Origin of the sequence: uncultured Phascolarctobacterium sp., assembly GCF_902463975.1 — a bacterium.
Taxonomy (GTDB): domain Bacteria; phylum Bacillota; class Negativicutes; order Acidaminococcales; family Acidaminococcaceae; genus Phascolarctobacterium_A.
This window is the reverse complement of record NZ_CABQHJ010000007.1, coordinates 1-57,671: the sequence shown is the minus strand read 5'-3', so window position 1 is coordinate 57,671 and position 57,671 is coordinate 1. Positions and strand designations below refer to the sequence as shown.

Annotated in this window: 52 protein-coding genes and 1 riboswitch (1 of these 53 running past the window's edge); of the genes, 7 read left to right on the top strand and 45 right to left on the bottom strand. The window is 47.3% G+C overall.

Annotation, left to right across the window (positions count from 1 at the left end; all coding sequences use genetic code 11):
• The 11 genes from RDW05_RS03375 to prmA all read right to left on the bottom strand — a co-directional run.
• A protein-coding gene (locus tag RDW05_RS03375; protein WP_307977834.1) for a YadA-like family protein crosses the window boundary here: on the bottom strand, positions 1-1,879 show its beginning. It extends 3,281 nt beyond the left edge of the window; the window shows 1,879 of its 5,160 coding nt (coding positions 1-1,879); the start codon lies at positions 1,877-1,879; its stop codon lies off the left edge, out of view.
• Between the two features lie 330 nt (positions 1,880-2,209).
• Entirely contained in the window at positions 2,210-2,935 is a 726-nt protein-coding gene (locus RDW05_RS03370) for a LytTR family DNA-binding domain-containing protein (RefSeq protein WP_307977833.1), read from the bottom strand.
• A gap of 41 nt (positions 2,936-2,976) precedes the next feature.
• On the bottom strand, positions 2,977-4,383 hold the full coding sequence (locus RDW05_RS03365) for a restriction endonuclease subunit S (protein WP_307977832.1): 1,407 nt from the start codon (positions 4,381-4,383) through the stop codon (positions 2,977-2,979).
• 583 nt (positions 4,384-4,966) lie between these two features.
• Positions 4,967-6,379, bottom strand: coding sequence for an N-6 DNA methylase (locus RDW05_RS03360; RefSeq protein WP_307977831.1), 1,413 nt, complete (start codon positions 6,377-6,379; stop codon positions 4,967-4,969).
• Positions 6,376-9,651: a type I restriction-modification system endonuclease gene (gene hsdR, locus RDW05_RS03355; protein ID WP_307977830.1), complete on the bottom strand. Its 3,276-nt coding sequence runs from the start codon at positions 9,649-9,651 to the stop codon at positions 6,376-6,378. The genes RDW05_RS03360 and hsdR overlap by 4 nt, the downstream gene beginning before the upstream one ends.
• Before the next feature lie 233 nt (positions 9,652-9,884).
• Complete coding sequence (locus RDW05_RS03350; RefSeq protein WP_009145888.1) at positions 9,885-10,334, bottom strand: GatB/YqeY domain-containing protein; 450 nt, start codon at positions 10,332-10,334, stop codon at positions 9,885-9,887.
• A 15-nt stretch (positions 10,335-10,349) separates the two neighbouring features.
• Entirely contained in the window at positions 10,350-10,526 is a 177-nt protein-coding gene (gene rpsU, locus RDW05_RS03345; protein WP_021720854.1) for a 30S ribosomal protein S21, read from the bottom strand.
• A 118-nt stretch (positions 10,527-10,644) separates the two neighbouring features.
• Entirely contained in the window at positions 10,645-10,983 is a 339-nt protein-coding gene (locus RDW05_RS03340) for a histidine triad nucleotide-binding protein (protein ID WP_307977829.1), read from the bottom strand.
• 86 nt (positions 10,984-11,069) lie between these two features.
• Positions 11,070-12,383, bottom strand: coding sequence for a tRNA (N(6)-L-threonylcarbamoyladenosine(37)-C(2))-methylthiotransferase MtaB (gene mtaB / locus RDW05_RS03335; protein WP_304227251.1), 1,314 nt, complete (start codon positions 12,381-12,383; stop codon positions 11,070-11,072).
• A 6-nt stretch (positions 12,384-12,389) separates the two neighbouring features.
• Positions 12,390-13,238 (bottom strand): 16S rRNA (uracil(1498)-N(3))-methyltransferase, encoded by an 849-nt coding sequence (locus tag RDW05_RS03330; protein WP_307977828.1) that lies wholly within the window; start codon positions 13,236-13,238, stop codon positions 12,390-12,392.
• 454 nt (positions 13,239-13,692) lie between these two features.
• Positions 13,693-14,628, bottom strand: coding sequence for a 50S ribosomal protein L11 methyltransferase (gene prmA / locus RDW05_RS03325; protein ID WP_307977827.1), 936 nt, complete (start codon positions 14,626-14,628; stop codon positions 13,693-13,695).
• 476 nt (positions 14,629-15,104) lie between these two features.
• Here prmA and RDW05_RS03320 point away from each other — a divergent pair, with 476 nt between their 5' ends.
• Both RDW05_RS03320 and ilvA read left to right on the top strand, forming a co-directional pair.
• The gene (locus RDW05_RS03320) at positions 15,105-16,121 is read left to right on the top strand and encodes an ATP-binding protein (RefSeq protein ID WP_307977826.1); all 1,017 of its coding nucleotides are present in this window, start codon (positions 15,105-15,107) and stop codon (positions 16,119-16,121) included.
• A 103-nt stretch (positions 16,122-16,224) separates the two neighbouring features.
• Positions 16,225-17,439 (top strand): threonine ammonia-lyase, encoded by a 1,215-nt coding sequence (ilvA, locus tag RDW05_RS03315; RefSeq protein ID WP_307977825.1) that lies wholly within the window; start codon positions 16,225-16,227, stop codon positions 17,437-17,439.
• Positions 17,440-17,541: 102 nt separating this feature from the next.
• Here ilvA and glmS read toward each other — a convergent pair whose 3' ends face one another.
• From glmS to miaB, 24 genes are all read right to left on the bottom strand, one after another.
• Positions 17,542-19,380, bottom strand: coding sequence for a glutamine--fructose-6-phosphate transaminase (isomerizing) (gene glmS / locus RDW05_RS03310; protein ID WP_304229834.1), 1,839 nt, complete (start codon positions 19,378-19,380; stop codon positions 17,542-17,544).
• Between the two features lie 41 nt (positions 19,381-19,421).
• A complete protein-coding gene (gene galE, locus RDW05_RS03305) occupies positions 19,422-20,438 on the bottom strand; it encodes a UDP-glucose 4-epimerase GalE (RefSeq protein WP_021720009.1) in 1,017 nt (338 codons plus the stop codon).
• A gap of 113 nt (positions 20,439-20,551) precedes the next feature.
• On the bottom strand, positions 20,552-21,136 hold the full coding sequence (locus RDW05_RS03300) for a hypothetical protein (RefSeq protein ID WP_307977824.1): 585 nt from the start codon (positions 21,134-21,136) through the stop codon (positions 20,552-20,554).
• A gap of 16 nt (positions 21,137-21,152) precedes the next feature.
• Complete coding sequence (udp, locus tag RDW05_RS03295; protein WP_307977823.1) at positions 21,153-21,953, bottom strand: uridine phosphorylase; 801 nt, start codon at positions 21,951-21,953, stop codon at positions 21,153-21,155.
• A gap of 14 nt (positions 21,954-21,967) precedes the next feature.
• Positions 21,968-23,191 carry a phosphopentomutase gene (locus tag RDW05_RS03290; protein ID WP_307977822.1) on the bottom strand — a complete coding sequence of 408 codons (1,224 nt, stop codon included), beginning with the start codon at positions 23,189-23,191 and terminating at the stop codon, positions 21,968-21,970.
• 65 nt (positions 23,192-23,256) lie between these two features.
• Complete coding sequence (locus RDW05_RS03285) at positions 23,257-23,895, bottom strand: lactate utilization protein (RefSeq protein ID WP_307977821.1); 639 nt, start codon at positions 23,893-23,895, stop codon at positions 23,257-23,259.
• A 37-nt stretch (positions 23,896-23,932) separates the two neighbouring features.
• Complete coding sequence (gene pyrR / locus RDW05_RS03280) at positions 23,933-24,484, bottom strand: bifunctional pyr operon transcriptional regulator/uracil phosphoribosyltransferase PyrR (protein WP_021720014.1); 552 nt, start codon at positions 24,482-24,484, stop codon at positions 23,933-23,935.
• 69 nt (positions 24,485-24,553) lie between these two features.
• A complete protein-coding gene (locus RDW05_RS03275) occupies positions 24,554-25,498 on the bottom strand; it encodes an RluA family pseudouridine synthase (RefSeq protein ID WP_307977820.1) in 945 nt (314 codons plus the stop codon).
• Positions 25,456-25,905 (bottom strand): signal peptidase II, encoded by a 450-nt coding sequence (lspA, locus tag RDW05_RS03270; protein WP_304243393.1) that lies wholly within the window; start codon positions 25,903-25,905, stop codon positions 25,456-25,458. The genes RDW05_RS03275 and lspA overlap by 43 nt, the downstream gene beginning before the upstream one ends.
• Before the next feature lie 124 nt (positions 25,906-26,029).
• Complete coding sequence (locus tag RDW05_RS03265; RefSeq protein ID WP_307977819.1) at positions 26,030-27,424, bottom strand: sodium:alanine symporter family protein; 1,395 nt, start codon at positions 27,422-27,424, stop codon at positions 26,030-26,032.
• A gap of 157 nt (positions 27,425-27,581) precedes the next feature.
• The gene (locus tag RDW05_RS03260) at positions 27,582-28,244 is read right to left on the bottom strand and encodes a DUF6198 family protein (RefSeq protein ID WP_307977818.1); all 663 of its coding nucleotides are present in this window, start codon (positions 28,242-28,244) and stop codon (positions 27,582-27,584) included.
• 183 nt (positions 28,245-28,427) lie between these two features.
• Complete coding sequence (locus RDW05_RS03255; RefSeq protein WP_021720018.1) at positions 28,428-28,940, bottom strand: cob(I)yrinic acid a,c-diamide adenosyltransferase; 513 nt, start codon at positions 28,938-28,940, stop codon at positions 28,428-28,430.
• Between the two features lie 72 nt (positions 28,941-29,012).
• Complete coding sequence (gene ndk, locus RDW05_RS03250) at positions 29,013-29,426, bottom strand: nucleoside-diphosphate kinase (RefSeq protein ID WP_009145907.1); 414 nt, start codon at positions 29,424-29,426, stop codon at positions 29,013-29,015.
• Positions 29,427-29,507: 81 nt separating this feature from the next.
• Positions 29,508-30,350 carry a zinc metalloprotease HtpX gene (gene htpX, locus RDW05_RS03245; protein WP_303707666.1) on the bottom strand — a complete coding sequence of 281 codons (843 nt, stop codon included), beginning with the start codon at positions 30,348-30,350 and terminating at the stop codon, positions 29,508-29,510.
• Between the two features lie 96 nt (positions 30,351-30,446).
• Positions 30,447-30,881, bottom strand: a complete 435-nt coding sequence (locus RDW05_RS03240; protein ID WP_009145909.1) for a type II toxin-antitoxin system RatA family toxin — start codon at positions 30,879-30,881, stop codon at positions 30,447-30,449.
• A gap of 14 nt (positions 30,882-30,895) precedes the next feature.
• Positions 30,896-32,143, bottom strand: coding sequence for an aminotransferase class III-fold pyridoxal phosphate-dependent enzyme (locus RDW05_RS03235; RefSeq protein ID WP_276632868.1), 1,248 nt, complete (start codon positions 32,141-32,143; stop codon positions 30,896-30,898).
• Positions 32,144-32,679: 536 nt separating this feature from the next.
• A complete protein-coding gene (locus tag RDW05_RS03230; protein ID WP_307977817.1) occupies positions 32,680-33,951 on the bottom strand; it encodes a divergent polysaccharide deacetylase family protein in 1,272 nt (423 codons plus the stop codon).
• 15 nt (positions 33,952-33,966) lie between these two features.
• The gene (gene xerD / locus RDW05_RS03225) at positions 33,967-34,860 is read right to left on the bottom strand and encodes a site-specific tyrosine recombinase XerD (protein ID WP_304277100.1); all 894 of its coding nucleotides are present in this window, start codon (positions 34,858-34,860) and stop codon (positions 33,967-33,969) included.
• A gap of 112 nt (positions 34,861-34,972) precedes the next feature.
• Complete coding sequence (gene hfq, locus RDW05_RS03220) at positions 34,973-35,224, bottom strand: RNA chaperone Hfq (protein ID WP_210684039.1); 252 nt, start codon at positions 35,222-35,224, stop codon at positions 34,973-34,975.
• A gap of 79 nt (positions 35,225-35,303) precedes the next feature.
• Positions 35,304-36,239, bottom strand: coding sequence for a tRNA (adenosine(37)-N6)-dimethylallyltransferase MiaA (gene miaA, locus RDW05_RS03215; RefSeq protein WP_307977816.1), 936 nt, complete (start codon positions 36,237-36,239; stop codon positions 35,304-35,306).
• Positions 36,240-36,242: 3 nt separating this feature from the next.
• A complete protein-coding gene (locus tag RDW05_RS03210) occupies positions 36,243-37,031 on the bottom strand; it encodes a class I SAM-dependent methyltransferase (protein ID WP_307977815.1) in 789 nt (262 codons plus the stop codon).
• The gene (gene mutL, locus RDW05_RS03205; RefSeq protein WP_307977814.1) at positions 37,031-39,130 is read right to left on the bottom strand and encodes a DNA mismatch repair endonuclease MutL; all 2,100 of its coding nucleotides are present in this window, start codon (positions 39,128-39,130) and stop codon (positions 37,031-37,033) included. The genes RDW05_RS03210 and mutL overlap by 1 nt, the downstream gene beginning before the upstream one ends.
• Positions 39,130-41,715, bottom strand: coding sequence for a DNA mismatch repair protein MutS (gene mutS / locus RDW05_RS03200; RefSeq protein ID WP_307977813.1), 2,586 nt, complete (start codon positions 41,713-41,715; stop codon positions 39,130-39,132). The genes mutL and mutS overlap by 1 nt, the downstream gene beginning before the upstream one ends.
• The gene (gene miaB / locus RDW05_RS03195; protein ID WP_307977812.1) at positions 41,715-43,043 is read right to left on the bottom strand and encodes a tRNA (N6-isopentenyl adenosine(37)-C2)-methylthiotransferase MiaB; all 1,329 of its coding nucleotides are present in this window, start codon (positions 43,041-43,043) and stop codon (positions 41,715-41,717) included. Before miaB ends, mutS begins: the two co-directional genes overlap by 1 nt.
• Positions 43,044-43,253: 210 nt before the next feature.
• Here miaB and RDW05_RS03190 point away from each other — a divergent pair, with 210 nt between their 5' ends.
• Positions 43,254-44,288, top strand: coding sequence for a DUF2939 domain-containing protein (locus RDW05_RS03190; RefSeq protein ID WP_307977811.1), 1,035 nt, complete (start codon positions 43,254-43,256; stop codon positions 44,286-44,288).
• Between the two features lie 86 nt (positions 44,289-44,374).
• Here RDW05_RS03190 and RDW05_RS03185 read toward each other — a convergent pair whose 3' ends face one another.
• The 3 genes from RDW05_RS03185 to RDW05_RS03175 form a co-directional block, all read right to left on the bottom strand.
• Positions 44,375-45,295: a carbon-nitrogen hydrolase family protein gene (locus RDW05_RS03185; protein ID WP_307977810.1), complete on the bottom strand. Its 921-nt coding sequence runs from the start codon at positions 45,293-45,295 to the stop codon at positions 44,375-44,377.
• Positions 45,296-45,390: 95 nt separating this feature from the next.
• A complete protein-coding gene (locus tag RDW05_RS03180) occupies positions 45,391-46,653 on the bottom strand; it encodes an aminotransferase class V-fold PLP-dependent enzyme (RefSeq protein WP_304277084.1) in 1,263 nt (420 codons plus the stop codon).
• A 32-nt stretch (positions 46,654-46,685) separates the two neighbouring features.
• A complete protein-coding gene (locus RDW05_RS03175) occupies positions 46,686-47,927 on the bottom strand; it encodes a dicarboxylate/amino acid:cation symporter (RefSeq protein WP_307977809.1) in 1,242 nt (413 codons plus the stop codon).
• Between the two features lie 209 nt (positions 47,928-48,136).
• Between RDW05_RS03175 and RDW05_RS03170 the strand changes: the two genes are divergently transcribed.
• Positions 48,137-48,982, top strand: coding sequence for a MurR/RpiR family transcriptional regulator (locus tag RDW05_RS03170; RefSeq protein ID WP_307977808.1), 846 nt, complete (start codon positions 48,137-48,139; stop codon positions 48,980-48,982).
• Positions 48,983-49,061: 79 nt separating this feature from the next.
• On the opposite strand, the gene RDW05_RS03165 is transcribed toward RDW05_RS03170, so the two are convergent.
• From RDW05_RS03165 to RDW05_RS03155, 3 genes are all read right to left on the bottom strand, one after another.
• On the bottom strand, positions 49,062-49,967 hold the full coding sequence (locus RDW05_RS03165; protein WP_307977807.1) for an exonuclease domain-containing protein: 906 nt from the start codon (positions 49,965-49,967) through the stop codon (positions 49,062-49,064).
• Between the two features lie 49 nt (positions 49,968-50,016).
• The gene (locus RDW05_RS03160; protein WP_307977806.1) at positions 50,017-50,637 is read right to left on the bottom strand and encodes a hypothetical protein; all 621 of its coding nucleotides are present in this window, start codon (positions 50,635-50,637) and stop codon (positions 50,017-50,019) included.
• 222 nt (positions 50,638-50,859) lie between these two features.
• On the bottom strand, positions 50,860-52,038 hold the full coding sequence (locus RDW05_RS03155) for a phosphoribosylaminoimidazolecarboxamide formyltransferase (protein ID WP_374111006.1): 1,179 nt from the start codon (positions 52,036-52,038) through the stop codon (positions 50,860-50,862).
• Between the two features lie 70 nt (positions 52,039-52,108).
• A riboswitch (ZMP/ZTP riboswitch) is annotated at positions 52,109-52,187 on the bottom strand.
• Between the two features lie 193 nt (positions 52,188-52,380).
• Between RDW05_RS03155 and RDW05_RS03150 the strand changes: the two genes are divergently transcribed.
• Entirely contained in the window at positions 52,381-53,277 is an 897-nt protein-coding gene (locus RDW05_RS03150; RefSeq protein ID WP_304277078.1) for a radical SAM protein, read from the top strand.
• A 90-nt stretch (positions 53,278-53,367) separates the two neighbouring features.
• On the top strand, positions 53,368-53,448 hold the full coding sequence (locus tag RDW05_RS11655) for a putative holin-like toxin (protein ID WP_363316971.1): 81 nt from the start codon (positions 53,368-53,370) through the stop codon (positions 53,446-53,448).
• A gap of 121 nt (positions 53,449-53,569) precedes the next feature.
• Here the strand turns inward: RDW05_RS11655 and RDW05_RS03145 are convergent, their stop codons facing one another.
• Entirely contained in the window at positions 53,570-54,799 is a 1,230-nt protein-coding gene (locus RDW05_RS03145; RefSeq protein ID WP_307977804.1) for a M20 family metallo-hydrolase, read from the bottom strand.
• A gap of 217 nt (positions 54,800-55,016) precedes the next feature.
• Between RDW05_RS03145 and uraA the strand changes: the two genes are divergently transcribed.
• Positions 55,017-56,264 (top strand): uracil permease, encoded by a 1,248-nt coding sequence (gene uraA / locus RDW05_RS03140; RefSeq protein ID WP_210684027.1) that lies wholly within the window; start codon positions 55,017-55,019, stop codon positions 56,262-56,264.
• A gap of 69 nt (positions 56,265-56,333) precedes the next feature.
• Here the strand turns inward: uraA and RDW05_RS03135 are convergent, their stop codons facing one another.
• From RDW05_RS03135 to RDW05_RS03125, 3 genes are read right to left on the bottom strand one after another with little or no spacing between them, the layout of a single operon-like run.
• The gene (locus tag RDW05_RS03135; protein WP_307977803.1) at positions 56,334-56,591 is read right to left on the bottom strand and encodes a JAB domain-containing protein; all 258 of its coding nucleotides are present in this window, start codon (positions 56,589-56,591) and stop codon (positions 56,334-56,336) included.
• A 54-nt stretch (positions 56,592-56,645) separates the two neighbouring features.
• Positions 56,646-57,149 (bottom strand): hemagglutinin repeat-containing protein, encoded by a 504-nt coding sequence (locus RDW05_RS03130; RefSeq protein ID WP_307977846.1) that lies wholly within the window; start codon positions 57,147-57,149, stop codon positions 56,646-56,648.
• Between the two features lie 6 nt (positions 57,150-57,155).
• Positions 57,156-57,518 (bottom strand): hypothetical protein, encoded by a 363-nt coding sequence (locus tag RDW05_RS03125; RefSeq protein ID WP_307977802.1) that lies wholly within the window; start codon positions 57,516-57,518, stop codon positions 57,156-57,158.
• Between the last annotated feature and the right edge of the window lie 153 nt (positions 57,519-57,671).

The following is a 57,671-nucleotide window of genomic DNA, read 5'->3' as shown; positions in this document are numbered from 1 at the left end:
ATTCATTGCCAGTTGTGCCAATATTTAAGCTCTGACCTTTGATGTTACCACTAAAGGTTGCATCACCGGTTACTCCAAGCGTACCGCCAACGGTTGCGTTGCCAGTTACGCCAAGGTTGCCCTTCAACGTCGTATCGCCAGCTACATTCAGCGTACCGCCAACGGTTGCATCACCAGTTACTCCAAGAGTGCCGCCAACAGCTGTATTGCCATTTGCATCAACAGTAAATTCATTGCCAGTAGAACCAATATTCAAAGATTCACCTTTGATCTTTTTTGTTACGGTCAAATCGCCGCCTACAGTTGTGTCACCAGTTACATCTAGCTTGCCTTTCAATGTAGTGTCACCAGTTACGCCAAGGTTGCCACCAACAGTTGCATCGCTATCTACAGTAAGCTTACCACTAGCAGTAATATCCTTACCCTTGATATCGCCGGTTGTCGTTACATTGCCATTATCGTCAACGCCAAATGCACCATTAGCACCTTTAATTTTGCCATTAATACCATCAATAGCTGCTTTTGCTTCAGTGTAATCATCACCGCCAGCATAGAAACCATTGGTATCATAAGCACTAGAGGAAGTACCGATGATGATTTTTCCGTCAGTGCCGATTTTTATTTGTTTTGCTTGATCACCTTTATTAAGATAAATTCCGTCAGACTCAAATTTCAAGTTATCATTAATGCTTACTACATTAGTAACTTTACCCTGACTAAACGTTACACCGCCAACCTCAGAGCCATCAGCAACTTTGATTTTAGTTTTACCGTCAATCATGCCGTGAAGATTTACTATGCTTTCACGAGTCAGTGTTGCTTGCCCGGAAGTGCCATCATCAAAGACTTCTTCAAGAACTATCCTTTTTGCTCTTACTTCGCCGTCAGCCAGCCTTACGTCGCCAGCATGAGTAATACCTTCTATATAAGTAGCCTTGTCTGTTAAAACCCTATCATCGTCAGCATATCTAATTTTTTGCGTGTTATAAGCTAATGTTCCTTCAGTAGAAGTATCGCCTACAGCTGCAACCGCCTCATCATAGCCCTTTACTTTGGCAGCAGTGATTTCCTGCGTGTCTGAAGAAGCACTCTCACGCAATTTCAGGGATTTAGTTGTAATTTCGCTACCATCTTCGCTAATGCCAGCTGTTTTCTTTTGCAAAGATATAATATCATTTCTAGCTGCAGTATCACTAGCTGTCAGCTCACCTACTTTGGTTTGTAACTGACCTGTAGTTGTTTGCAGACTAGTCACATCAGTTTGAATGTTAGTTACCTTACCATTGACGGCCTGAATATTATTTGCATTATCCTTAATAGCCGCACCAACATTTGTAGTTCCATCTGTTTCTTTCAGCTCTAAGCTGTCAGCCGTAATTGCACCGCCGTCAGAAACAGTGAACTTGCCATTAGCTGCTTTAAAAGAACCATTTTCACCATTAACAGCGAACTTGCTATTATCATACGTAGCTTGAGTAACATCTGCACCGGTATAGCCAATATACAAACCGTTTTGCGCTACAACTTTACCGTTTTCTATACGTGCATTGATTCCAGAAGCGATAATTGAAGCATGTACAGCACCAGTTGCAAAAATATCATTGTCAGAAATTATAACATGATTACTTGTAGAATTACTACCAATAGAGATTCCAGTAAAACTGTCTTCACTACCGATCTTTACACCACCAACAGTAAGTTCATTAATTATTGTATTATCTGTTTCACCATTTTTAGTAGCAGTAGTTACATTGCCACTAGCTTCTTTGTACAATACATCCGCAGCATACACCGGTTCAAGACCAATGCCCCCCCCTGCGAGAATTGCGCACGTTACGGCAAGGGCCAACGCCTTGACATTACTCTTTTTCCTAGTCATAATCATCATCCTCCTTAAAGTATAAACCAAACCCATGCGTGCGCCATCCACTGCTGGCAGCATCCGGCGCCTTCCGCACAACTTTTATCATGCTCATTATCTCATAAAATTCAGTGAATTCAACGCCTTGTATCGTAAAGCGCAGGTTCTCATCGTAAAACGCATTTTGCCAACTTTACTTAATTATTTTTTGCTCAAAACTGTAATAAACAAAACAATAATTAAAGCATATTTCCACTACTCACTACTCTCTAACCACTACCAACTAACCACTCTCCACTACCAACTAAAAAAACCTCCGCAACGGTCTTCATGACCGTAACGGAGGTTCTATTCTTTTATAACAAAGTATCCTAAATCCTGCAGCAGCGCCCACTGCATATAGGCGTTGCGCACAGCTGCGCTGTCGCGCACCCTGATTGGTGCCTTGAAGCCATTGCCCAGCAAAAAATAATTGCTGTAGACACCCTCTACATAATGCATGTTAATCAGCACGCTGCGATAGGTCAGCAGAAAATAATCCTGTGTCAGCTTTTCCCGCACCTTGTTGATGGAGCTGTACACCTTATAGGTGCGTTGTGCTGTGTGAATATAGCAGTATTTATCCTGCACCTCTACAACGATAATGTCCTTGGGCTTTAGCTTTACCGTCTCAGCTACAGTATCAAAGGTAACATACTCTTCCTTGTCAAAAACACCGCAGCGCTTCAGCGCCTGCTCCAGCTTTTCCGGCTGCAAGGGCTTCAGCAGATAATACGCTGCCTCCAGCTCATAGCTTTCGATGGCAAAGTCATTACTCGAAGTAAGAAAGACCAGCTTAAAGTTAAGCCTGTGCTGGCGCAAACGCCGCACAAACTCCACGCCATTACCAGGCTTCAAATAGATATCCATAAAGACAATGTCAGCGCTATTTAAAAACAAGTATTCACAGCACTGCTCCCCTTCAGTAAATGTACGTATATCCAAAAGCAGCTGATACTTCCTGCCTATTTCCTGCAGTTGCCGTTTAAGCTCTTCCAGCTCGCTTACATCATCATCACAAGCCACAATACGCATAATATCACTCCCTATAATAACATGCTCTTCTTTGCTTATGTTCAGTTTTCCGCCAACACCTGCCGCAGCAGCTCCAGCGCACTCACTTCGCTCGCTTTGTTCGTGCCCAGCTCACCACGGAAGGCACGCGCAAGGATGGATTTCTTCATCAGGTCGATGCTCGCCAGCGCCTGCTCCGCAGTCTGCTGTGCTGCGCGCTCGCGTGCCAACAGATCGTCGATGAGGCGCACGATTTCGTGCTGTTCGGGGAGGGATGGGAGATTTATAATAACATTTTTTATATCTTGTTGATTTATGCTCGCTTGATTAACAGCCTGCTTAGCATTTTTTCTTAATTCGTTTAACCCCATTTGAGAATTAAGAAATGAAATTAAAAATTCAGGATAAATCCTGCTCTCATCAACAGACAATCTCATTATATTGCTTTCAAAAACACATGCATCTTTAAGTTCTCTAACCAAAGCAGATTTACCTAAATATTGCATGCTATTAACTCTATTGATTAAAATATCATTAAGATTTAACGAATAGCATTTAATTTCATTTTCATCAAGTCTAAGTCTTTTCAACTCATCCCATTGTTCTATTACGCCATCATAAAAAGCATCTATTCTAATGATTCTTATGCCATCTCCATAAGAGCTTTTGGGTTTGTATAGACCATTTTGAGGTCCACATGCAATAAAACTCCCTAAATTACTTTCTTCCCAACTTTCATCGCTCACGCCGTTTTCCCGACGCCACTGCTTTGTCAGCTCACCCGTGAATGCCTTGTGCAAAATTGCCGCCTTGCGCACAGCAAAGCTGTCGGCAACCTCCTGCAATCTTTCCTTCGCTTCATCCAGTTTGGCTAAAAGCTCCCCAATGCGCTCAACAATGCGTTGCTGTTCGGAAAGTGGTGGGAGAGGAAATATATACTCACCAAGTACACTACTACTAATATTAGCAATATTTGTTGTTTGTGTTGACTCTCCTCTAAATCTGCCAAGCAAAAACTCTAAACGCAAGTAGTAGAATAAAAACTTACTCAATAACTTATTAGCACGCAACGCCATAACAAACCCACCGAAAATCATCGGATAGTCCACCTTATAAACAAAAGAGGTTTTTCCGACAAGTTCGCGCGAATTTGCAGTAGACATTATAATGTCATTTTCTCTAATAAGTTTATCACTATTATTTTTATAATATTTTTTGTTAACGTATATTAGATCATTTAATTCTAATTCATCTTGAACATTAGCAGTTCTAAGGCATGGGATGTTTTCATCATCCCTTTCATTTTGTTTTGCGGAAGAAGGAAAGGTTATACCTCTTTCAAAACCACAAACTGCTCCTAGCCTCACCCACACCCAATTCTCCGGCACCTCATAAGGCTGTTCCTCCGCAGGCACCAACGCCTGCTGCAAGCGTTCTTCTATTGTCAATGCTGTCTTTTTCTTTGGCATTGCCAGCTCTCCTTTATAAGCAAACATTCTATTGCTTTAATCTATAATTTATGATAAAATGTTTTTGACAACCGGTTCACGGGGTGGGATTGCCTTCATTCTCTACGAATGGAGGTGATGTCTATGGTATATTTCAGCTTTCAGGATTTAATGTCCTTTGGAGTTTTTATCGTAGCATTACTTACGTTCATTTTTAAGAACAAATAGTAAAAAAGTTACGGACATAGAAAAACCGCCCCTTGACTTTGGCGAGCTCGGAGCGGATTTTTCTTAACTAAACTCGGCAACCCACCTCTGTGGGCGGTTGTCTTTTTCTATGTCTAATATACCACACAATTCATAGCTTTGCAAGTGTTGAATTTGTGCAGAATGTAGTGAAAGGCTCCCCTCGGGGGGAGCTGGCGCCCGCAGGGCGACTGAGAGGGGTATGCTGTCTTTATGCTTTCTTATAGTGAACCCCTCTCCGTCATCGCTACGCGATGCCACCCGCCCCAGGGCGCCTTCTCTTGCCCTACGGGCAATTCACCTTGTCTCCCCAAGGAGAGGCTCTTCCCTTTCTTCCTTCTTCCTTCAATCTCTACCTTTATCTTTGCAAGCTCCTCAGCTCCTGCGCCACACTCTGCAGCAAATCCACGGCCTCCGCCAGCTTTTCCGCAGCCTCCGCCGCGCTTTCCGCCGGGTCCGGCAAATCCTCGTAATCCAGCACGCTGTCGTCCTTAATCAGGCCCAAATCCAGACTGTTGCCCTTTTGCGCGATTTCCTCACGCGTAAAGCACTGCCAGCGCTCGTCCTCTACCTTGCTTCTGTCCTCTGCCGTGTAGGCTGCCTCAAAGCCGGCAAAGTCACTCGCCTTCAGCGGGTTCGTCTTGCCGAAGGAGGGCATATTGGTGCGCAAATCATAAAACCACACGGCCTTGGTGCTGTCCTTATCTGTTTTTTCGCGCGTAAAGAAGAGTACGTTGGTCTTGACACCCTGCGCGTAAAAAATACCTGTCGGCAAGCGCAGAATAGTGTGCAGATTGCACTTATCCATCAAGTCGACACGAATCCTTTCGCCGTCACCGTCAGCAAAAAGCACATTGTCCGGCAGCACCACGGCTGCACGCGCCTTGCCGTCAGCCTTCAGGCTGCGGTAGATATGCTGCAGGAAGTTCAGCTGCTTGTTGCTCGTGGGATAAGTAAAGTCGTCACGCGTTGCACGCTCGCCGCCTTTTTTCGTACCGAAGGGCGGGTTTGTCAGCACAACGTCATAGCCCTGCATCTCCTTGCCCACATTGGAAAGCGTATCGCCCAAAATAATTTTGCTCTGGATATCATGCAGCATAGCGTTCATCAGCGCCAGGCGGTGCGTATCATGCACCAGCTCGCAGCCGGTGAAGGCCTGCGTATATTCAAACTCCGCCGTTTCCTCATCCAAATCAAAGAAATCGTTCGTCTGCTCACGCACGAAATTGCTTGCCGCAATCATAAAGCCGAAGGTACCGCAGGCAGGATCGTTGCAGCGCTCGCCGGCCTTGGGTGCCACCAGGCGCGTCATTACGTCAATCAGCACACGCGGAGTGAAGTACTGTCCTGCGCCGCTCTTCTTTTCGTTAGCGTTCTTTTCCAGCAGTCCCTCGTAAAGATTACCCAGACCCTCCTCCTTCGCACTGAACCAGTCCAGCTCGTCAATCGTCCTGATAATCTTTTCCAGATTCTTCGGCTCGTCGATGTTCGTCGCCGCGCCCTTGTAAATCTCCTGAATGCGTCCCGTGCACCGCTCGCCCAAATAATCAAGCAGCTCCTTGTAAAAGCTCTTCAGCTCCAATCCCTTGCGCGCCAGCAAATCATCCCAGCGATAACCCTCCGGGATATTTTCCTCGCTGCTGGTTTCCTTGGCCATTTTCAAAAATAAAATATATGTCAGCTCCGTAACGTACTGATGATAGGTAATGCCGTCATCACGCAACACATTACACAAATTCCAGAGCTTCGCTACAATCTCCTGTGTATTCACGCAGTCTTGCCTCCATCTTCATATAAATAACCGTTGAATTCGCTCACGATATTATCCAAATCGTCGGCGAATATTTTTTGTGCCCGCGCATAACCGCCCAAGCGCTGCAATCGTTTGTCCTCCTTAAAGGCCTCCACGCTCAAAATATCCTGCTGCTGCATATAGCTGCGGATGATATCCAGCCACTTCTGCTGGGCAGGCGTAAACTTGTGCTTTTGGTTGAGCTTGTCAAAGGCACGACTCAGCTGCGAGTTTTTGCTCACCAGCTCCGTTCCCAGCATATAGCGCCTGATAAGGCTGATAATGCCTGCCACCATCGTGCTGTTCGTATATTCCGAATAGGCATCGTTCAGCTGCAGCGCCGTAAAGCCGTTGGCATCGAGCGTCAGCAGCAGCTCCTTCAGCTGCGCCTTCGTCAAATCCTTGGGACGGGTGCAAATGATATGCAGGGCAGCAATTTCGTTGGCGTGGCTCTTTAAGTACGCCGCAAAATCGTTCAGATAATCTCCGGGCTTGGTCTTTTGCGCACCGTAGCCGCGCGTATGACCGGTAAGCTCATCCTTGCCGTCGTAAATCATGCCGCCCATATTGCCGCCGGCCCGGTATTTTTCCAGCTGCACCAGCGCCTCTTTATGCTGCAGCAAAAGCTCCTTAGCCTTGGCTGCATCCGCCTGCTGCAGCTCGCCGGCAAAGGCTGCCACATCCTTGCCCGTAGCCAGCACAAATTCCTTCTTCGTCTGCTCGTCCAGCTTATTCACCTTGCGGCGCAGCTTTAAGGCCACCTGCTTGGCAATATCGGTAATCGCCTCCGCTGCCTCCGCTTCATCAAGCTGCTTCAGCAAATCCTGCACGGAAATCTGCGGATTGGCAACCGCAGGCATCGTCACCACCGGCTGTAGGCTGTCGTATACGCCCACCGGGTCATAAATCTCAAAATGATCCTTGCCGATTTTATCGCAGCGGCGCGTCGCACGTCCCAGCATCTGCTCAAACAAAATACGCGATTTCACGCAGCGCATAAACACCAGCGTAGTAATCTCCGGCACGTCGATACCGGTAGTCAGCAAATCCACTGTTACGACAATGCTCGGGAAGCGTTCATTCTTAAAGCGTTTAATTTTTTCCTGAATCTTTTTTTGGTCACCGTTAGCCACGCTGCCGGTAATCTTCATAATCGCATCGCTGTCCAGATTATCCTTGGCATAAAGCTCCTGCAGTATGCTCACAATCATATCGGCATGCGTATCGGTAGCAGCGTAAATCAGCGTTTTGCCGTAGGTTTCCGGCGCGTCGGGATAAAGATTTTTGGCAATCTCCGCCAGCACTGCCCTGTTGAATTCCGGCACGATAACACGGCGGTTGAACTGGTCGACATCAAAATCGACATCATCATCCAAATAAGCCGTATCAAGCTCGCCTGTCTGCTTGTTGATATACTTAACAGTATCGCCCTTTTTGAGCTGAATTCCCTGCTCGCTGAGCTTCGTTGTCAGCTGATGCGGTGCGTCATGGTCAATCAGATAACCATCCAGCACAGCCTCGCGATAGGTGTAGGTATAAACAGGCTCGCCGAAAATTTCCGTTGTCTGCAGAGCAGGCGTTGCGGTGAGCGCAATTTTTACCGCATTAAAATAATCCAGCACATAGCGGTACTTGCTCTGGTAATCGCGCTGGTCGCGGTAAAGCTGCTCCGCCTCTGCCATTTCCTTATCCAGAATATAACCACGGTGCGCCTCGTCAATAATAATCAAATCATAATCGCTGACTGCAGGAATGCGCTCCTCACTTTCGGCATACATAATGCGCTTCATCATGCCCTGTACGGTAGCAACGTGCACGGCGGTTTCCGCATCAATCAGCTTATCGGTAAGCTCCTTGATATTGTAAATCTGGTCCAGCGTCTGCAGGCTTTCCAGCTTAACCTCTTTAAAGACATCCTGCGCCTGCACGCCCAAAGCGTTGCGGTCAACAAGGAATAAAATACGCTTAAAGCGCTTCGCCTTCAAAAAGCGGTAAATCATGCCCAAAACCGTGCGTGTTTTGCCGGTGCCTGTGGCCATCGCCAGCAGCGCCGTCCGCTTGCCGCAGCGCACTGCCTCATCCACCGCCTGCACAGCCTTCAGCTGATAATCGCGCAGATGCAGGCCGTTTTCGTCCTTCAAAAAGTCATACGGCAAAGCATCGAGAGCAGCGTTGCCCTCCGCAGTATTTTCCTGCAGCATTTCCTTCAAACCTAAGGGAGAAGGCCAGCCTGCCATAGCACGCGGCATATTGCCGCTTTGACGCAAATCCGCAAACCAGATGCCGGATTTTATCTGCAGCTGCTGCACATACGGCCTGCCGTTGGCAGCAAAAACAAAAGGCACCTTAAAATCCTGCCACTGTCCCAGCAAATATTCCGCATCGCATTTTCTCACAGCGCGCGCATAATCCTTGCATTGGTAGCTGATAACGCTGGAAATATCCGTGTCCCACTTTTTCGCCTCGATAAAGCCCACAAGCTCCGTGCCGATAAAGAGCGCATAATCCGCGTAGCCCTTTTCTTCGTTGCCCGGCACCTTGTCCGTAGGCCATTCGGCAATCGCAAGATTGCGTCCCTTCGCAGGACGGCAGCCCTTGCTGTAACGCAAAACAGTGGTGTCGGCCTCCCAGCCAACCTGACGCAGCTGCTCGTCAATCAGGCAGCGTGTTTCCGCTTCCGTCTTCGGTCGTCTGTTGGCAGCCTGCAGGTTCGTTTTGCTGCGCTCCTGCTGCGGCACAGGCACAGCCTGCTGCGCCTTTTCGTTATCCTGCTTACGCAGGCGCGCTTCCTCTGCCTTATCCTTGGCAGTTTCAACAAAGACTGCCTCCGGCTGCTCCGCCGGCAAATGATATTCTTTGGGCTGATAGGTATAATCACCGTACACCTGCATAAACCATTCGCAAAGACTGTACGCCTGCGGCAGCAGCAGCTTGGCCTTCTGCAGCGAATCTGTTCCTTCATGGCGCGCTTCGTTACCGCCCAAGCGCAGGCGGTGCATAATACGTGCCAAATCCTCTGTGATATACTCTTCGTTTTCCAGCAGGCGGATTTTGTTTACCAGTGTATCCTTCATCTGATAAGGCATTGCTATATTGTCAAAGTCAAACATTTTATTAACGATATCTTCGCACAGCAGGCCCAGCTTAAAAAGGCAGGAGTTGGAATCGCTGTACAGATAGCGCTCCGCGAACTCGCCTGTTTTTTCCAGACCGGGAAATTGTGTGCGTAAAAAGCTGAAGCCAGATGCCATAAAAACGGCCTCCTTTGAGCTGTAAAAATGATAATAATATATTTATATTCGCCTTGAAATAAAATTTACCTGCTGAATATGTTTTCGCAAAACAGCGGATATTGCCTGCACAGATGCCGCAATAAAAAAGCTGTATACTTTTCCGCGCAGGAAAAGCATACAGTTCTCTCACCCATAATCCCTATAAAGTAAAATAACCGCGCCAAGATTTCTCTTAGCACGGTTATCAGTTGTTATTTGAGCAATTCACGAACCATAACGTTAATACGTTTGCCATCTGCACGGCCTTTGGTTTTTGCCATAACTGCCGGCATTACCTTGCCCATATCCTTGGGACTTGTAGCACCAACAGCAGCAATAACTTCTGCCACGATAGCCTTCAGCTCGTCATCGCTGAGAGCTTCCGGAAGATATTTTTTCAGTATAGCAATTTCTTCCTTAGCTTGGGCAACCAATTCGTCACGACCTGCTTTTTGGAATTCCTCAACAGAATCCTGACGCATTTTGACCTCTTTCATCAAGACAGCCAGAACCTCATCATCTGTAAGTTCCTTTTTGTCATTGATTTCAACGTTTTTAATATTAGCACGCACCATGCGGATAACAGACAAACGCAGCTTACCTGCTTCTCTGTCCTTCATGGCCTGCTTCATATCAGCAGTCAATTGGTCTTTTATAGACATACAGCCCGCCTCCAATTATCTGGTTTTACGTTTTCTGGCTGCTTCGGATTTTTTCTTACGTGCAACGCTCGGCTTTTCATAGTGCTCGCGTTTTCTTACCTCAGAAAGAATGCCTGCCTTTTGTGTTGCTCTTTTAAATCTGCGCAGTGCGCTGTCTAAAGTTTCATTCTTGCCAACTTTAATTTCTGCCATCTGTTCTCCCTCCCTCCACACACTTAGGGAAGTGTATATGCAAATTAAGTTTTCAGCTGTTGCCAGCTAAAAACACTTACTGATTAATTATACAAGAAAAGACAAGCATTGTCAAGGTTTAGCACGGGGGCCAACCCAAAGCTTTGCCGCCAATTACGTGAATGTGTAAATGTTTTACTGTCTGACCGCCTTCATCGCCGGTGTTGATAACAACGCGGAAGCCTTTTTCGGCAATTCCGGTCTTTTCAGCGATCATTTTAACCTTGCCCAGCATGTATGCAACCAGCTCGGGGTCCGCAGTAGTGATGTTAGCTGTGTGTTCCTTAGGCATCAGCAGCACATGAACCGGAGCAGCCGGAGCAACGTCATTGATAGCAATCATTTTATCATCTTCGTACACTTTGGTAGAAGGGATATCGCCCTTAATGATTTTGCAAAAAATACAATCCTCAGCCATTTCATGTCCCTCCTCTCATTTATCGTATCTAGTTATATTCTGTATTTATTTCTTTTATCCTGCTAAAGAAATAATTTTTTCACAAATTAATTCAATTCGCCCAACAAAAAATCCTCTTTGATGCCGGTAATTTTTACCTTGGCAATGGTGTTCGCCAACTCCGCCGTTCCCGGAACAACAACGCGCAGATACGGACCGCACAGGCCCTCCATATGCTCATCATCCACAGGCTGCTCGAACAACACCTCTTCCACCTTGCCGACAGTGCTCTGCAGCATTTGCTGATGCAGCTCCTCGTCCACCTTCGCCAGACGCGCCGCACGCTCGCTCTTCACTGCCTCGTCCACCTGCTCCGGCATTTCGGCAGCAGGCGTGCCCTTGCGCTTGGAATAAGGGAAGATATGCATTTTGGCAAAGCCGCATTTCTTGGCAAATTCCAGCGTAGTCGCAAAGTCCTCCTCGGTTTCGCCGGGGAAGCCCACGATAACGTCCGTAGTAATTGCCACATCAGGCACCTGCGCACGGATTTCGTTCACCAGCTCCGTAAAACGCTTGGTATCGTAAGGACGGTGCATAGCGCGCAAAATTTTGTCGCAGCCGCTTTGCAGCGGCAAATGCAGGTGACGCTGCAGGCGCGGCTCCTCTGCCATCAGCTGCAGCAGGCGCGGCTCCACCTCCACGGATTCCAGCGAACCGAGGCGCACACGCTGCACGCCCTCAACGCTCAGCGCTGCCTTTACTGCGTCATACAACGTAACGTGCTTGCTTTCCTTCGCCAGCTCCTTGCCATAGCAGCCAAGGTGAATGCCGATGAGCACAACTTCTTTGTAGCCTGCGGCAACCAGCTTGCCAACCTCCTCGCGGATGCTTTCCAGGCTGCGGCTGCGCAGCGGACCGCGGGCAAAGGGAATAATGCAGTAGGTGCAGTATTGGTTGCAGCCCTCCTGAATTTTGAGGAAGGCGCGGGTTTTATCGGTTTCCGTGCCAACGCCCAGTTCTTCGAACTTAGTGTCTACAGTCATCTGCTGCACATTGTCCAGAATCTCCGTGCGCTTGTGCTCCAGCGCTTCTTCGACCAGCTCCACAATGCGGCCGCGCTCCTGATTGCCGATGATTACATCAACACCCTCGATAGCACGCACCTCCTCCGGCGCAGTCTGCGGATAACAGCCGGTGACAACCACCAAAGACAGCGGATTATGACGCACAGCGCGGTTGATAATCTGACGCGATTTGCGCTGACCGGTATTGGTAACAACGCAGGTATTAACTAAATAAACGTCTGCCGGTTCACCGAAAGGCACAACCTCATAGCCAGACGCACGGAAAATCCCCTCCATGCTGGCAGTATCGGCCTGATTAACCTTACAGCCCAGCGTATAAAATGCAATTTTTCTCATCTATGTTTAATCTCCTAAATCTCCGGTTTCATAAAAAATCGCTGAAATAGCGACAAGTCCTGCCGTTTCCGCGCGCAGAATGCGTCTGCCCAGCGATACGGGCACAGCGCCTGCTGCGCGTGCCGTATCCAGCTCCGCTTCGCTGATGCCGCCCTCAGGACCGATAATCAGCAGCAAATCTGTAAGCGCGCCCTTCGCCTGCGCCTCCTTCAGCGCCTCCTTCAGCGCCGCCTTCAGGCTCTTTTTATCCTCGCACTCGTAAGCGATAATCTTCGTAGCGCAATCATTCGCCGACAGCATCTGTGACATCGTCTGCACAGGCTGCACCTCGGGAATAATATCGCGCTTGCTCTGCTTCGCCGCGGACTCGGCAATCTTCTGCCAGCGCTCCACCTTTTTAGCAGCCTTCGCACCGTCAAGGCGCACCACGGAATGCTCCATAGCCACAGGCACCACGCTGTAAGCGCCCATCTCCACAGCCTTTTGGATAATGAACTCCATCTTCTCGCCCTTCGCCAGGCCCTGCGCCAAAATCAGGCGCACCGCCGGCTCATGGCTTTCCGCCAGCTTCTCTAAGCAATGCACAGTCACGCACTCGCTGTCAATCGCTGTAATCTCCGCCAGCGCGCTCACGCCGTCGTCACTCACAAGCTGCAGCTGCGCACCCGGCTGCATGCGCAGCACCTTACTGATATGACGTGCATCCACGCCCTCAATAGTCATTGTTTCGTTATATAATTGCGGTACAAAAAAACGATGCATATAGGTTTCCTTTCTGTAAAAATTGATACCCCTCTCCGTCATCGCTTCGCGATGCCACCCGCCCCAGGGCGCCTTCTCTTGCCCTACGGGCAATTCACCTTGTCTCCCCAAGGAGAGGCAAGAAAAGAATCTCAAAGGACAAGAGAGGCTCCCCTCGGGGGGAGCTGTCGCCTGTAAGGCGACTGAGAGGGGACTGCTTAAAGTCCTAACAAGCAATTAATATATCGCAGTGAAAACATAAAAATTTTAGGGAACGAGTGTCTGGAACCATAGAAGTGTCGCAACTGTTTGAGCGATAAGCTGACTACTGTAGCAAAATCTCTTAGCATAGCGCGAGTTTTGCGGCACTTCGTCCTGGTTCCACACGAAATTACCGTCCGCAAATCGCTTCTTCATATTTAGCATCAAATATATAACTCAGCAAGCGATTCACGGGAAAATTTTTCGTTGCAACGCGATATATCAATTGCGACGCCCTCGCTTCCCCCTTCCGCCTCACTACGTTCGGCACCTTCCCCAAAGGGGCAGGCAAGAAGGATTGCTTAAATCACAACTTCTTCTTCATCTGCATAACAACCCAGCCACCGCGATGGTCAACCGCGTCAACATAAAGGCCCTGCGCCTGCGCCGCAGCCTCCACATCCGGCATACGCTCCTCAATAATACCGCTCGCCAAAAGCACACCGTCATCATTCAGCTTCTGCGGAATATCCTGCAGCAGCATAATAACAATATCGGCAATAATATTAGCGATAATAACATCAGCCTTGCCCTCGGTGCCATGCAGCAAATCGCCCTCGCGCACCTCAATCTGCTCGCTCAAGCCATTATCCGCAACATTCTCCTTCGCCACGCGCACTGCCACAGCGTCAATATCCACAGCCTTAACAGACTTAGCGCCCAGCATCGCCGCAGCAATCGCCAGAATGCCACTGCCGGTACCAACGTCAAACACGGTAGAATCAGGCGTAATAACCTTCTCCAGACGCTCCATCATCATATTGGTAGTGTGATGCGTGCCAGTACCAAAAGCCATACCCGGATCAATTTCAATAACATGCTCGCCTTCCTTAGGAGCATACTCCTCCCAGCTCGGCTTAATAACAAGGCTCTTGCCCACATGAGTAACATGGAAATACTGCTTCCATTCGTTAGCCCAATCCTGCTCACTCACCTTGCGGAAGCTGGTATTGCCAAAACGGTACTTGCCGATGCGCTCCTCAATCAGCGCCAGCTGCTCGTCAATCTCCGCCAAGCGTTTTTCCAACTTCTCATCATCAGCATAATAAGCGCTGACGGTTACAACCTCGGTATTCTCCTGCTCGGGAATATCGCACAGCTCCCAGGTACCGCTGTTGCGCAAATCATTAATCAGCTGCGGGTCCTCAATCGCAACTCCCTTAGAACCGATGCTCGTCAGCATATCCGCTACGGCCTCAACTGCTTCATGCGTTACCGCTACATTAACTTCTATCCACTGCATTGTATGCACTCCTTTGAAAATTTATATTTATTTTATTATACAACAGAAAAGCCTCGCATTTCAACACGCCATTTTATCTCTGCAGTTAGAAAAAATTTACTTTAATTTTAGTTTACATTTGCTATAATTATCTTAAAGAAGCTTTTTCTATATTATTTTTTAAGGAATGATGTTATATGCAGATTCAAGATTCGATTATCCTTATCTATATTATCCTGCGAGTTGCTCCCAGCTCTTATCTATGCTATTATCCCTTTTTGGAAGACCTGCGCTTATCCAAAAAAACAGCAATATGCGGTTTTTTTGCTATTATTCTCATAGAATGGGGCATTTTCATCTTCACTGGACGCAATTTCGATAAGCTGCCGACATTATACGGAGTTTACCTGCTCTACATATTCTACTACTTTGCCATCGTAAAAGGTAATAAAAGTAAGCAGCTTTTTTGCATCCTGCTCTCAGGCAATTTTGAAAATGTGCTGCAGACACTGGCTATGCTCACAGAACGCATTTCGCCCACTCCCGGTTACTACTATGCTACCGCCACCTTCGTGCTCCTGCTGGCACAATCTGCTTATTTTTCCTGGTTTTACTATACTGTAAAAAAATTCAAGCAGCTCTTCCGCAGCACTAAATACAATAAGATTATCACCTACTCCAACTATATTTTAGCTTTTAACTTCGTTGCCCTGGTACTCATCCGCAATTTTTCCGAACCACGCACCTGGAATCTTTTCTTTGCCCGCTTTATGTGCATCATGCCGCTCTTCTTCTTTGTTTACATGATGATGGATCTGCTGAAGGAAAAAAATGATAACAAGGTGATGTCCATCAAGCTCAGCTCACTGGAAGAGCTGCGTCGCAATGAAAAGCCTTACTACGATTTTGTTATCGAAACCTGGCAGAAATCGCGCCGCCTGCGCCATGACCAAAAGCATCTCGTGCTTATGCTCAACCAGCTTTATGAAGAAAAAAAGTTTGATAAGCTTGGCCAGCATCTGCGTACTATCCTTAAATATACAGAACAGCTGCAAACAGTAAAGCTTTATGGCAATGAAACCATCGACGGCCTTATCGGCTACTGGCAGATGCAGGCACAGGAAAAAGGCATCCCCTTTGCTTTAGATATCAGCTTCAGTAAAATCCAAATCAACGATATTGATTTGGCCATTATTTTAGGCAATGCCCTGGAAAACGCTTTTACTGCAGTTACTGAAGACTGCATAGACCAACACAACAATTGCTATGTTAACGTAAAAATCAAAGAAAAAGCCTCTACACTGCTGATAGAAGTTGTTAATTCCTTCAGCGGCAACATCGTGCGTTATAATGACCAGTTTTATTCTGCCAAACGCGACTACAAGGAACCTGGCACCGGACTGGAAAACATCAGAATGATTTGCGAAAAATACGCAGGCAGTAACAATATCAGCTTTGATAACCACAGCTTCAAGCTGCAGCTGATGCTGGCAAACACGCACTTAGAAGGTTAAACCTTGACGCAAAAACTAAAAGTGCTTATACTAAAATAGATTGTAGCATTTGCCACAGTCTATTTTAGTATTTTTATTTAGGGAAAGAAAAGAAGGTAACAAAATGCTCTCATTAGACAAAATTTATCACGCAGCCTTCATCCTTAAAAGCGTAGCACGTAAAACAGATTTAATAGCTGCTCCGCATTTAAGCGAAGGTAACAACTTGTATCTGAAAACAGAAAACCTGCAGGTAACAGGCAGCTTTAAGGTACGCGGTGCCTACTACAAAATAAGCCAGCTGACACCTGAAGAAGCCAGCAAGGGCGTTATCGCCTGCAGCGCCGGCAACCACGCCCAGGGCGTAGCACTGGCAGCCACCAGCATGGGCATCAAAAGCGTCATCTGCATGCCGGACGGCGCCCCGATTATGAAGGTAGAAAACACCAAGCGCCTTGGCGCGCAGGTGGAGCTCGTCCCCGGTGCCTATGACGAAGCACACGACCGTGCTGTTCAGCTGCAGGAGAAAACTGGCATGACCTTTATCCATCCGTATGATGATGAGCTTGTCATTGCCGGTCAAGGCAGCATCGGCCTGGAAATTTTAGACCAGCTGCCGGATGTTGAAGCAGTAATCGTACCGATTGGTGGCGGTGGCCTTATCAGCGGCGTAGCCTTCGCTATCAAAAGCCTGCGTCCGGAGGTTAAGGTTTACGGCGTGCAGGCAGCAGGCGCAGCCAGCATGTTCAAAGCCTTCCATGACCATAAATATGAAACCTTAGATCACGTCAGCACCTTTGCTGATGGCATTGCTGTAAAAACTCCTGGTGAAAACACCTACGAGCTCATCAGCAAATATGTTGACGATATCGTTACCGTAAGCGAAGATGAAATTGCAACTGCAATTTTAACCTTGATTGAAAAACAGAAGCTGATTGCCGAAGGTGCAGGCGCAACTCCGGTAGCAGCAGCGCTGTTCGACAAGCTGCCGATTAAGGGCAAGAAAACCGTCTGCGTTGTATCCGGCGGTAACATCGATGTTAATATTCTTTCGCGCGTAATCACCCGCGGTCAGGTTACCAGCGGCAGAAGGGCAGACCTCGTTATCGCTTTGCAGGATCGTCCCGGCCAGCTACGTGAAGTGAGCGAAATCGTAAGCAGCTGTGGCGCTAACGTTGTAGGCGTACAGCACAACCGCAGTGATGCCGATATGGATATCACAGGTTGCTTCCTGCGCTTAGAACTAGAAACCCGTGATGCGGAACAAATCAACGAAATCCGTGCAAAGCTTACCAAGGCAGGCTTTACACTGATTGATAAAAACGCCGCTCATTATTAACAACAAAAAAATTACCACAGCCTACATAAAATGTAAGCTGTGGTTTTTTATTTTATTAAGCGGAGGAGAGTTCACAACGCATATGGTGCGTTATACCCACTCTTACTCTACGGTAACGCTCTTAGCCAGGTTCCTAGGTTTATCTACATCCAAGCCCTTAGAAACACTCACATAATAACCCATAAGCTGCAGCGGAATAACTGCCAGACTGGTCATGAAATGCTCATCAGTCTTCGGAATGTACACTGTGAAATCAGCGGTATCCTCAATGTTGTAGTTGCCATAGGTAGTCAGGCCCATCAGATAAGCGCCACGGCTGCGGCACTCTACCATGTTGCTGACAGTCTTTTCGTAAAGCTCGCTTTGAGTCAGCACACCGATAACAAGAGTACCGTCCTCAATCAGGCTGATAGTACCATGCTTCAATTCGCCGGCAGCATAAGCCTCGCTGTGGATGTAGGAAATTTCCTTCATCTTCAGGCTGCCCTCCAGGCTGACAGCGTAGTCCAGACCACGGCCGATAAAGAAGATATCCTTAGCGTTTACCTGTTTAGCTGCAAACCATTGGATACGTTCCTTATCTTCAATAATCTTTTGGATTTTATCCGGCAGCTGTGCCATTTCCTGAATCAGCTCCAGATATTTAGCTTCGTCAATAGTGCCGCGAACAATAGCAAACTGAATTGCCAGGCAGTAAGCCGCAATCAGCTGAGTGCTGTAAGCCTTGGTAGTAGCAACGGCAATTTCCGGACCTGCCAGAGTATAGAAAACATTATCAGCTTCGCGGGCAATGGAGCTGCCTACTACGTTGACGATGCCAAGAGTTTTGATGCCCTTTTCTTTAGCCAGACGCAGAGCTGCCAAGCTGTCGGCGGTTTCGCCGGACTGGCTGACAATGATAACCAGCTCGTTCTTGCTCAGCAGAGGCTTGCGGTATCTGAACTCGGAAGCCAGCTCGGTACGAACCGGAATCTGTGCCAGATCCTCAATTACATATTGCGCTGCCACACCTACATGGTAAGCACTGCCGCAGGCAACTATGCAGATCTGGTCAATCTTTTTGATATCCTCGTCGCTGAGGCCGACAGCGCTCATATCCAGCTTGCCGTCAACCAGTACGGAATTCAGAGTATCGCGTACCGCCTTGGGCTGCTCGTGGATTTCCTTCATCATGAAATGTTCAAAGCCTGCTTTTTCGGCAGCTTCGGCGTCCCATTTGATTTCGGTCAGCGGTTTTTCGATTACTTCTTCATCAACGTTGTAGAAGGTAACCTCGCCGTTAGCCAGACGAGCCATTTCCAGATTGCCGATGTAATATACCTTGCGGGTGTATTTCAAAATAGCAGGAACGTCGCTGGCAACATAGCATTCGCCGTCCTGCACGCCGATGATCATCGGGCTGTCCTTACGGGCAACATAAATTTCGCCGGGATATTCCTTGAACATTACTGCCAAGGCATAGGAGCCGCGCATACGAATCATAGCATGGCTCAAAGCATCAGTCGGAGTATGCTCGTATTTTTTATAGTAGTAGTCAATCAGCTTAACGGCAACCTCGGTATCAGTCTGAGAATAGAAGGTGTAGCCATTGTGCAGCAGCTTTTCCTTCAGCTCCTGATAGTTTTCGATAATACCGTTGTGTACGGCAACTACATTGCCATCTGCACTGGCATGCGGATGCGCATTAGTTTCAGAAGGCTCGCCATGGGTTGCCCATCTGGTATGACCGATACCACAGGTACCAATGAGGCTTTGTCCACCATTAGTTTTGGCATAAAGCTCCTTCAGACGACCTTTAGCCTTAACAATCTGCACCTGTGCACTGCCATCGCGCACTGCGAGGCCGGCAGAATCGTAACCACGATATTCAAGCTTAGACAGACCATCTAACAGAATAGGTGCTGCCTGCTTATTTCCACAAAATCCAACAATACCACACATAAATACTTTTCCTCTTTTTCTACTATTTTTTTCTTTTTGCCTTATGCTTCAAAGCCATTAGGGTTGTTCTTCTGCCAGTTCCAGGAATCGCGGCACATGTCCTCAATACCCAGCTCTGCCTTCCAGCCAAGCTTTTCCCACGCCTTTGACGGATCTGAATAGCAGGTGGCAATATCCCCTGCACGACGTTGGTCAATTACATAAGGTATCTTAATTCCAGTAGCCTTTTCAAATGCTTTGACTAAATCCAGCACTGAATAGCCAATACCTGTACCAAGATTATACACCTCTACGCCGCATTTGTCATCTATTGCCTGCAAAGCTTTCACATGACCTTTAGCCAAATCCACTACATGAATAAAGTCACGCACTCCAGTACCATCAGGAGTGGGATAATCATTACCAAAAACATGCAGTCGCTCCAGCTTGCCAACAGCTACCTGAGTAATATACGGCATCAGGTTATTGGGAATGCCATTGGGATTTTCGCCAATCAGACCGGAGCTATGCGCACCGATAGGGTTAAAGTAACGCAGCAGAACCACATTCCACTCCTGATCAGCTACATACATATCACAAAGTATTTGCTCCAGCATCGACTTTGTCTGGCCATAAGGATTAGTGCACTGCCCTTTAGGACAGGTTTCCGGAATAGGCACTACAGCAGGATTACCGTAAACAGTAGCCGAAGAGCTGAAAATAATATTCTTACAGCCTGCTTTACGCATTACGTCCAGCAGTACCAGAGTACCGGAAATATTGTTCTCATAATACTCCAATGGCTTCTGTACCGATTCGCCCACTGCTTTCAAACCGGCGAAATGAATACAGCAGTCAAAGCTATGCTCATCAAAAACTTTTTGCAGGCCGGCACGATCCCTGATATCAGTTTCATAAAAAGGGATTTGCTGGCCGGTGATTTTTTCTACACGCTGCAGTGCCAGCCTGCTGGAATTAACAAGATTATCTACTACTACAACACTGTGACCAGCTTTAAGCAGTTCAATAACAGTATGCGAGCCTATGTAACCAGCTCCGCCTGTGACTAAAATATGCATTTTTTCACCTCAATTTTTTCGCATCAGGCAGCTATTAATTTCTGCCTACAGTATTATTTTACAACCTGTCGCCTTAAACTAAGGTGAACAAGCTAACAACCTAATTCATGATGTCAGCTACCAATAATAGGCTTATTTTCCATCGTATTTACCAGCTTGGAAAGCTGCCATTTAATCGTTTCCGCCGGCTTTTCATAATTACCCATTTCACGCAGCCCGCTTTCACGCACGCGTTTCTTCAGCAGCTTATTGCCATCCTTTTTATATACAAAAAGGTCTGCATCCGCTACAACACGCACATAGGTATCGTGATCAAAGCGGAATCCCCAGCCGCTGACAAGACTCTCATCCATTTCATAGATGCGTGCAACAACCAGCACATCCATTTTGCTTTTTTCCGCCAAAGCGGCTAAAGATGCTGCATCCAGCTTCACACCATCACGCACAGCCTGGCTCACCAGCATCTGAGGCTCGCCGCCATCTATGATTTGATAATCTGGAAAGCGATAGCCCAGCTTGACCATCTGACGCCATTCTTTATAAACAGCACCATCCACACCGCCATCCTGGTCGATTACCACAAAGCCCACAGGACGCTCCGCAAAATCTGCCCGCGCAGTCTGCGGCATAAAAGTGGCAAGCAAAGCTACAGACATCAGCAAAAAGCAGACATGCAGCAACCATTTAATATTTTTCATAAGAATCACCTGCCTCTTACTCAGCTGCCTCCGCCAGCAGCAGCTCGACAGCTCCGCGTGTCACCTGCACCATGTAGCCAAAAGCACGCTTATAAACATCAGGCGGTGCCACGCTTTCGCTCTGCGTGCGCTTAACTACCACGCCGCAGACAGCACCAGCCTCTAAGCCTAACGCCTGCGAGGTCACGAACAAAGCGGATGTTTCCATTTCATAGTTCAGCACGCCCAGCGCTTGCCATTCCTGCATCGTCCCGCGGAAGCGGCGCGGCACATAGCCGGTGAAACTGTCATAACGCTCCTGCCCCGGCCAGAAGGTGTCGCTGGAGGCTGCAATGCCCAAATGATAGGGAGCACCGGCGTTCTTGGCTGCCAGTACCAGTGCTATTGTCACCTCAAAGCTAGCAACAGCCGGGAACTCCAACGGCGCATAATGCTGCGAGGTGCCGTCAAGGCGAACGGCAGCCTTATCAATAATAATATCACCGAGATTAACCTTTTCCTGAATGGTTCCCGTCGTACCGAAGCGGATGAGCTTTTTGATGCCCATACGCGCCAGCTCTTCCAGACAAATTGCTACGGAAGGACCGCCCATACCAGTAGAGCAGACAAGCACCGGAGTATCGCTGATTTTAGTCAGCCAGCTGGTGTATTCGCGATGACTGGCAATAAAGCTTGCATCACTGCCCAAGGCCTTCGCTAAAGGCTCTACACGTCCGGGGTCACCGGGAAGCACGGCAACAGTTGCGCCCTGCAGTTGCTGTGCCGAAAAACCTACATGGTATAAAATCTCCTCAGGTGCTGCGTAATGTTTGCTCATATTGTCCACCTCTTTCAAAACAAGTCCGCTTTAGTTCCGGTAAGGGTTGGCTCTATTTTCATATAATCGGCAATCGTCTGTCCTATATCGGCAAAGGTCTGCATAGGCTTAAGCTGCTTACATTCAATGCCTGCTCCCGAAAAGAGTACGGGAATTTTTTCGCGCGTATGGTCCGTGCCGCTCCAGCTAGGGTCATTGCCGTGGTCCGCCGTCATCAGCAGCAAATCGTCCGGATGCAGCAGAGCGGTAATTTCCGGCAGTCTGCTGTCGAAATATTCCAGTGCCTCGCCATAGCCCTGAATGTCACGGCGATGTCCGTAGGAGGAATCAAAGTCAACAAAATTAGTAAAGACAATGGTATTATCTGGAGCATCGGCTACAGCCTGCTTCGTTGCATCTATCAGCTTATCCAGGCCGCCTGCCGCATAATGCTTTGTAATACCGCGATGCGCAAAAATATCGGCAATCTTGCCTACGGCGTAAACGCTGCCGCCGGCTGCAACCATTTTATCAAGCAATGTCGGCTGCGGTGCCGGTACTGCGTAATCGTGACGGTTGGTTGTGCGGGTAAAATCCGCAGCACAGGTGCCGACGAACGGACGCGCTATTACCCGGGCAATATTATACGGCTGCACCAGCTTAAAAGCCAGCTTGCACAAATCATACAAGCGCTCCAGGCCAAAGGCTTCCTCGTGCGCTGCTATCTGCAGCACGCTGTCGGCGGAGGTATAAATAATCGGCTTGCCGCTTCTTACATGCTCCTCTCCCAGCTCCTTGATAATTTCGGTACCGCTGGCATGACATTCGCCCAGTACGCCCGGCAAATTGCCCTGGCTGATGATTGCGTCTACCAGCTCCTGCGGAAAGCATTTCGGCACATCAGGGAAATAGCCCCAATCAAAATTAACCGGCACACCGCTGATTTCCCAATGTCCGCTCAACGTATCCTTGCCAAGGCTGACCTCCTGCGCATAGGTATAAGCGCCAATTGTATGCTCAGCGCCCAGTCCTGCCAGCAGCGCTTCGCCACGGCTCAGCTCTGCAGCTGCCTGCAGTCCGCGCTCAGCCAGATGCGGTAAATGCAGCGGCTTCGGCGCTTCGCCTGCACGGCGCGGATTTTTTGCCAGCCAATCACAGATATGTCCCAAGGTATCTGCACCCTTATCACCGTAAGCTTCGGCATCATGGGCATAACCGATACCGAAGGAATCCAACAACAGAATAATAGTACGAGCCATTTTTTCACCTGCTTTCTTAAGCAAAAGGGAGCTGCTAACACCAACGCTAAACAACTCCCCTAAAATCAGAATCCTAAGCTTTCGCCAACTAAAATGACTTTAATGCGTCCCTTATTACGACTGGTGCGCGTTATAACAATCTGCGAGCAGATGCAGTCCGCGGAAAGGCAGTCACCGCAAAGGCCGGCTTTATAACAAGGTGTCTGCAGTCCGGCAAACCTTTTGGCATTTATCGGCGCAGCCACATTGCGCGCTCTGTCCATAGCAGCCTCCAAGGAGCCTGTAACTTTATTCAGACCGGCAATAACCAGCACCTGCTTCGGTCCGAAAATCAAAGCGGCGCAACGGTTGCCGTTACCATCGATATTTACCAGCTGACCATCACTGCTGATGGCATTGCTGCTCATTAAATATGTATCACATAAAAGCGCCTGACGCATCAGCTCCATTTTTTCTTCCGGCGTTGCTGCTACAGCTCTGTCAATAACCTTATTGCGCTCTTTAACTGCGTCCAAAAGGCCTATTTCATCAATCGTTACAGAACCGCCCCAGGAAACAACATCCTCCTGCGGAATCAGCGCCAATGCCTGCTCGAGCGCTGTCTGCTTATCAGCACAGTAATAAGCATCAAAGCCACGCAGCTTCAGTTTTTTTACCAGCGTTGCGCCCAAAGCCTCATTGCGCAACATTTCAGCCTGCTGCATAGAATCTCCTCCTGTTCCATTAACAAGCTACTGTTGATTATTCTTCGATATCACCGATTGCTACTTCATCAATGCCGTCTTCCTCTGCCAGGTATACATTGATAGCTTCCTTGTGGGAGGTAGGAACATTTTTGCCGGCAAAGTCAGCACGAATCGGCAGCTCGCGATGTCCGCGGTCAATAAGTACTGCCAGCTGAATAGCCTTCGGACGGCCCATATCCATAACCGCATCAAGAGCAGCGCGGATAGTACGACCGGTGTACAGCACATCATCAACAAGAATTACGGTTTTGCCGTTCAGATCCAGGTCAATTTCTGTACCGTGTACAATAGGATTATATGCAAGAGTAGACAGGTCATCACGATAAAGAGTGATATCCAGCATTCCTACCGGCAGCTCAACATTCTCTATATCTTTAATTGCTGCTGCCAGGCGTTCTGCGATAGGTACACCGCGGGTACGGATGCCGACAATAACAACATTGTCTACGCCTTTATTTCTTTCGATAATTTCATGAGAAATACGGACAATTGCACGGCGCATAGCCTCTGCATCCATAATAACATTCTTTTTAACAAAATTGCTCATTTGGCTCACCTCTTATTTTTATTCAGGCTTTTTAACCTGCTATCAAGACTGCCCTAAGGCAGAGCTCAACTAATTAAACTGTCCCAAGCGCAGGCGGGTAACAATCTTATGCATATCCTCCGGCAACGGAGCTTCAAAGCTCAAGCGTTCTCCCGTACGCGGGTGGGTAAATTCCAGTGTCTGCGAATGCAGAGCCTGTCCCTGAATGCTGAAGGGAGTTTTCATCGGAGAATATTTCGGGTCACCAACCAAAGGATAGCCCAGATACTCCATATGTACGCGAATCTGATGCGTACGTCCCGTTCGCAGGCGGCAGCGCACAATAGTATATTTGCCGAAGCGCTCCAGCACCTCGTATTCGGTAACAGCATCACGTCCGCCTTCTTTGACAACCGCCATTTTCTTACGGTCGTTTTTATCACGGGCGATAAGCGTTTCAATCACGCCGCTGTCTGTCTTTATGTTGCCGCGTACTACAGCAAGATAGGTACGCTGGGCGGTTTTAGCCTGTATCTGCTGCGACAGAGAAAGATGCGCCGCATCATTCTTGGCGCAAATCATAATACCGCTGGTATCCTTATCCAGGCGGTGGACAATGCCGGGACGAATGACACCGTTAATACCGGATAAGTTTTTACAGTGATACAAAAGCGCATTGACCAGCGTCCCGCTTAAATTACCAGCCGCCGGGTGCACTACCATACCGCGCGCTTTGTTGACAACAACAACATCCTCGTCCTCATAAATAATATCCAGAGGAATATTTTCCGGCTGCACATCAAGTGGCTGCGGCTCAGGCAAGGTAACATCAATCTCGTCACCCAAACGCAGCTTGTAGTTGGATTTCAACACCTTGTTGCCACGCACCGCACGGCCCTCCTCCAGCAGCTTCTGCATATTAGAGCGAGTAAGCTCCAGTAGCGCCGCCAGGCCTACATCAGCACGCTGGCCAGCCTCCTGTTCAGTTATAATTAATCTTTGCTGCTCAGCAGCTCCGTTTTCAATATGCTCCATATAATCAAACCTACTCCCACACAAATTGCGATATCTGCCACATTAAATATCGGCCAGATACGAAAATCAAAAAAGTCAATTACTACACCGCGTGCAGTGCGGTCAATAAGATTACCCAAAGCACCGCCGGCAAAAAGCGCTGTGCCCCAGCAGGCCATTACGCCACTTTTGGCAATTTCCCTGCGCATAAACCAAACACCGCCGATTACGGCAACCGCAATCAGTACGAACAGCCAGCGGCTGCCCTCAAGCATGCCGAAGGCGGCACCACGATTCAGTATAAATGTCCAGTGAAATACATTATTAATCACCGGTACGCTCTCCCCTAACGCAAAATGTGTTACCACATAATACTTTGTTGCCTGGTCCAGCAGAACCACCAGCAAAGCTAACAAACCATAAACCATTTTATTCTCCTATTATCTTGATATGTATATTATAACACACTAAAGACATAAAAATACAGATGACACAAAAACTTAATGAAAAAAAGCCATTGCATATTTCCGCAATGGCTTTCGTAAATACTAATTAATTATTTTCAGTTGCCAGATCTTCACGAATCTCAGCAAGCTGTTTGCGACGGCTGTGAACCTTTTCCCAATGCTCGAAGTACAGCTTGGTTTCTGCAACAACTACACCGCTCAGGCCCAGCAGAGCAATCAGGTTAGGAATAGCCATCAGACCGTTAACGATATCGGCAATAATCCAAATCATTTCCAGCTTCAGGAATACGCCCAGACCTACCAGAATGATGTAACCGATACGGTAAGGCATGATGCATTTTACGCCGAAGAGATATTCTGCGCAACGCTCGCCGTAATAGCTCCAGCCGATAATAGTGGTGAAAGCGAAGAGTACCAGACCACCGGTCAGGACATACTTGGCAACAGCCGGGAAAGCAGAAGCGAAAGCAGCCTCAGTCAGTGCAGCACCGTTCAGGTCGCCGGTCCAGGCACCGCTGACGATGATAGACAGGCCGGTCATGGTGCAGATAATGATGGTATCGATAAAGGTACCGGTCATAGAAACAAGGCCCTGTTCTGCAGGCCATTTGGTTTTTGCTGCAGCTGCTACGATAGGAGCAGAGCCCAGGCCGGATTCGTTGGAATAAATGCCGCGGGCGATACCGCTGCGCATAGCCAGCATAATTCCGGCACCGGCAAAGCCGCCTGCTGCCGCAGTACCGTTGAAGGCACCGTCGATAACCAGCTTAATTGCAACCGGCAAAGCATCGGCATAAAATACCAGCACGGAAACGGTTGCGATAACATAAACAGCAGCCATGAACGGAACAATCTTACTTGCTACGTTAGCAATGGATTGCAGACCGCCAATAATAACAACAGCTACAAGAACAGTCAGAACTGCTGCTACAACATATTCGGAAACACCGAAGGATACATTAACAATAGAGGTGATTGCATTTACCTGAGTAAAGGTACCGCTGCCCAGGCAGGCAGTCATAACACCGAAGATAGAGAACATTACAGCCAACGGCTTGAATTTTTTGCCTAAGCCCTGTTCAATGTAGTACATCGGACCGCCGGAGGCATTGCCGTTTTCGTCATAGGTACGATACTTAACAGCCAATACGCCTTCGGAATATTTGGTTGCCATACCGAAGAAAGCAGCCAACCACATCCACAGCAGAGCACCGGGACCACCGAGCTTAATTGCCGTTGCTACGCCAACGATATTACCGGTGCCGACAGTTGCAGCCAAAGCAGTGCACAAAGCCTGAAAGCTGCTTACATCACCTTCGCCCTTGCTGCGGGCGGTAAAAATCAGCTGCAAGGCTTTAGGCAGCTTCATAACCTGAAGCAGGCCAAGACGGACGCTCATTAAAATGCCTGTGCCAATAAGCAAAATCATCAAAGGCGGGCCCCAAATGAAGCCATCAATAGAATTCAAAATCTCCAACATAAAAAATTCCCCCAGTAAAAACTTAAAACACGTTTACAATTTAAGGCTTTTTCCCGAAGCCCATGTATAGTATTGTATCACATCAATATATAGTGTACAATACTTCACGCGATTGTATACACGTATTCTTCTTAGTGGCAGGGAATAGTGTGACAAATCACTGCATAAAAGAAACAAAGCGGAAATGCTCGTCCAGATAGTTTCCGGCAAGTGCTACACCCTTACCCATAGTAAAGGCCGCCAGCACGGTGCCAATGCCCAAGCCGTCTACATGACCGATGAGCAGAAATGTCAGAGCCGCAGTAACAGCCAGGCAGGTAACATCAAAGGTAATTTTAATTTTGGCATAGGCAACCTTAATGATTTCTGCCAGCTCACGCGGAAACAAATCCGTAGGAATAATCGGCAGACCGCAACGATTGGAAAGAGCAATACCAACACAGATAAGCACATAGCTTATGACAAAATACAGTACACGCCAGGAAAAATCCTGCGGCAGTAAATTGATATACATCTCGAACAAATCAAGAAACTGGCTGAAAACAAAGCCTACAACAAAGCTGAACAGATAGGACGGCACAAATTTCTTTCTCAGCTGCATCAGACTTGCAATCAGCAGGCCTTGGAAAATATAGGTCCATGTTCCGAGCGTCAGATGCGGAAAGGCTTCGGAAAAGGCAAAGGGCACACTGCTGATAGCACTGATGCCTGAGCCTGAATACAGCATCAGAACTACGCTGAAGCTGTTGATAATAACTGCGACAAGTAAGGCCAGCTCACCGCGCAGTGTCAATTGTGATTGTTGCTGATTTAATAGCATTTTTAGAAAAATCCCCTCTTTAAGATAGCTTTGCAGCAATTAAAAGCCACGCTGCAAAAATAAAGTTTAAACTTATTTTTTCCGCATGTCAAGCACCCGGCAAACATATTTTACAAAAGCAAAAAGCCTCCGTCTGCGGCCAAAGGCCACAGGCAGAGGCTTCTATTCCTTAATCAGCAATGCTTATTTTACTTCGCATTCTACACGTGCCAGAATAAAGCACAAATCAGACAAACGGTTCAGGCAAACCAGAACATTGGGGTTAACCGGTTCGTTTTCAGCCAGACGCAGCAGGCAACGCTCGGCACGACGGGTAGTAGTGCGTGCGATATCCAGTGCGGCAGCACCTACAGTATCGCCGGGGATAATGAAATGGCCCAGCGGCTGCAGCAGAGAATCAAACTTGTCGATTGTATCTTCAAACAGCTTAACGTGTTCTTCTTTGATGTAAGGTTCGGGCAGGTTGAGGCTGGCAATATCAGCCATCACAGACATGAGCAGCTTTTGTACATTGAAAATGGTTTCACGCACGTCCTCACGCGTAACCTGAGCACGTGCCAAACCTAATGCCGAGGAAATTTCATCCACAGTACCATAGGCTTCTACACGCAGGCTTTGCTTGGGAACACGTTCTCCGGTGTACAAACCGGTAGTTCCTTTGTCACCGGTTCTGGTATAAACAGCAGCTTTCTTCATTTCTGCACCATCCTTTCCGTGAGAGTGTAACCCCTCTCAGTCAGCTCATGGCTGCCGAAAGGCTAAAGTTAATTAGTAAATTTCTTCCGGAGCGAAGAAGTTGTTGATTTCGCGTTCAGCAGCTTCCGGGCTGTCGGAACCGTGAACAATGTTTTCACCGATGCTCAGAGCGAAGTCGCCGCGGATAGAACCGGGAACTGCTTCAATCGGGTTGGTAGCACCGTTCAGTTGACGAACAGCTTTGATAGCGTTTTCGCCGCGGATTACAGCGCAAACCAGCGGAGCGGAGGTGATGAAGTCAACCAGTTCGCCGAAGAAGGGTTTGCCTTCATGCTCAGCATAGTGGAATTTAGCTTGAGCTTCGGTAACTTTAACCAGTTTCAGAGCTGCAACTTGCAGGCCTTTGTGTTCGAAACGAGCGATGATATCGCCGATCAGATTTTTCTTAACTCCATCAGGTTTTACGAGTACGAGTGTTTGTTCCATTTGTAAATCTCTCCTTAAAGTGTAATTAAATTTTTATACTAACCCAGTCACCGATGTGACTTAGAGGTATAGTTGAAGTTGTTAACGGATACCCATTTTTCTTGCCTGCTCACGCAGCAGCTGAACTCTTTCCTCGGTTGCGGGGTGAGTACTGAAAAGCTGCTTGGCATCAACACCGGCAAAGGGGTTGATAATAAACATATGCGCAGTTGCTTCGGTAGCACCGGGCATTACGCGACGCTCAGCATAGGCTTCAATCTTCAGCAGAGCATCAGCCAGAGCATTGGGATTGCCGCAAAGCTCACCGCCGGATTTATCTGCCATATATTCGCGGGAACGGGATACTGCCATCTGAATCAGCATAGCTGCCAGAGGCGCCAAAATCATAACCAGAATAGATGCGATAGGATTACGGCTTTCGCCATTCTCATCACGGCCGCCGCCAAAGAACATGCCCCATTGGGCAATCGTGGAAATAGCACCTGCCATAGAAGCGGCAATGGTACTTACCAAAATATCACGATGCATAATATGGCTCAGCTCATGACCTAAAACACCGGCCAGCTCTTCCTTGGTCAGCATATCTGCCAGCGCAGTATTTACAGCAACGGCAGCATGCTCCGGATTTCTGCCGGTAGCAAAAGCGTTAGGCACCGGACTATTGATAATATAAACCTTCGGCATAGGAATATTGGCTTTTTTAGCCAGCTTTTCTACTATTCCGTACAGCTCCGGCGCACTGTTGCGGTCAACCTGTTGTGCATCATAGTGTGCCAGAACCATCTTATCGCTGTTCCAATAAGCAAAGAAGTTCATTGCCACGCCTACAAAAAGCATTACGGTCATGCCGCGCAGACCACCGAAGAAGTCGCCCAGGAGCATCAGCAGCGCTGTCATTAACGCCATTAAAAACGCTGTTTTCATCTAAGTAATTTCCTCCTCATAAAAGACCTGCACTGTAAACAGGTACAGGCATTAATAGAATACATTTTCAACATATCTATTATAACAAGTAATTACTTATTTTTCAATTTGGGCCTTGATAGAGTTTAACATATTTTCACTGTTTTCACGAACTTTTTTCTTAAGAATAGGATTCAGGAGGCCGGCAATCATCGGAATACCGAACTCAAAATCAACTGCCAGCGTTACCTCGCAGCCATCAGCCTGCGGTGTAATAAGCCAGGAGCCTTCCATTTTCTTTAAATCACCCTCGGTCTGAGCGTAGGTAATTTTCAGCTCCTCAGGATAGAAGGTATCGCGCTCGGTCCAGACAATTTTGCGTCCGTCAACATTGCTTACCCAATGAGAAACAGTGTAATTCTCACCACGCTCCAGAATTTCTACGCTTACCAGGTCATGCATAAAATTAGGGTAAGCAGCCATATCCTTAATAATATCATAAATTTTTGCACCATCACCCTTGATGGTGGTTTTGCTCTCTACATAAGGCATAATCTTATCTCCTCTTATAAATCTTCAATAACATCCGCGGTTTCTTTAACAGCGCCTCTGAAAGCCTCCAGAACATGGTCAATAACCTCTTTAGGCATAATCAGCGGCGGCTCCATACGTATAACCTTAGGATTGTTCAAGGTATAAGCAACAATAATGTGCTGGTTAATCATCAGGCTCATCAGCATACCGCCGGCACCCTCTTTGGTCAGCTCAATGCCGATCATCATACCGCGACCGCGTACTTCCTTGATAACGGAAGGATATTCCGCAGCGATAGCCTCCAGACCAGCCTTCAGATAAGCACCTGCCTCACGTCCGCGACGCAGCATATCCTCTTCCTTAATAGCCTTGATAGCTGCTACACCGGCAGCGCAGGCCAGCTGGTTGCCGCCAAAGGTAGAGGTGTGCAGGAACGGTGCTTCAATAAGACCGGCCCAGGCACGCGGAGTACCGATAATCGCACCTATGGGCATTACACCACCGCCCAAAGCCTTAGCGCAGGCCATCAGGTCGGGAGTAACGCCGTCATGATTAACGCCGAACCATTCGCCGGTACGGCCGATACCTGTCTGTACCTCATCGGCAATCAGCAGAGCACCCTTCTTCTCGCAGATTTCCTTCACCTCACGCAGGTAACCCGCAGGCGGAACAATAATGCCGCCCTCGCCCTGAACAGGCTCTAAAATAACAGCAGCAGTATCTTCATCAACAGCAGCATCAACAGCTGCGGCGTCGCCGTATTCTACATGAGTAAAGCCATCGAGCAGCGGTTTAAACGGCTCGCGGTACATATCACGTCCGGTAGCAGTTAAACTGCCAAAGGTTTTGCCGTGAAAAGCATTCTTGGCAGCAACGAACTTTTTGCGTTTTGTTGCCAGACGTGCTACCTTCAGGCAGCCTTCAACGGATTCGGTACCGCTGTTGACAAAAAAGCTGTACTGCAGCTCACCGGGGGTAATCTCTGCCAGTGCCTCCGCCAAATCAGCCATCGGACGGTTGAACAGCACCTTGCCGCACATCGGCATAGCATGCAGCTCCTTTTCTACGGCCTCAACAACCTTCGGATGACGATGGCCTAAAGCAAACATACCGTAACCGCCCAAGCAGTCAATAAACTCCTGCCCTTCACTGTCGGTAATCGTCCAGCCCTCAGCATGGCCTTCAATGCTTGCCAGGCCCATAAAGCGGAACAGCTTTGCCTGAGCAGGATTGATATACTTTTCATATTTACCGATTGTTTCTTCTACATAATTAGACATTTTCTTACCTCGATTCAGTTTATGTAAATTAGAGTTTTGCAAACAGAATATGTACTCATAAGAGCCTCTCCTTGGGGAGAGGTGGCATCGCGTAGCGATGACGGAGAGGGGTGTATCATTTTACCGTATAAAACACTATTCACGAACAATCCCCTCTCAGTCGCCTTTTAGGCGACAGCTCTCCCCAAGGAGAGCCAATTTTTCTTAAGAATTACAACTTTTGAACAACACACCAGAGCAAGCAACTGATATATCGTGTAGTGAATAAAAATTTTAGAAAATGAGTGTCTGGAACCATAGAAGCGGCGCAACTGTTTGAGCGCTATTCCGCACTCAGATTGCAAAAAATCTTAGCTTAGCGCGAGTTTTGCGGCGCTTCGTTCTGGTTCCACACGAAATTTGCGTTGTGCCCTGTGGGCACGGGAAATTTTTTTCTGAGCGGAACGATATGTTAGTTGCGCAGTTATCAGGCGCGAACCTTTCTTAGCAACTTCTTTCAGTTATGAAAGAAGTTGAATCAAACACCTAATACTGATTTAATACAGCAGCTCCGTCACCGGCACAAAGGTTATCCCCGTCCGCTTAAACTCCGCCGCATACATCTCCCAGCATTTAGCAGTATTCGGTCTGGCATGACAGATAGCAATAACGCTGCCATTCTTTTCCGCCATAGCGAAAGCCTTATATATCTGCTGACGAATCGCCTGCACGTCAGAGCTGTTATCCAAAAAGATATCATTACGGGCCGTAGAAACACCCAACTGCTGCGCCATATTGCGTGCTACCGAAGCAGAATTTGTACGGCTGTCCACAAAAAACAGCTTTTGCCGCCGCAGCTCCTGCAAAACAACTCGCATAGTATCCTTATCAGCAGTCGCCTTCGAGCCCTGATGATTATTTACACCCATAACTCCCGGCAGACTGTTAAGCGCACGTCGCGTCAAGGACAGCTTCTCCGCCGCAGGCAAATCCGTACGGACAGTAGTAGCTCCCTCGCTCATAGCACTGCGGTCAATAGGCTCCATCGGCAGATGCAGCATCGGCACACGTCCTTTAGCCTTTACCATCTCCAGAACATCGCTGCTGTACTGCTTATACGGCAATATCGCATAGCTGAACGGCAGACCGGTATTCAGCAGCTTGCGCACCGGCGCCATATCATAACCGCAGTCATCAATAACGATGGCTACTTTTCCTCTGAATTGCCTGACGGTCCCCTGCTGCTCCTCTTCTGCCTTTTGCTCAGGTAAATCCTTAACATCCTTATCCTGCTTGGTCAGGTTACTGTTATGGAAGAAAATCACAGTATCCGTTACAAAGCTCTTGCTGCCTGCACCGGCCTTAACCTTAATACCTATTTCTGCCTTATAAGCATCCCATTTTTTATATTTGGCAGGCTTACCGCTGATATAAACCAGTCCGGCCTGCTCAGCCTTGGTCTGCAGCCAATCGCAGGCACCGGCAAGGCTTGTACCGGAGGGTACGCCAACTGCCAGCTCACGCTGGTTAATCTGCACTTTGGCACCAGATTCTTCAACCTCAACATCCTTTTTGCCGTGATCGTTTTCAATCAACTGCCAATTATTTTTCTGCAACAAAATATTATCCAGCAGACGCTGCGCCTCTATGGACTCGTCCAACAGACTAATATTCTGCGCCTCATCGCCCTTTTTAGCCAACACATCCTTTTTGCTTTGGCTATTGGCAAAGAAAAGTCCGCAGGCAATGGCAATTACTGCCACAATTGCTATTAAAATCAGAACACCATACTTGCTGCCGGAGGATTTTTCCTTCCTTCTTCTTGTCATAGCTGTTCTCCCTTCTTAAGCCCTTGGATGTGCCTTATCATACACCTCACGCAAGCGCTCCACATCAAGATGCGTATATATTTGCGTTGTAGAAATATCAGCATGTCCCAAAAGCTCCTGTACTATGCGCAGATCGGTACCATTATTTAAAAGATGCGTAGCAAAGGAATGGCGCAGCATATGCGGTGTAACGCGCTTGCTGATGCCTGCGCTCTTGCCATAGGCCACAATTATTTCGTAAAAACGCTCCCGCGTCATCGGTCCGCCCCAGCCTGTCACGAAAAGCTCTGCAGCCTTATCGGGCTTGCCATGCAACAGCTGCGGCCTTACTACCGTCAGATAATGCTCCAGATAATGCAGTGCAGTGCGTCCTAAGGGAAGCATACGTTCCTTGGAGCCCTTGCCCATAACAATAACATACTGCATCTTCATATCAACATTCTTCACCGGCACATTTACCAGCTCCGAAACACGCATGCCGGTAGCATATAACAGCTCCAACATCGTCTTGTCGCGATAGCCGTCCAAGGTTCCCAAATTAGGCTCATCCAAAAGCCTTTCTACCTCCTGAACGCTCAGCACCTTCGGCAAATGCAGTCCTCTGCTCGCCGCCTCCAGCACCTCGGCAGGATTACGGCGGATATAACGCTCTGCCGTCAGAAAACGGTAAAACGCTTTTATCGAAGCCAGCTTGCGTGCTACCGTAGAAGCTGCACGTCCCTCCTGCTTCAAACGTACAAGATAGGCAATCAGCTGCTGTCGCGAAACCTGCAGCAGCTCTTCATCTGCTTTCAGCTGCAGGCTTTTCATCAGCAGGCGCAAATCACGCAGATACGCCAGCTGCGTATTTTTAGACAAACCCAGCTCTACCATCAGATATTCCTGGAACAATGCCAGATAGTCAAACATAAAACCTGCCTCCACCCTACAAATCTGCCATTAGCAAAAATTTCTGGTGCATTCATCTTCAGAAAAAGAAAAACAACGCTGTTGCGCCGTTTTTCTTCATACCTATACTATATTAAAATTCTTTTTTCTCAGGCTGCATAATAGTAATATTAGTTGCCGGGGAAATAGTGGAAATAGCATGCTTGTACACAAGCTGCTGCTTGCCTTCGTTTTCAATAATAACGGTAAAATTGTCAAAGCCTCTTACCAAGCCACGAATTTGGAAGCCATTCATCAGATAGATAATAACACCCAGGTTTTCCTTGCGAACATGGTTTAAAAAGCTGTCTTGCAAATTCATTGCGGGTTTTACTGAAGTAATCATTAAAAGCCCCTCCTACTCATTTCGTTATCTCCGGAAGCACAGATTCCTAAAAACCTACACTCCTCTTTATACTTATATTTTACACCGAAATGCCACTTTCTACAAGTATTTCGGAAATTTCTGCCACTGCCTGTTGATAATCAGGCTCATCATCCAAATGCAGCCAGTGAATATAAGGCATTTTTTTATACCAGGTAATCTGCCGTTTAGCAAAGTTACGCGTTGCCTGCTTCAGCTTGTCTACGGCAGCAGCGTAATCCATGCTGCCGTTAAGATACCACACCATCTGTCTGTAGCCGATGCTCTGCATTGACTGGCACTCGGGCACTACCCCCTGCTCCAGCAGGCTGCGCACCTCCTGCTCCAGACCGGCCTCCAGCATCAAATCCACACGTTTGTTGATGCGCTCGTACAGCGCCTGACGCTCCATCTCCAAGCCGATAACCACAGCATCATAAGGACTTTCCTGCGCACCATATTGGTTGACAGCCTCGCCCTGCATAGCAGATTCCAGTGCACGGATAACGCGACGCACATTATTGGGATGAATGCGCTGCGCCTCCTGCGGCGCCAACTCCTGCAGGCGCGCATGCAGCGCCAACGCGCCCTTTTCCTGCGCCTCGGCCTCCAGCCTGCGGCGCAGCTCGCTGTCCTCATCCGCATTGTTAAAGGCATAATCCTCAAGCAATGCTTTTATGTACAGACCTGTACCGCCGGCAATTATCGGCAGATGTCCGCGCGCATTGATTTCCGTAATCAGCGTAGCAGCACGCTCCTTAAAACCCACAACGCTGAAGGATGCATCCGGCGGCAGAATATCCACCAGATGATGCGGCACAGCCTCCAGTTCTTCAGCAGTAGGCTTCGCCGTACCGATATTCATATTTTTATAAACCAGCATTGAATCACCGGAAATTATTTCCCCCTGAAACTGCTTGGCAATCTCAATAGCGCAATGACTTTTTCCGGTTGCTGTCGCTCCTAAAATAACAACTACCTTGGGTTTTTGCAACATAAATCACCTTTTTATTATTCCGTACTTAATCCTGCTGTATTTGCCGCCGATAAATTCCTCGCAGCCATACTCGCGCAGAATATATTCGCTGCGCTCCTTGATAACCACGCGCGGCGCTACACGCAATGCAAGCTGCAGCGTTTCTGCCGACAGCGCTTCCTCGTAGGAAAGCGGACGCAATGCTTCCATGCCCTTGGCACCATTTACAGGATGACGGAACATCGGATCGAAATAAACAACGTCAAAGCTGTCCGGCGCACACTGCGCCAGATAATTCTCCGCCAACGCCTGCGCCGGCTGAATCCGGCGCAGTGCTGCCGTCAGGTCTGCATCTTCTGCCACATAATGCTGCAAACCATAGCTCACGGCAAAATGAAGCAGCGGTGAAGCCTCCAGCCCCACAACTGTTCCTTCGTCCCCGACAATATACGAGCTGATGGCGGCATCAGCAGCAAGTCCCAGCGTAGCATCCAGCACTCTTTTTCCCGGACGCAGGTCCAAAGCCGTCAGCAAATGCTCCGTCGTACCACGCTTCAGCTGCTGCAGACGCAGCACCGCCATACCCGGATGATAGGCAAAGCTGCCTACGGCACTGTGAATACGCGGACCATCCTTTTCGCCCACAACAAGTGCCGACAGGTCATATTGCGCCATAAGCTCGTCTACGCCCATATTATGCGGTCGCTCTACGTAAATTGCACCTAGCTGCTCCGCCCAGGCCCTGGCCTGAGCTGCAGCGGCGCTGCCTGTAGCATTTCTGGCCGTTGTTACGCCAATTTTGCCTGTAAGCATCAAAAGCCCGTCCTTTTAAACATTTTATACAGCTGATTGCTGTCAATTTCAATCATGCAAGGTCTGCCGTGCGGGCAGGTAAACGGATGCGTGGTATTGCACAAATCAATAATCAGCTGACGCATCTGCCGCATATTCAGCAGCTGTCCTGCCTTAATTGCCGCCTTGCAGGCAGTCATGTGCAGTACCTCCTGCCGCAAATCGCTGCCATTGACATTACGCATTTCCCGCAGCATTTTGCTGATAGCATTGATAAAATCTTCAGCAGCATCTGCCTTGATATCCGCCGGCAAACTGCTCACGCGCAGCAGGCTTTCGCCGGCGCTGGCTGCATCAACACCCAAAGCCAGAAATTCGTCCCTGTGCTCCTCAATCAATGCAATATCATCGGCAGCCATATCCACATAAAGCGGCATCAAAAGCTGCTGCGACGGAATCTGCTCATGCGAAGCCACCAGCTTGTCATAAAGAATACGCTCATGGGCAGCATGCTGGTCGATAAGATAAAGCGTTGTTTCGCTTTGGGCAATAATAAAGGTTTTATCAACCTGTCCAATCGGCCAGATAGTATCCATGCCACTGTCAGTATCAGTAAAAGCAATAGTTTCCCTATTGACCGCAGGTGCAGCCTCCGTCGGCTGCGGTTTGGCAAATTCGCTGCGCGCCTCATGCACCTCCAGTACAGGCTCCTGATATCCCTTGGTATAGGAAACGGTTGCAGATGTTTTGTTGAAATCATCAAACGGCTGCCACATAGCCTGCTGCTCTGCCTGCTCTTTTTTTACGGTAGGCACAGGCTGCTGCTCATTTACCAACAGCTCTTCTGCTGCAGGCTGCTCCTCATTACGCTCCGGCGTTTTGAAAATCGGCTCTGCGCTGCTCTTGAACACTGGCTCGGCTGCGCTCTGTGGCTCTTCCCTGCGTTCCGGCGTTTTGAAAATCTGCTCCGCGCCACCTTTGAACACAGGCTGCTGCGGCTGATACTCCGGCTTAGGCTGCGGTGCAGGCGTAACCGGCACAGAAACAGCTTGCGGCTGCGGCTTCACAAACACATTCAGCTCTGAATCAGGCAGCAGCGTTACCTGCGTCTTTTGCGCGCTCATCGGCTTCGTCAGTGCATCGGTCAGCGCCTTATACATAGCCTTGTAAATAAGGCTGTCATCACTGAATTTAATCTCACTCTTCTGCGGATGCACATTAACATCAACGCTGGCTGTATCAACTGTTATATTGATAACAGCAAAGGGAAAGCCGCTTTTGGGAATCTGCGACTGATAAGCATGGTCCATGGCCTTGGAAAGCATTTTGCTGCCGATGCAGCGGCCGTTAACGAAGAACGTCTGCCACTGGCGCGTTCCCTTCAACAGCGTAGGCTTGCCGATAAAGCCGCTAACTCTTACCTTAGGATCGTTCAGCGATACCTCCAAAAGGTTTTCGGCAACATTCTTGCCATACAGTGCTTTAATCGCATGCTCCAAATCTCCATCACCGGGAGTGCTGAGCACCTCTTTATCATTGTTCACCAGCTTAAAGCGCACATCAGGACGCGAGAGCGCCAGCCTTGTCAAAAGCTCGCTGATATAACGTCCTTCAGTGCTCACTGTTTTCAGGAATTTACGGCGTGCAGGCACGTTAAAGAACAGATTCTCTACAATAACAGTAGTACCCGTACTGCCGCCGCTTGCCGTAACCTCCGTGTTTTCGCCGCCGTCGATATGCACAGAAGTAGCGAATTCCTCACTCTCCGGACGGGTAAGCAGCGTAAAGTTAGAAACAGAGGCAATACTGGGCAAGGCTTCACCGCGAAAGCCCAAAGTATTCAGACTCAGCAAATCCTCAGCCTTCGTAAGCTTGCTTGTGGCATGGCGTAGCACAGCCATTTTGGCATCAGCCTCACTCATGCCACAGCCATTATCAGTTACTCTGATATATTCCGTACCGCCGGCAAAAATCGTTACTTCAATTTTATCCGCACCGGCATCCAGTGCGTTCTCAACCAATTCCTTTACTACGGACGCAGGCTTTTCTACAACCTCGCCGGCAGCAATCTGATTGGCGGTATTCGTATCCAACAAACGGACGGCATGCTCTTCTGCCATTATTTACCCAGCTCCTTTCTTGCTTCATCCTGCAATTTATACAAGGCGCTCATCGCCTCAATCGGTGTCATGCTCATAACATCGAGCTTCAAAAGCTCATTGGCAATAGAACTGCCAAACAGCGAGCCCATCATATTATCCTGCGGTGCTGCAGCAGCTGCAGGCTGCTGTACACGGCCGTTGTCATTATCATATTCCTTCAGCAGCTCTTCCGAACGCTCCAGCACCTTCTTCGGCAGACCGGCGAGGCGTGCAACATGTACGCCGTAGCTGCGGTCGGTTCCGCCCGGTACAATACGGCGCAGGAAGATAATATCCTTGCCTCTTTCTTTAACGGCAACGGAATAATTTTTCACACCGCTCAGCACATCCTCCAAGGCAATCAGCTGATGATAGTGCGTAGCAAACAGCGTTTTCGCCTTGATGCGGTCATGGATATATTCCATAACAGCGTGGGCAATGCTCATACCGTCAAAGGTGCTGGTGCCACGGCCCACCTCGTCAAGGATAATCAGGCTGTTTTTCGTAGCGTATTTCAAAATCTGCGCTACCTCATTCATTTCCACCATAAAGGTGCTCTGGCCTGTCGCCAGGTCATCGCTGGCGCCTACACGCGTAAAAATTTTATCTACCGGGCAAACGCTCGCCTGACGCGCAGGAATAAAGCTGCCGATTTGCGTCATCAGCACCAACAGCGCCACCTGACGCATGTAGGTTGATTTACCTGCCATATTCGGACCGGTAATAATTATCATGCGCTCGTCGGTATTATTCAGATTGGTATTGTTGGGGACAAAAATCTCCTTTTCCAGCAAGCGCTCTACTACGGGATGGCGTCCGTCAACAATCTTGATTTCGCCGTTATTATTCAGCTCAGGTCTTACATAATTATATTTATAGGCAGCCTCAGCCAAGCCTGTCAGCACATCAATATAGCTGACGGCGCGGGCAGTTTCCTGAATCTCCTTGATTTTGCCGCGAATCAATGTACGCAGCTCATCAAACAGATAATATTCCAGCTGCTCAATTTTTTCCTTGGCGCCGAGAATCTTATTCTCGAACTCCTTAAGCTCGGGAACAATATAGCGCTCCGCGTTTACCAGCGTCTGCTTGCGTACAAAGTACGGAGGCACGCTGCTGCTCTGTCCCTTGCTTACCTCGATATAATAGCCGAAAACCTTGTTGAAGCCGACCTTCATGGTTTTAATGCCGGTTTCCTCTTTGATTTTCTGCTCAAAGTTCTGCATCCAGGTTTTGTTGTCGGCAGCAATCAGATGCAGCTCATCCAGCTCCTGATTATAGCCGGTGCGAATCATGCCGCCCTCGCGGACAGAAAACGGCGGCTCATCGACAAGCGCCTGCTGTAATCTTGCAGCCAGCTCCTCGTGCAGATGCAGGCCCTTCCACAGCTTGCGCAGCAGTCCGCTGCTACAGCCTTCCAGAATGCCCTTCAGTCCCGGCAGTACGCTTAAGGAATTGCGCAGCGCCACCAAATCTCTGGCATTGGCACTGCCCACCTCAATACGGCTGACAATGCGCTCCAGATCCGCTACCGCCTTCAGCTGCGCCACAATTGCTTCGCGCAGCTCGGCAGCTGCCGCCAGCTCGGCCACCGCCTCCTGACGCTCATAAATGCGACCCACATCCAGCAGCGGACTTTCAATCCAGCTGCGCAGACGGCGCGCACCCATCGAGGTATTGGTAAAATCAAGCACCTGCAGCAGCGTACCGCGCTTCGAGCCATCCGTCATATTGCGAACCAGCTCCAGGTTACGGATAGCGGTCACATCAAGGTTCATAAAGCTGTTGCGTTCAATCCGCACCAGGCGGTTAATATGGCTCAAATCGGCCATTACCGTTCCATGCAGATAGCGCAGCAAAAGCTCAACCGTACTGTGTACCTCATCCGGCACGTCACTGCCGGCAAAGTGCTGCGTAAAATAATCAGCCTCCGGCGTACTCTCGTCATAATGCGTAACAACGCATTCTGGCAATCTTGCAGCCAGCCATTCCTGCAGCTTCTCTCTCATTTCCTCCGAAGTAAAATGAACAACAAGCTCTGCAGGCTGCAGTCTGTAAAGCTGCTCGGTAATATTCAAAAAGCTTTCCGAAGTTTGGTCAAGGAACCATTCGCACTCGCCCGTTGTTACATCGGCCGCTGCCAGGCACATTCCCTTTTCCTGCGCCTGCTGTAAAAATACCAGATAGCGGTTATGCTTATCCTCCAGAAGCTGTTCGTTCAGCGCCGTTCCCGGCGTAATAATTTTAATAACCTTACGCTCAACAATGCCTTTGGCGAGCTTGGGATCCTCCACCTGCTCGCAGATGGCGATGCGGTAACCCTTTTTTATCAGCTTGGCGATATATCCGTCCACCGAATGATAAGGCACACCGCACATCGGCATATTTTCCATACCATTAGAGCGCTTGGTCAGTGTTAAATTCAGCTCACGCGATGCAGTAAGCGCGTCATCAAAAAACATTTCATAGAAATCGCCCAAGCGAAAGAAGAGCAGCTCATTCTGATGCTCCTGCTTCACTGCCATATATTGCTGTACCATGGGCGTAACATTTGCAGCAGCCATTAATCAACCGCCTTACCTTTCACTAGCCAGGTCTGTGCAGCTTCAATCTGCACGTTAACCTTCTGTCCAACCTCGTATTGCTTATCTTCAATCGGCCATAGTACCAGAACTCCTGTGCGTGTGCGGCCGTTCCAAACTGTTTTCTGCTTGCTGGGGCCTTCTGCCAGCACTTCTACAGTCTGACCTACAAGCTTTTCATGGCACTTCAGGCTGTTCTCGTTCTGCAGAGCCATCAAACGGTTCAAGCGTTCCTTCTTCACTGCCAGCGGCACCTGGTTTTCCATTTTGGCTGCAGGTGTACCGCTACGCTTGGAATAAATAAAGGTATAAGCAGAGGTAAAGCCAACCTGACGCACGACATCCAAAGTTTCTTCAAAATTCTCTTCGGTTTCGCCCGGGAAGCCTACAATAATATCTGTGGTAATCGTTGCGTCCGGCACATACTTGCGTACCATCTTCACCAGCTCCAGATATTTTTCCTTCGTGTAACCGCGGTTCATGCGGCGCAGAATTTCCGAGCTGCCTGCCTGAAATGGCAGATGGAAGTTTTCGCAGATGTGCTCACATTCTGCAACAGCCTTGATAACCTCCTCGCTCATATCACGCGGGTGGCTGGTCATATAATGAATACGCTCAACGCCGGGAATAATATCCACACGGCGCAGCAGCTTAGCGAAAGCATCCTTATCACCAAAATCCTTGCCGTAAGAATTTACGTTTTGGCCCAGCAAAGTAAATTCCTTATAGCCTTCTTTAACCGCTGCCTCAATCTCGGCAACAATATTATCGATGCTGCGGCTGCGCTCGCGTCCGCGTACATACGGCACGATGCAGTAGGTGCAGAAATTATTGCAGCCATACATAATAGGAATCCAGGCAGCAAAGGCGCTTTGGCGTACCATATGACCTTCAAACTCACTTTGGTGAATAGTCAGATCGGTATAAACCGCAGCCTTGCGCTCTGCCAAAAATTCCAGCAGCAAGCGTTTAAAATCGTTAACGTAAGCAGTACCCAGCAGCAAATCTACCTGCGGATGCTTTTTACGCAGCTTTTCGCCGTCCTTCTGTGCCATACAGCCTGCAACACAGATAACTACATCCGGATTGGCACGCTTTACAGCCTTTAATTCGCCAATTTTGCCGGCAATTTTCTTTTCCGCACTTTCGCGCACGCAGCAGGTGTTGACAATAATTATATCTGCGGTATGAAAATCAGGATTAGGCGCATAGCCCAGCTCCTGCAGCTGTCCTGCATAATGCTCCGTATCGGATTCATTCATCTGGCAGCCATAATTTATCAGACAGTAGGTTTTATTTTTATCACTCATGTAAATACCTCCGTGTAAAATCAGTCTATTATTATATTATACCCAATTACAGTCACTTCCCGCAACATTTCCCACGGAAAGAAGTAGGGAATAATTTATAAAATATTTTAGTAGCAGGTATTGAAATCTGCCCTTAAGATGATTACAATATATGCAGGCAAAGAATTTTTCCGATTGCCTTTTACTATATAGTTTAGGAAGGTTAAAATCATGCAAAGCAAAAAGAAATGGTTTGTTGTATTTATTCTGCTTGCTGCCCTTGCAGGCGCAGCCTTTTATTTTCTTTATTTCATCCGTACACCGGCCTACGCTCTGAACGAAGCGCGTGTTGCACTGCAGCAGCATGACAGCGCAAAATTTTCACGCTATGTTGATGTTCCCTCTGTTATGGACAACGCTTTCGAGGACATCATCAAGGCAGAAAGCAAAATCAATAACGATAATGTTTTCTCCAACCCGTTCGCACTCGGCATTCTGCATATGCTGAAGCCTTCGGTTGTAGACCTGATGACGCAGGAGGCTTTGGACAAAATCGCCGCTAAGCCGGACAATGCTCCTAAGCAGCCGGTTGATCCCGTACCTGACGCTATGAAGCGTAACCTGGAGCGTCACATCCCCATTAAAAACCTTACTGTCAAAGATCTGAAGCTCAGCAAACATGAAGGCGAAACAGCCAAAGCAACTTTGGTACTGCGCGACAATGAGCTGGAAAAGGATTTTATTGCCGAGCTGTTGATGCAGCAAAATGATAAAGGCGATTGGCAGATTAAGAAAGTCAGCAATCTGGCAGACTTTATCGTTCAGCTGGATGCAGCAAAACGTGCTAAACAGGCCTTGCTGAACAAGCCTGTTATGGAACGTCTGAATAAAGCACTGCAGGCAACCAGTGAACGTCTGACGCTGAACAAGGACAATAACAAAGCAGGCAGCGAAGAAAAAGCTACGCTTACCGCTACCATCATGGCCAAAAACATGAGCAGTGTTGCTATCAACCGTATGTATTATGATGTAACCGTACTCAACGATAAGGGCGAACAGCTTTATTCCTATCCTGAGCATTACCAGGGCAGTATTGCCCCCGGACAGGCAGTGGAGCTCACTACCAGCAAAACTCTGAATTCCATGCTGCCGGATGACAAAAAGCTGATGAATCTGGATATTACCAAAGAAACCGTAAAAATTCAGGTCACCTACATTGCTTTTGATAACGGCGAAGTAATTTCTCCTAAGGGTTTGATTGAATAACCGCAAAAAATTAAACGCTTACATCCCACGTGATGCGTGGGGCGTAAGCGTTTTTTGTCGTTCTTATAAGTTTTTACACAACAGCTTTACTCTTTAACATGCAACTGCAAAACATCCGGGCGTGAATAATGACCACAGGCGTCAAATTCCATACGGCTGGCAGGCACCTTGTCCATATCCAGATCCGCATAAATAATTGCTTCCTTATCCCAGACAGGCTCCGTAACATAATGTCCGTAAGGATCAATCACACAGCTGCCGCCGCGACAGACAAGCTCAGGCAGCTTAGCGACTTCATCCTGTGCATGCAAATCAGCAGGATACATATCTTTAGTGAAGAACTGATCGCAGTTAATGTAATAGCAGCGTCCTTCGAGCGCAATATGCTGAATAGTAGCCTGCCACTCAGGATTATCATTTGTATTGCAGGAAATCAAAATCGTGACGCCTTTTTGGTATAAAGCCACACGTGCCAACGGCATGTAAGACTCCCAACAAATCAAATTACCAAGTGGTCCCCATGGTGAAGCAACCACAGGGAAATAAGCCTTATCCGCATCACCCCAAACAAAGCGCTCCGCGCCCGTAGGCTTGAGCTTGCGGTGCAGGGCAGCAATGCTGCCGTCAGGAGCAAAAATAATGTTGCTGTTATAAATCGTACCGCTTACAGCATCACGCTCCGAGATACCAACGCTTACATAAGCATTTACCTCGCGCGCCGCTTGTCCGAGCGCATCAGTTTCTGCGCCAGGCACTACAATGGAACCATCATAATACCGCTTCCAGTCTGCACGTCCTTCTTCCTGTCTGCTGCCTACGGTAAAGCCAAAGGTCATGCCGTAAGGATAGCAGGGAATAATCAGCTCCGGCAGCACGATAAGCTGTGCTCCGCCGGCACCTGCCTGCTTAATCAGATCAATACATTTGGCCAGTGTTGCATCCTTATCAAACATTATGGGCGCACACTGCACTACAGCTACACGACAATTTTTTTCTAAATCTACCATTTTATTCCCCTCAGATGACTCTTAACTCTTATTATCTAAAATACTTACTGTAATTTTTTATACGAATAATTTTCTTACTGCTAATTTTCAAGCGCTCAGAGCTTAGCTAATTCCTGCGTAACCTTCAAATATGTTTCCACCTCATCAAGGTTATGGCAATGGAGCGGAGAAACACGCACTATGCCTTTTAAGCCAAAAGAGTGCAACATTCTTACAGAATACAGGCTTGTATCAACACGGTCAAAAACAACTATGCCTCGTTTAACATATTCTGCCGTAGCCTGAGTAGGAGTCAGATTATCAAAGCCAATAGCTAAAATCAGGTCACGTCTCGTCAAATCCGGATTGTCATTATAAACAGTTACACCCTCTATATGTCTGAGTCCGGGAACATTAGCAGTACCTTCGAGCATATAGTGTAGCAATGCTCTTTCCTGCAGCTCTAACTTAGTCATACCCTCTACAAATTGCTCTCTACGAGTACCATTTTTATTATCAGCAAAGCTGCAAACATAATCGAGAATGCTGGAAATCATCGCATATTGAGCAGGCGCGTCTGATCCCAGGCCCCAGAAGTTTTCCGGTTTTTGGGTAAGACGGGCGTGAGGCAATACAGACAGGCGATCACTCAGCCACGCTACGCCAAAGCCACGCACACCGAAAAATTTATAAGGAGCAAAGTTAATGCCATCAATATCCAGCTCTGAAAGATCCATAACTGCATGAGGTGCATGCTGAACTGCATCAACTGTAATATAGATATCCGGTTTTATGCTTCTGGCCTTTTTTACAATTGCCGGAATATCCATAATCGCACCGGAAATATTGGATGCGTACATTACATTTAAAAGGCAGGTATTTTCATCAATCAAATCACAGATTGCATCAACTTCACAGCCACCGGTAAGCATATCAGAAGGAGCAACACGCAACTCTTTGCCTGTCGTTGCGGCAAAATGCTCAGAAGAGTCATAAGAAGAAGGATGTTCCAGAACTGTCGTTACCACATTGGTGCCAGGAATATTTTTCACTACTGTTTCTACCATTGAAAACATCAATTGTGATGCTGTAAGTCCTGTAGCTATGCTGCCTCCCTTTACATTAAAGATAACTCTTACATCATCCTCTGCCTTGTGAACAAGATTTTTAAGCTCAACTGCCAAAGGATGCTTTCTGCCATCACAATCAGGAATCATATCCAGCTTATGAAAGCAGTCAGCTGCAGCCTTTAAGCGCAGAGAACCGCCAGCATTTTCAAAAAAGATTCTTGGTGTGCCATCGGGATTTTTATCAAGCAGATAGAACGCCTCTCTAGCCTTTTCCATATCAGCTTCATTTAATAATTTACCATATTTCATTTTATGTACCTCCACAAATTTAACTCACAATCTTATTCTTCGGTCTGCGGCTGATCAACCATGGATGCATCCCAGATTTTTTCATTTTTGGCAACAAGCAATGTACCCAGAACATCGCCAGATACGTTAACGGTAGTATGACTCATATCAATAAGTCTGTACATACCGGCAATCGGTCCCATCATGTCCATCGGCAAGCCCATAAGATTCAAGAAAATAGCACCGGTTACGATGCCGCCGCCAGGAATACCAGGTGCTGCTATAGACATAATGGTTGATATTGTTATGATCATTATTGTCTGCGACCAGGTCATATCAAGACCATAAATTTCAGCAACAAAGAATGCCAAAATTGTTTTATAAAGGGCTGCACCTGTCAGGTTTATAGTTGCACCCAACGGAACAGAAAAAGAAGCTATAGACATAGGAACGTGCAATTTATTAGTTACACAATCCAAAGTAATAGGAATAGTACCTGCACTAGAGTTAGTTGCGATGGTATTAACCCAAATTGGAATCATTGATTTGCACATTTTGATATAATCAACTTTAGTATACAGATAGGTTATGCCACTCAGCAATGCCCAAATAAGCAGGCAGCCTACATAATCTTTAACAACAAATTTTGCCAACGCACCAAACAGTTGCGGTCCATAAACGGCCGTTGTATTAGCCATTAAAGCAAATACGCCTATAGGAGAGTAAAGCATAACAATATCCAACATTTTGTATATAATTTGAGCTACGCTTTCGCACATCTCAACTACTTTTTTACCCTTTTCGCCGACATATACTATAGATACAGCAAAAAGCACCGTAAAGAAAATCATCTGCAGGATATCCTGCTTCGCCATCGCATTGATAATATTGGTAGGTACCATATTAAACAAAAAGGCAGAGAAGGAAATTGCTTTTAAGTTTTTCGGATCATAAGCCTTCATGTTACTGGTATCAAAATTAGCACCAGGATGGAAAATGCTTACTACACCAATACCAACGATACAGGCAACCACAGTCATGATTACGTATATAAGCACAACCTTGCCACCGATTCGTTTAAGCTTTTGCACATCACCAATCGCCGCAATACCGCTAGTCAAGCTGAAAAAGATAACCGGAACAATCAGCATCTTAATCAGATTCATAAAAAGCGTGCCTGCTGGTTTTACCCAAATAGAAAAATCTTTAAACAAAAGACCAGCTGCAATACCTAAAACAAAGCCAATAGCAACTCTGTAAGCGAGGTATTTTTTTGAGAACAAAAAATTCGTCATAATAAAGCCTCCTTTTCTGCGAATCCGCTTCCCTGTATTATTTACAACATTTCTATTTCAATCTGTTGCATTAACAACATTATACTTTTCAATCTTCTAAGCTGTCAATAAGCATTCACAAAATTCATTCGCAAGAATGTTGTAAGTGCAATATTTGTTGCAAAAGATACATTTTCAGCTATAATATAATTATCGGGAGGGGGACTAGTATGAACTTTGAGGACAGAATAAAAGATAAAACACTTACAAAGAAGGAAAAAATTATAGCTGATTATATACTTGATAATATGGAAACTATAGGCTTTGGTCCAATTAAAGATGTTGCCAACGCCTGTGGTGTCAGCGATACTTCTATCATCAGATTTTTGCGCGAGCTGGGATATGCAGGCTATACAGATTTCAAAAAATCAATTAACGAAAAATTTTTAGAACAATATAACGCAAATCTTTCACCAATGCAAAAATTTAACCAAAGCAAAAATTACATCAACACCGGCAGTATAGCAAGCGAAGTATTGTATAATTCCATAAATAACATTAACAAGGCTATCAATTCTCTTGATGATAAGCTTTTGCTGGACATAGCAGATTGTCTGATCAATTCCAAGAATAAATATATTGCGGCCTTTCGTGGAACCTCCTGCTGTGCTGACTATTTTTGGAGGAAAGCGATTTATTTTCTGCCAGGACTGGTGCTATGTAACAAGGCTGAGAGTGAAACTCTGGAAAAGCTTGTTGACATCAACAAAAACGATTGTATCATGATGTTTTCGTATCCCAGATACTCACAAATCTGCACCATAATCTTAGAGCTTGCCAAAAAGCGTGGCGCCAAGATTATTCTTTTTACTGACAGAGTAACTTCTCCTTTAGCAGCTTATGCAGACTACGTCGTAACCACTAACGTAACAGGCTTGAGCTTTACTAACTCTTATGTTGTGCCACTGTGTTTGGCTGAAGCTTTAGCTGTAATAATTAGCAAGAAGGTAGAAAATATGTCTGCTGAACGCTTGGAGCTACTGGATGAAAATATTTATAAAGCAAACCTATACTAGCTTTTAGTAATGGCAAAAAGCCCAGACACCGGTCCGGGCTTTTTTATTTGCTTAAAAGCTTTTGCGTTTATTTAATTAATTATCCCCCAACCCTCAGCCAGCCTTTGGCCAGCAACGATTGGCAAAATACATCCTCCTTAAGAATATAAATATTCCTGCCCGCACTTTTCATACTGATGGCAAGCTGCAAATCAGCACCGTCACACACGGAAGCATCCGCCGTACCTACGATAACCATATCAGCACTGGCTGTAACGTGCTGTGCAACGCTTGCACCAAGCGCAGTCAGTATCTCCCAAACGTTTTTAACATAAAGACTATCAAAAGAGCCTAGCAAAACTATCTGCTTATCTGCCAGCGGTTTTAAGCTGCTGGCACTATGCGCAAGCACAAGCTCTCTTTGCTGCGGCGGCAGATGATAATCCGCCACTGCCAGCTCCTTCAGCTTCTGGTAACAGCCGTTGCAAATATTGCAGTCAACCAGCGCCCTGTGCGCACCTGCTGTAGCAATATTGAAGTATTCGGCAACCGCAGTCTGCTTATACCTGCCTAAAAATGGCAATTCATTCTGCGCCAGCTTCATAACATCAACATAATCATTGGCTAATCTTTTGGCATAATAGCCTGCCAGATTTTCCGCAATAAAGCTCAAATCAAAGCCCACATTGTAGCCTGCAATGATATCATCAGCCAAAAAATCCATAAAGCATAGGATAACCTCATCGATTGACGGAGCATCTGCTACCATAGCGTCATCGATGCCGGTAAGCCGTGTAATATAATACGGAATGGAAAAATCCGGTTTAACAAGGCTGGAAAATTCATCTACTCTGCGATTATTGCAGTATTTTATAGCCGAGATTTCCGTTATATAATCATTTTGCGGATTCAGGCCGGTAGTTTCAATATCTAAAACAGTATAATCATCAGGATAGCCTACAAGGAGCTTACCATCTATATACCTATCTCTTTTTATAGAACTCAAAATATCACCTTGCCGAGCCTAGCTCAGCATCTCTTCCTTTCTTTCGTAATCACTCCAGCACCTTCATGCACATAATTCCCTTTTCGTTACGCACCAGGAAAAAGCTGATTTCATCGCCCTTATGCAGACCTGCAGCATTTTGAGGCTCTGAAAGCAACGTGCCTATGATATTGACCTCACGCACTTCCTTAAGCAGCACATAAGCCGCTTCGGCCTCATCGCCGCGCACCATATAAACCGTTACGATATCCGGGTGCGTCGTAATTCTCGCAGGATCTAACGAGGTAAGCTTGCGCATTGCTTCTGTCGCTTCGTCTGCCTTATACGCCTTTTGCACCATTGCCACTTTGCTTTGGAACTCGCTCAGGCGAGGCATTTCGCTCGGCAGCACAGCTGCCTGCGCTTCCAGCAGCTCAGCTAAGCGTATCTTCGTTGATTGCTCATCATTACCATGCAACAGCTTCAGCGTCTTTTTAGCTGTATCATATACGGCACAGCATAATATTTCAAAGCTTATGCCTGCCTGTTCATCTATATAACCATAGCAAAGCACGCCGGTAGCATCTTCTGTTACCTCAAAAATGCTGTCAAGGTTTTGCGCCACGCCGGCAGCGTCTATGTAAAGGTATTTGTCTGCAATATCGCGGAAATTTATTTCTTTAAGAAGCATATTATCACCTCGTAGGAATAGAGTTAGTTTTAATTATGATATAGGCATTTCACTTTACGCTTTTGTAAAAGACTGCCTGTATTCAATCATACATGCAATTTACGTAATTTGCAATAAAGTAATGAGGTTTTTTGAGTGTGTTGTTCTAAGCAAGATCAAAAGCGCACATAAAAACGTCCCACCCGTCAGACGAGTGGGACGAAAGTTCATTATAAAGCTATCTTAGTGATGGAACAGACGCAGGCCGGTGAATGCCATAGCAATACCGTACTTGTCACAGGTCTCAATAACATTGTCATCACGAATAGAGCCGCCAGCCTGTGCAATATATTGCACGCCGCTGCGATGCGCACGCTCAATGTTATCGCCGAACGGGAAGAATGCATCACTGCCAAGAGCAACATCCTTCAGCTGAGCAACCCAAGCCTTTTTCTCTTCGCGAGTAAGCGGTTCCGGTTTTTCGGTGAAGAAGTTTTCCCATACGCCGTCAGCCAGTACATCCTCATAATCATCGGAGATGTAAACGTCGATGGTGTTGTCGCGGTCGGGACGACGGATGCTGTCCTTAAACGGCAGAGCCAATACCTTCGGATTCTGGCGCAGCCACCAGATATCAGCCTTACCGCCTGCCAGACGGGTGCAATGTACACGAGATTGCTGGCCGGCGCCGATACCGATAGCCTGACCGTCTTTTACATAGCAAACGGAGTTGGACTGAGTATATTTCAAAACAATTAAGGAAATCAGCAGGTCGCGTGCTGCGCCTTCCGGAATTGCTTTATTCACAGTCGGGCGGTTTTGCAGCAGGTCAGCGGTAATTTTAGCTTCGTTGCGCTCCTGTTCGAAGGTAATACCGAATACCTGCTTGTGCTCCAGCAGTTCCGGCTTGTAGTTTTCATCAATTTTAATGATGTTGTAGGTGCCTTTGCGTTTGCCCTTCAGAACAGTAAGAGCTTCTTCGGTATAACCGGGTGCGATAACACCGTCAGAAACCTCGCGTGCCAGCATTTTAGCAGTCTGCACGTCGCAAACATCGGACAAAGCAACAAAGTCGCCATAGGAGCTCATGCGGTCAGCGCCGCGGGCACGTGCATAAGCATTTGCCAACGGAGACAGCTCCAGGTCGTCTACATAATAAATCTTTTTCAGAGTATCGCTCAGCGGCAGGCCTACTGCAGCACCTGCAGGGCTTACGTGCTTAAAGGATGCTGCTGCCGGCAGGCCGGTTGCTTCCTTCAGTTCTTTTACCAGCTGCCAGCTGTTAAAAGCATCGAGGAAATTGATATAACCCGGACGGCCGTTCAGCACCTCAATCGGCAGCTCGCTACCATTGTTCATGTAAATACGTGCGCTGCCCTGATTAGGATTGCAGCCATATTTTAATGCTAATTCTTTCACTATAACTCCTCCTCTTTTGTATAGTGCCAGTCACTTAGACAAACAAAAAAACCGACACACTGGCACAAGAAAAAATCTTTGCCCAGACGGTCGGCGTGCTACCGGTCATACTCCCCTGTGGTAACCCACTTCCGTCAGTTATATGACCTAATACTAAAATTATAAGATGCCTCGTTGTTTTTGTCAATAGCGGGCGATTGTGGTAGAATAAGTGTATGATGAATTAGAGTTTTGCCACCTTTAGTCTCGCTATCGCTCGACAGTTCCCCCAAGGGGGAACCAAGTATTCTTGTCTATACATATACCGAAAAGGCACGGCAAGCTCTTTTCAAAGGAGGAAATAATATGACTCTCTGTTATGTATGTCCGCATCGCTGCGGCGTAGACCGCCCGGCAAATATGTCTGATACTACCGGCTGCTTCGGCAGCTGCGGCGTAGGCCTCGCTCCGATTGTTGCCCGCGCCGGCCTGCATATGTGGGAAGAGCCCATCATCAGCGGCACTAAAGGCAGCGGTACGGTTTTCTTTTCCGGCTGCAACCTGCACTGTGTTTTCTGCCAGAACTATGATATCAGCTGCAAGGGCTTCGGCAAGGAAATTACCATTGAACGCCTGAAGGAAATCTATCACGAGCTTATCGCCCAGGGTGCGCACAATATCAATCTTGTTACGCCCACCCATTTTACCGAAGCAGTGCTGCAAAGTCTGGACGAGCCTTTGCCGGTGCCTGTTGTTTATAACACCAGCGGCTTTGAAACACAGGATACTCTGCGCCGTCTTAAAGGCAAGGTGCAGATTTATCTGCCGGATTTAAAATACAGTGATGATATGGCTGCTATCAAATACAGCAACGCTCCCTACTACTTCCGCATCGCAACAGAAGCTATTAAGGAAATGTATAATCAGGTCGGTGACTATCATATTGACGATAACGGTATCATGACGAAAGGCGTTATTATCCGTCATCTGATTATGCCCGGCATGCCGGACAACACCAAGAGAATTATCGACTGGGTTGCTGCCAACTTCAAGCCCGGGCAGGTAATGTTCAGCCTGATGCACCAGTACGTTCCCTGCGGCCGCGCCAGCGAATATCCCGAAATCAACCGCAAGGTTACGGATGAGGAATACAAGGAGCTGGAAAGCTATCTGCTGCAAAGCACTATCGAAGACGGCTTTGTACAGGAAGGAGATGCCGCCTGCAAGGATTTCATCCCCTGCTTTGACGGAACAGGAGTATAAAAATATATTTGCTTTAAATTTCATAAAATGATATAATTTTCGCATAGAGATAGCCGACGTCGGTTTCCTGCTGGAAAGTGGGGTGATGCTATGACTGTTTTCGAAGCACTTCAGCTTATGATAGGCTTTGCAACTCTCGTAGTTTTGATTTTATCACATCGCTCTAAATAAAGGCATGAAAAAAACCGCCTAATGGTTAGGCGGCTTCCTTCAAACTACAAATTTGCGAGGAAAGCCGACCTACCACAATCGGCTATCTCTATACTTTATTATAGCAGTTTTTGCGTTATTGTCAATTTGCCTCCCGACGCAAAACCTCTGCCAGAACCTCAATGCCACGGCAAATATCCTCAGTTGAGGCATACTCTGCCGGGTTATGGCTGATGCCTGCTCGACAGGGAATAAACAGCATTGTCGTAGGGCAGATTTTCGTCATATGCATGGCATCATGACCGGCACCGCTGTTCATATGCAAAAAGCTGAAGCCCTTTTCCGCACATATCGCTTCGCTCTGCGCGGCCAAAGCCTTATCCAAAGCAACAGGGCTGTCTGCCGTCAGCATTTCTATCTGCACGCCAACGCCGTCACAGACAGCGACGTTTTCGGCCTGCTCGCGAATGCTCTGCAGTACACGCTCAATGCTTGTCTTATCAACGCCACGCACATCAACCCACAGCGTAACTGCTCCCGGCACAACGTTAATCGAACCGGGCTCTACGTCAACCACGCCAACGGTACCAACACTGCCGTTGGCTTTTTCTGCTTCTGCAGCCTCGTTCACCGCTAAAATAAGCTTAGCAGCGCTGACGAGCGCATCACGGCGCATGCCCATCGGCGTTGCGCCGCTGTGGTCTGCCACGCCTTTAATATGAATCTTAAAGCGTGTCGGTGCCGCAATATTATGCACGATACCAAGCTGGTGCTGTGTCTGCTCCAGCACCTTGCCCTGCTCTATATGCAGCTCCGCAAAGCATTTATAGCTGCCAGGAGTAATTACGGCATCACGGTAAGCGTCAGGATTACAGCCCCATTCACGCAAGGCCTCGATAAAGCTGATATCACCCTTCTTAGCGCCCTTGTTCAGCTGCTCCGGCGCCGCGCTGCCTGTCAGCAGCTTACTGCCCATAGTTGCAAAGCCGAAGCGACTCGATTCCTCCGCACGGAAGATAATCACCTCGATGCTGCGCTCCAGCTCCTCGTCCTGCAGCATGTACAGCGCCTCCAAGGCACCTACCACACCGCACATGCCGTCATAGGCACCGCCGTGAATAACAGTGTCTAAATGCGAACCACTGGCCACCGGCGTCAGCTGCGGCTGTTTGCCCTCACGACGCAAAAAAACATTGCCCACAGCATCGGTGCGTATTTGCAAATGCAAATCCTGCACCTGCTCCAGCAGCCAGCTCTGAGCCTTTTTATCAAGCTGACTGTAGGCAAGGCGCGTAACACCCTCATCACTGTCCGTAAAAGCTGCCAAACCCTGCAAAAGCTTGGCCACACGCTCCTGATTTACTTTTAACATTTTCATTCCCCCTTCATTCGGAAATAGCAAAAAAAATAAATAATATAGATAACAGCTTTATTATACTTGCTTCTTAAGTATCACACAAGAGCTGCACTTCATCTGAAAATCTGAGATTATGGAAAGTTTTTTACACTTTTGCTAAAAACTCCTTGCAATTAATGTAAAATCCACGTAAAATTATCATAGCAAAATTTAAGAAAAGAGGTTATTTATTTTGGAACGCAAAGTTATTCAAGTTGAAGAACGTCCACCATTACTACTTAATATTCCGTTAAGTATCCAGCATCTGTTCGCTATGTTCGGCTCCACCGTGCTGGTTCCCTTTTTGTTCAAGGTCAACCCTACCACCTGCCTGTTCATGAATGGCCTGGGCACCCTGCTCTATATCTTTATCACCAAAGGCAAAATCCCTTCCTATCTCGGTTCCAGCTTTGCCTTCATTTCTCCTGTACTGCTGATCATGTCCACCTCTGCCTATAATCATGCACAGTCCGGCTTCATCGTTTTTGGTCTGCTGTTCATGCTCTTCTCGCTGATTATTCACTGCGTAGGCACCAAATGGATTGATGTCATCTTCCCGCCGGCAGCAATGGGCGCAATCATCGCTGTTATCGGTCTGGAGCTGGCACCTGTTGCAGCTAACATGGCAGGCTTGACCGGTGATAAAATCGACATGGTCAACGTCGCTATTTCCATGTTTACGCTGGCTGTGGGCGTTATCGGCTCCGTTGCCTTCCGTGGCTTCATGAGCATCATCCCGATTCTCTTCGGCGTTGTCTGCGGTTATGTTTTTGCAGCTATCATGGGTATCGTCAACTTCCAGCCGGTAATCGACGCTCCCTGGTTCCAGGTACCGCATTTCTACGCTCCGGTTTTCGATATCAACGCTATTATGATTATAGCTCCGGCCGCACTCGTTGTACTGGCTGAGCATATCGGCCATCTCGTAGTAACCGGCAACATTGTTGACCGCGACCTGATTAAGGATCCTGGCCTGTCCCGCTCCCTGTTCGCAGACGGTCTTTCTAACGTTATCAGTGGCTTTGCCGGCGCAACTCCGAACACTACCTACGGTGAAAACATCGGCGTTATGGCAATTACCAAGGTTTATAGCACCTGGGTTATCGGCGGCGCTGCTGTCATGGCTATCATCCTTTCCTTCTGCGGCAAGCTCAGCGAGCTGATCCACAGCATTCCCGTTCCTGTTATGGGCGGCATCTGCATCCTGCTGTTCGGCGTAATCGCTGCCAGCGGTATCCGCGTACTGGTTGAACGTCAGGTAGATTACAGCAAATCCTCCAACCTCGTAATGACCTCTGTTATTATGATTATCGGTCTTTCCGGTGCAAAGCTTTCCTTCGGTGCATTTTCCGTACAGGGCATGGTGCTGGCAACCGTTGTTGCTATTATTATGAGCCTTGCCTTCAAGCTCTTTGAATACCTGCACCTGCTGAACGAATAAGATAATTAAAGCACAAAGAGGCGGGGACCAAACCCAACCTTAAACAGAAAAACCAGTGGAAGTTTACCGTCAGGTAAATATCCGCTGGTTTTTTAGTGCTAAAAGAGAACCATTTAGTGTGCCTACAGGAACAACTTCTGAAGCCATAATCCTGTTCTTAGTATTCAGAGCAAAAACCATACATACTTCTTTTTCCATATAACGTAGATAAAGCATCAGATATGCAACTGCTTTCTTAGGATTACCTAAATACACCTTTTCACAAGTGTGTAAAGCCCCCTTTTCAAAAGCTCCATACAAGCCGAAACCTTTTCTGCCTGCATTCAAGTCAAACCTATTGCATTAAGCTCGTCTACAGTTCTATTCAGCATTTTAAATACTTCATTGTTGTCGCATGTTTACAGATTTTCTGTATTCGCTTTCGCTTGTCTGCTCCGCACTGCCGATATTCAGACTGCCGCCGGTTTTTACGCCTACGTCATTATCTGCAACTACGTTGCTGCCTGTGATATTTATATCATTTTTATTGCTAATTGCAATTTCTCCAGCGGAAATATTGCTGCCGATAACAGTATTCTGCTTACTGTAATCATAAATATCCGTTGTTTTGGACGAAAGCAATCCACTGACCTTGTTGTGCTCTTCATGCAAACGCTCGTGGTATTCTGTTGCATTAGCGATATTTATATTATTTTCGGCAATCAGGTCGGCTTTTCCTGCTTCACTGGCTACGTTGCTGCCTTTAATATTTATATCTTTGCCGCTTGCAATGCTGATATCATTCTTCGCCGCAATAGTAGTGCCTTTCACAGCTTCATCCACCTGCTTTTTATGGTTGTAATAGCTGCCGCCACGGTTGCCTACTTCGCTTTCCTCAGTAAATATGTTGATTTAAAATTTATTTTTCGGTAAATCATACAAATATGAATTAAATCCATTTCTGCAATCAACAAATCGCAAACTGTAAAAATTATCTTTTTTTATAACAATTAGAGAAATGCCATCCTTTTGATAAAGCATATCTTCACCATCAATGCTTTTCCAACCAGCACACTGTATATTTTCCAAAAATGCATTTTGTGGTAATAACGTAAAGTCACATTGCAATACGACATCTCCAAATAAGTACTGTTTGCTTTCTAATTTAACAACCTCTGTGCCAATTGGTAATTTTAGCTGTAATAATTCAAAATATAAATTTTCTTTCCGATTACTCCTATCATACGCTTTCATATATATATTTAAACACATCATCAGACAAGATAATATTAAATATATGCATATCGCCCTTTTTACACTTATATATTTATTCATTTGTCAGCCTCGACTTTTTTACTAATATGAATACAATATGATTTATTATTCACATAAACCACTTTATATTTTGCATAATCATCAGTATATACA

What these genes read in the sequence shown, in the direction of transcription:
- miaA (WP_307977816.1), bottom strand. Translation starts at nt 36,239, where the DNA reads ATGTTGCAAAAACCCAAGGTAGTTGTTATTTTAGGAGCGACAGCAACC.
- mtaB (WP_304227251.1), bottom strand. Translation starts at nt 12,383, where the DNA reads ATGAGAAAAATTGCATTTTATACGCTGGGCTGTAAGGTTAATCAGGCC.
- RDW05_RS03275 (WP_307977820.1), bottom strand. Translation starts at nt 25,498, where the DNA reads ATGGAGCATATTGAAAACGGAGCTGCTGAGCAGCAAAGATTAATTATA.
- rpsU (WP_021720854.1), bottom strand. Translation starts at nt 10,526, where the DNA reads ATGGCAGAAATTAAAGTTGGCAAGAATGAAACTTTAGACAGCGCACTG.
- RDW05_RS03260 (WP_307977818.1), bottom strand. Translation starts at nt 28,244, where the DNA reads ATGCTATTAAATCAGCAACAATCACAATTGACACTGCGCGGTGAGCTG.
- RDW05_RS03190 (WP_307977811.1), top strand. Translation starts at nt 43,254, where the DNA reads ATGCAAAGCAAAAAGAAATGGTTTGTTGTATTTATTCTGCTTGCTGCC.
- RDW05_RS03265 (WP_307977819.1), bottom strand. Translation starts at nt 27,424, where the DNA reads ATGTTGGAGATTTTGAATTCTATTGATGGCTTCATTTGGGGCCCGCCT.
- RDW05_RS03185 (WP_307977810.1), bottom strand. Translation starts at nt 45,295, where the DNA reads ATGGTAGATTTAGAAAAAAATTGTCGTGTAGCTGTAGTGCAGTGTGCG.
- RDW05_RS03145 (WP_307977804.1), bottom strand. Translation starts at nt 54,799, where the DNA reads ATGTTAAAAGTAAATCAGGAGCGTGTGGCCAAGCTTTTGCAGGGTTTG.
- RDW05_RS03235 (WP_276632868.1), bottom strand. Translation starts at nt 32,143, where the DNA reads ATGTCTAATTATGTAGAAGAAACAATCGGTAAATATGAAAAGTATATC.
- mutS (WP_307977813.1), bottom strand. Translation starts at nt 41,715, where the DNA reads ATGGCTGCTGCAAATGTTACGCCCATGGTACAGCAATATATGGCAGTG.
- udp (WP_307977823.1), bottom strand. Translation starts at nt 21,953, where the DNA reads ATGAGCAAACATTACGCAGCACCTGAGGAGATTTTATACCATGTAGGT.
- xerD (WP_304277100.1), bottom strand. Translation starts at nt 34,860, where the DNA reads ATGTTTGACTATCTGGCATTGTTCCAGGAATATCTGATGGTAGAGCTG.
- RDW05_RS03370 (WP_307977833.1), bottom strand. Translation starts at nt 2,935, where the DNA reads ATGCGTATTGTGGCTTGTGATGATGATGTAAGCGAGCTGGAAGAGCTT.
- ilvA (WP_307977825.1), top strand. Translation starts at nt 16,225, where the DNA reads ATGCTCTCATTAGACAAAATTTATCACGCAGCCTTCATCCTTAAAAGC.
- RDW05_RS03300 (WP_307977824.1), bottom strand. Translation starts at nt 21,136, where the DNA reads ATGAAAAATATTAAATGGTTGCTGCATGTCTGCTTTTTGCTGATGTCT.
- glmS (WP_304229834.1), bottom strand. Translation starts at nt 19,380, where the DNA reads ATGTGTGGTATTGTTGGATTTTGTGGAAATAAGCAGGCAGCACCTATT.
- hfq (WP_210684039.1), bottom strand. Translation starts at nt 35,224, where the DNA reads ATGATTACTTCAGTAAAACCCGCAATGAATTTGCAAGACAGCTTTTTA.
- RDW05_RS03160 (WP_307977806.1), bottom strand. Translation starts at nt 50,637, where the DNA reads ATGCTTCTTAAAGAAATAAATTTCCGCGATATTGCAGACAAATACCTT.
- RDW05_RS03210 (WP_307977815.1), bottom strand. Translation starts at nt 37,031, where the DNA reads ATGCTTACAGGCAAAATTGGCGTAACAACGGCCAGAAATGCTACAGGC.
- prmA (WP_307977827.1), bottom strand. Translation starts at nt 14,628, where the DNA reads ATGCAGTGGATAGAAGTTAATGTAGCGGTAACGCATGAAGCAGTTGAG.
- RDW05_RS03170 (WP_307977808.1), top strand. Translation starts at nt 48,137, where the DNA reads ATGAACTTTGAGGACAGAATAAAAGATAAAACACTTACAAAGAAGGAA.
- pyrR (WP_021720014.1), bottom strand. Translation starts at nt 24,484, where the DNA reads ATGAGCAATTTTGTTAAAAAGAATGTTATTATGGATGCAGAGGCTATG.
- RDW05_RS03285 (WP_307977821.1), bottom strand. Translation starts at nt 23,895, where the DNA reads ATGCAGCAGGCTGAAATGTTGCGCAATGAGGCTTTGGGCGCAACGCTG.
- RDW05_RS03340 (WP_307977829.1), bottom strand. Translation starts at nt 10,983, where the DNA reads ATGGCTGAGGATTGTATTTTTTGCAAAATCATTAAGGGCGATATCCCT.
- lspA (WP_304243393.1), bottom strand. Translation starts at nt 25,905, where the DNA reads ATGGTTTATGGTTTGTTAGCTTTGCTGGTGGTTCTGCTGGACCAGGCA.
- miaB (WP_307977812.1), bottom strand. Translation starts at nt 43,043, where the DNA reads ATGAGTGATAAAAATAAAACCTACTGTCTGATAAATTATGGCTGCCAG.
- RDW05_RS03350 (WP_009145888.1), bottom strand. Translation starts at nt 10,334, where the DNA reads ATGTCTATAAAAGACCAATTGACTGCTGATATGAAGCAGGCCATGAAG.
- RDW05_RS03230 (WP_307977817.1), bottom strand. Translation starts at nt 33,951, where the DNA reads ATGACAAGAAGAAGGAAGGAAAAATCCTCCGGCAGCAAGTATGGTGTT.
- mutL (WP_307977814.1), bottom strand. Translation starts at nt 39,130, where the DNA reads ATGGCAGAAGAGCATGCCGTCCGTTTGTTGGATACGAATACCGCCAAT.
- htpX (WP_303707666.1), bottom strand. Translation starts at nt 30,350, where the DNA reads ATGAAAACAGCGTTTTTAATGGCGTTAATGACAGCGCTGCTGATGCTC.
- hsdR (WP_307977830.1), bottom strand. Translation starts at nt 9,651, where the DNA reads ATGGCATCTGGCTTCAGCTTTTTACGCACACAATTTCCCGGTCTGGAA.
- RDW05_RS03175 (WP_307977809.1), bottom strand. Translation starts at nt 47,927, where the DNA reads ATGACGAATTTTTTGTTCTCAAAAAAATACCTCGCTTACAGAGTTGCT.
- ndk (WP_009145907.1), bottom strand. Translation starts at nt 29,426, where the DNA reads ATGGAACAAACACTCGTACTCGTAAAACCTGATGGAGTTAAGAAAAAT.
- galE (WP_021720009.1), bottom strand. Translation starts at nt 20,438, where the DNA reads ATGCATATTTTAGTCACAGGCGGAGCTGGTTACATAGGCTCGCATACT.
- RDW05_RS11655 (WP_363316971.1), top strand. Translation starts at nt 53,368, where the DNA reads ATGACTGTTTTCGAAGCACTTCAGCTTATGATAGGCTTTGCAACTCTC.
- RDW05_RS03150 (WP_304277078.1), top strand. Translation starts at nt 52,381, where the DNA reads ATGACTCTCTGTTATGTATGTCCGCATCGCTGCGGCGTAGACCGCCCG.
- RDW05_RS03125 (WP_307977802.1), bottom strand. Translation starts at nt 57,518, where the DNA reads ATGATGTGTTTAAATATATATATGAAAGCGTATGATAGGAGTAATCGG.
- RDW05_RS03365 (WP_307977832.1), bottom strand. Translation starts at nt 4,383, where the DNA reads ATGCCAAAGAAAAAGACAGCATTGACAATAGAAGAACGCTTGCAGCAG.
- RDW05_RS03255 (WP_021720018.1), bottom strand. Translation starts at nt 28,940, where the DNA reads ATGAAGAAAGCTGCTGTTTATACCAGAACCGGTGACAAAGGAACTACC.
- RDW05_RS03290 (WP_307977822.1), bottom strand. Translation starts at nt 23,191, where the DNA reads ATGGCTCGTACTATTATTCTGTTGTTGGATTCCTTCGGTATCGGTTAT.
- RDW05_RS03240 (WP_009145909.1), bottom strand. Translation starts at nt 30,881, where the DNA reads ATGCCTTATGTAGAGAGCAAAACCACCATCAAGGGTGATGGTGCAAAA.
- RDW05_RS03180 (WP_304277084.1), bottom strand. Translation starts at nt 46,653, where the DNA reads ATGAAATATGGTAAATTATTAAATGAAGCTGATATGGAAAAGGCTAGA.